Annotated in this window: 43 protein-coding genes and 3 rRNA genes (2 of these 46 only partly in view); 11 read left to right on the forward strand and 35 right to left on the reverse strand. The window is 49.2% G+C overall.

Annotated elements, in window-relative coordinates; translation table 11 throughout:
• The 7 genes from MKY59_RS22870 to MKY59_RS22900 all read right to left on the reverse strand — a co-directional run.
• Window positions 1–1,548 carry the 5' portion of a serine/threonine protein phosphatase gene (locus MKY59_RS22870; protein WP_339273928.1) on the reverse strand. 306 nt of this gene lie to the left of the window's left edge, so 1,548 of the gene's 1,854 nt are visible here — the first part of the coding sequence; it begins with the start codon at window positions 1,546–1,548; its stop codon lies beyond the left edge, outside the window.
• 45 nt (window positions 1,549–1,593) lie between these two features.
• The gene (locus MKY59_RS22875) at window positions 1,594–2,466 is read right to left on the reverse strand and encodes a protein phosphatase 2C domain-containing protein (protein ID WP_339273929.1); all 873 of its coding nucleotides are present in this window, start codon (window positions 2,464–2,466) and stop codon (window positions 1,594–1,596) included.
• A complete protein-coding gene (locus MKY59_RS22880; protein ID WP_339273930.1) occupies window positions 2,463–2,996 on the reverse strand; it encodes an FHA domain-containing protein in 534 nt (177 codons plus the stop codon). The genes MKY59_RS22875 and MKY59_RS22880 overlap by 4 nt, the downstream gene beginning before the upstream one ends.
• A 43-nt stretch (window positions 2,997–3,039) precedes the next feature.
• Window positions 3,040–3,597 carry an FHA domain-containing protein gene (locus MKY59_RS22885; RefSeq protein WP_236421107.1) on the reverse strand — a complete coding sequence of 186 codons (558 nt, stop codon included), beginning with the start codon at window positions 3,595–3,597 and terminating at the stop codon, window positions 3,040–3,042.
• Window positions 3,598–3,647: 50 nt separating this feature from the next.
• Window positions 3,648–4,115, reverse strand: a complete 468-nt coding sequence (locus MKY59_RS22890; RefSeq protein WP_339273931.1) for a DnaJ domain-containing protein — start codon at window positions 4,113–4,115, stop codon at window positions 3,648–3,650.
• A gap of 119 nt (window positions 4,116–4,234) precedes the next feature.
• On the reverse strand, window positions 4,235–4,660 hold the full coding sequence (locus MKY59_RS22895; RefSeq protein WP_236421108.1) for a membrane-associated protease 1: 426 nt from the start codon (window positions 4,658–4,660) through the stop codon (window positions 4,235–4,237).
• A 131-nt stretch (window positions 4,661–4,791) separates the two neighbouring features.
• Window positions 4,792–6,960 carry a transcriptional regulator gene (locus MKY59_RS22900; protein WP_339273932.1) on the reverse strand — a complete coding sequence of 723 codons (2,169 nt, stop codon included), beginning with the start codon at window positions 6,958–6,960 and terminating at the stop codon, window positions 4,792–4,794.
• Window positions 6,961–7,769: 809 nt separating this feature from the next.
• On the opposite strand from MKY59_RS22900, the gene MKY59_RS22905 reads away from it, so the two are divergent.
• The gene (locus MKY59_RS22905; protein WP_339273933.1) at window positions 7,770–9,845 is read left to right on the forward strand and encodes a vWA domain-containing protein; all 2,076 of its coding nucleotides are present in this window, start codon (window positions 7,770–7,772) and stop codon (window positions 9,843–9,845) included.
• Window positions 9,846–9,949: 104 nt separating this feature from the next.
• Here the strand turns inward: MKY59_RS22905 and MKY59_RS22910 are convergent, their stop codons facing one another.
• Together MKY59_RS22910 and MKY59_RS22915 are read right to left on the reverse strand one after the other, a co-directional pair.
• Window positions 9,950–10,939, reverse strand: coding sequence for a serine/threonine-protein kinase (locus MKY59_RS22910; protein ID WP_236421111.1), 990 nt, complete (start codon window positions 10,937–10,939; stop codon window positions 9,950–9,952).
• 238 nt (window positions 10,940–11,177) lie between these two features.
• Window positions 11,178–12,053 (reverse strand): alpha/beta hydrolase, encoded by an 876-nt coding sequence (locus tag MKY59_RS22915; RefSeq protein ID WP_236421112.1) that lies wholly within the window; start codon window positions 12,051–12,053, stop codon window positions 11,178–11,180.
• Between the two features lie 480 nt (window positions 12,054–12,533).
• Between MKY59_RS22915 and MKY59_RS22920 the strand changes: the two genes are divergently transcribed.
• On the forward strand, window positions 12,534–13,538 hold the full coding sequence (locus tag MKY59_RS22920; RefSeq protein WP_339278458.1) for a PQQ-binding-like beta-propeller repeat protein: 1,005 nt from the start codon (window positions 12,534–12,536) through the stop codon (window positions 13,536–13,538).
• A gap of 85 nt (window positions 13,539–13,623) precedes the next feature.
• On the opposite strand, the gene MKY59_RS22925 is transcribed toward MKY59_RS22920, so the two are convergent.
• On the reverse strand, window positions 13,624–14,286 hold the full coding sequence (locus tag MKY59_RS22925) for a ribonuclease H family protein (protein ID WP_339273934.1): 663 nt from the start codon (window positions 14,284–14,286) through the stop codon (window positions 13,624–13,626).
• A gap of 118 nt (window positions 14,287–14,404) precedes the next feature.
• Entirely contained in the window at window positions 14,405–14,788 is a 384-nt protein-coding gene (locus MKY59_RS22930) for a hypothetical protein (protein ID WP_339273935.1), read from the reverse strand.
• Between the two features lie 226 nt (window positions 14,789–15,014).
• Between MKY59_RS22930 and MKY59_RS22935 the strand changes: the two genes are divergently transcribed.
• Complete coding sequence (locus tag MKY59_RS22935; RefSeq protein ID WP_236421116.1) at window positions 15,015–15,671, forward strand: DUF421 domain-containing protein; 657 nt, start codon at window positions 15,015–15,017, stop codon at window positions 15,669–15,671.
• Window positions 15,672–15,758: 87 nt separating this feature from the next.
• Here MKY59_RS22935 and MKY59_RS22940 read toward each other — a convergent pair whose 3' ends face one another.
• From MKY59_RS22940 to MKY59_RS22955, 4 genes are all read right to left on the reverse strand, one after another.
• Window positions 15,759–16,349 (reverse strand): NADPH-dependent FMN reductase, encoded by a 591-nt coding sequence (locus MKY59_RS22940; RefSeq protein WP_339273936.1) that lies wholly within the window; start codon window positions 16,347–16,349, stop codon window positions 15,759–15,761.
• A gap of 363 nt (window positions 16,350–16,712) precedes the next feature.
• Window positions 16,713–17,279, reverse strand: a complete 567-nt coding sequence (locus MKY59_RS22945) for a nitroreductase (RefSeq protein ID WP_339273937.1) — start codon at window positions 17,277–17,279, stop codon at window positions 16,713–16,715.
• A 39-nt stretch (window positions 17,280–17,318) separates the two neighbouring features.
• Window positions 17,319–18,086 carry an ABC transporter ATP-binding protein gene (locus tag MKY59_RS22950; protein ID WP_339273938.1) on the reverse strand — a complete coding sequence of 256 codons (768 nt, stop codon included), beginning with the start codon at window positions 18,084–18,086 and terminating at the stop codon, window positions 17,319–17,321.
• A gap of 1 nt (window position 18,087) precedes the next feature.
• Entirely contained in the window at window positions 18,088–19,197 is a 1,110-nt protein-coding gene (locus MKY59_RS22955; protein WP_339273939.1) for an iron ABC transporter permease, read from the reverse strand.
• A 147-nt stretch (window positions 19,198–19,344) separates the two neighbouring features.
• Between MKY59_RS22955 and MKY59_RS22960 the strand changes: the two genes are divergently transcribed.
• Window positions 19,345–20,424 carry an ABC transporter substrate-binding protein gene (locus MKY59_RS22960; RefSeq protein WP_339273940.1) on the forward strand — a complete coding sequence of 360 codons (1,080 nt, stop codon included), beginning with the start codon at window positions 19,345–19,347 and terminating at the stop codon, window positions 20,422–20,424.
• 96 nt (window positions 20,425–20,520) lie between these two features.
• Here MKY59_RS22960 and MKY59_RS22965 read toward each other — a convergent pair whose 3' ends face one another.
• Entirely contained in the window at window positions 20,521–21,879 is a 1,359-nt protein-coding gene (locus MKY59_RS22965; protein ID WP_339278459.1) for an amino acid permease, read from the reverse strand.
• Window positions 21,880–22,176: 297 nt separating this feature from the next.
• On the opposite strand from MKY59_RS22965, the gene sigK reads away from it, so the two are divergent.
• Window positions 22,177–22,878, forward strand: a complete 702-nt coding sequence (gene sigK, locus MKY59_RS22970) for an RNA polymerase sporulation sigma factor SigK (protein ID WP_236421123.1) — start codon at window positions 22,177–22,179, stop codon at window positions 22,876–22,878.
• Between the two features lie 121 nt (window positions 22,879–22,999).
• Here the strand turns inward: sigK and MKY59_RS22975 are convergent, their stop codons facing one another.
• From MKY59_RS22975 to MKY59_RS22995, 5 genes are all read right to left on the reverse strand, one after another.
• Window positions 23,000–24,241, reverse strand: coding sequence for an MFS transporter (locus MKY59_RS22975; RefSeq protein WP_339273941.1), 1,242 nt, complete (start codon window positions 24,239–24,241; stop codon window positions 23,000–23,002).
• A 37-nt stretch (window positions 24,242–24,278) separates the two neighbouring features.
• Window positions 24,279–25,202 carry an ADP-ribosylglycohydrolase family protein gene (locus MKY59_RS22980; RefSeq protein WP_339273942.1) on the reverse strand — a complete coding sequence of 308 codons (924 nt, stop codon included), beginning with the start codon at window positions 25,200–25,202 and terminating at the stop codon, window positions 24,279–24,281.
• A 328-nt stretch (window positions 25,203–25,530) separates the two neighbouring features.
• The gene (locus tag MKY59_RS22985; RefSeq protein WP_339273943.1) at window positions 25,531–26,436 is read right to left on the reverse strand and encodes a hypothetical protein; all 906 of its coding nucleotides are present in this window, start codon (window positions 26,434–26,436) and stop codon (window positions 25,531–25,533) included.
• A gap of 151 nt (window positions 26,437–26,587) precedes the next feature.
• Window positions 26,588–27,244 carry a YkyA family protein gene (locus tag MKY59_RS22990; RefSeq protein WP_236421127.1) on the reverse strand — a complete coding sequence of 219 codons (657 nt, stop codon included), beginning with the start codon at window positions 27,242–27,244 and terminating at the stop codon, window positions 26,588–26,590.
• 41 nt (window positions 27,245–27,285) lie between these two features.
• Window positions 27,286–28,188 (reverse strand): polysaccharide deacetylase family protein, encoded by a 903-nt coding sequence (locus tag MKY59_RS22995; protein ID WP_236421128.1) that lies wholly within the window; start codon window positions 28,186–28,188, stop codon window positions 27,286–27,288.
• Window positions 28,189–28,422: 234 nt separating this feature from the next.
• On the opposite strand from MKY59_RS22995, the gene MKY59_RS23000 reads away from it, so the two are divergent.
• Together MKY59_RS23000 and MKY59_RS23005 are read left to right on the forward strand one after the other, a co-directional pair.
• On the forward strand, window positions 28,423–29,361 hold the full coding sequence (locus MKY59_RS23000) for a DMT family transporter (protein ID WP_339278460.1): 939 nt from the start codon (window positions 28,423–28,425) through the stop codon (window positions 29,359–29,361).
• A 13-nt stretch (window positions 29,362–29,374) separates the two neighbouring features.
• The gene (locus MKY59_RS23005; RefSeq protein ID WP_339273944.1) at window positions 29,375–30,211 is read left to right on the forward strand and encodes a sulfurtransferase; all 837 of its coding nucleotides are present in this window, start codon (window positions 29,375–29,377) and stop codon (window positions 30,209–30,211) included.
• Between the two features lie 80 nt (window positions 30,212–30,291).
• Here MKY59_RS23005 and MKY59_RS23010 read toward each other — a convergent pair whose 3' ends face one another.
• The 4 genes from MKY59_RS23010 to MKY59_RS23025 all read right to left on the reverse strand — a co-directional run bounded on the left by MKY59_RS23010 (window position 30,292) and on the right by MKY59_RS23025 (window position 40,117).
• Window positions 30,292–30,753 (reverse strand): hypothetical protein, encoded by a 462-nt coding sequence (locus tag MKY59_RS23010; RefSeq protein ID WP_339273945.1) that lies wholly within the window; start codon window positions 30,751–30,753, stop codon window positions 30,292–30,294.
• Between the two features lie 39 nt (window positions 30,754–30,792).
• Window positions 30,793–31,134 carry a hypothetical protein gene (locus tag MKY59_RS23015; protein WP_339273946.1) on the reverse strand — a complete coding sequence of 114 codons (342 nt, stop codon included), beginning with the start codon at window positions 31,132–31,134 and terminating at the stop codon, window positions 30,793–30,795.
• 895 nt (window positions 31,135–32,029) lie between these two features.
• Window positions 32,030–36,781, reverse strand: a complete 4,752-nt coding sequence (locus tag MKY59_RS23020; protein WP_339273947.1) for an RHS repeat-associated core domain-containing protein — start codon at window positions 36,779–36,781, stop codon at window positions 32,030–32,032.
• A gap of 30 nt (window positions 36,782–36,811) precedes the next feature.
• Window positions 36,812–40,117 carry a hypothetical protein gene (locus tag MKY59_RS23025; RefSeq protein ID WP_339273948.1) on the reverse strand — a complete coding sequence of 1,102 codons (3,306 nt, stop codon included), beginning with the start codon at window positions 40,115–40,117 and terminating at the stop codon, window positions 36,812–36,814.
• 400 nt (window positions 40,118–40,517) lie between these two features.
• Between MKY59_RS23025 and MKY59_RS23030 the strand changes: the two genes are divergently transcribed.
• A complete protein-coding gene (locus MKY59_RS23030; protein ID WP_339273949.1) occupies window positions 40,518–41,183 on the forward strand; it encodes a hypothetical protein in 666 nt (221 codons plus the stop codon).
• A gap of 129 nt (window positions 41,184–41,312) precedes the next feature.
• Here the strand turns inward: MKY59_RS23030 and MKY59_RS23035 are convergent, their stop codons facing one another.
• The 3 genes from MKY59_RS23035 to MKY59_RS23045 form a co-directional block, all read right to left on the reverse strand.
• Window positions 41,313–42,920, reverse strand: a complete 1,608-nt coding sequence (locus tag MKY59_RS23035; protein ID WP_339273950.1) for a WG repeat-containing protein — start codon at window positions 42,918–42,920, stop codon at window positions 41,313–41,315.
• A 211-nt stretch (window positions 42,921–43,131) separates the two neighbouring features.
• Complete coding sequence (locus MKY59_RS23040) at window positions 43,132–45,054, reverse strand: serine hydrolase (protein ID WP_339273951.1); 1,923 nt, start codon at window positions 45,052–45,054, stop codon at window positions 43,132–43,134.
• A gap of 395 nt (window positions 45,055–45,449) precedes the next feature.
• Window positions 45,450–46,151 carry a type II CAAX endopeptidase family protein gene (locus tag MKY59_RS23045; RefSeq protein ID WP_339273952.1) on the reverse strand — a complete coding sequence of 234 codons (702 nt, stop codon included), beginning with the start codon at window positions 46,149–46,151 and terminating at the stop codon, window positions 45,450–45,452.
• 92 nt (window positions 46,152–46,243) lie between these two features.
• On the opposite strand from MKY59_RS23045, the gene MKY59_RS23050 reads away from it, so the two are divergent.
• A complete protein-coding gene (locus tag MKY59_RS23050; RefSeq protein WP_339273953.1) occupies window positions 46,244–46,987 on the forward strand; it encodes a MerR family transcriptional regulator in 744 nt (247 codons plus the stop codon).
• A 185-nt stretch (window positions 46,988–47,172) separates the two neighbouring features.
• Here the strand turns inward: MKY59_RS23050 and rrf are convergent.
• The 4 genes from rrf to MKY59_RS23070 form a co-directional block, all read right to left on the reverse strand.
• A 5S ribosomal RNA gene (rrf, locus tag MKY59_RS23055) occupies window positions 47,173–47,289 on the reverse strand.
• Between the two features lie 142 nt (window positions 47,290–47,431).
• A 23S ribosomal RNA gene (locus MKY59_RS23060) occupies window positions 47,432–50,357 on the reverse strand.
• 382 nt (window positions 50,358–50,739) lie between these two features.
• Window positions 50,740–52,291 (reverse strand): 16S ribosomal RNA (locus MKY59_RS23065).
• Together the 16S, 23S and 5S rRNA genes form the textbook arrangement of a ribosomal RNA operon.
• Before the next feature lie 362 nt (window positions 52,292–52,653).
• Entirely contained in the window at window positions 52,654–53,196 is a 543-nt protein-coding gene (locus tag MKY59_RS23070) for an AAA family ATPase (RefSeq protein ID WP_236415820.1), read from the reverse strand.
• 337 nt (window positions 53,197–53,533) lie between these two features.
• Here MKY59_RS23070 and MKY59_RS23075 point away from each other — a divergent pair, with 337 nt between their 5' ends.
• Window positions 53,534–54,049 carry a MerR family transcriptional regulator gene (locus tag MKY59_RS23075; protein WP_339273954.1) on the forward strand — a complete coding sequence of 172 codons (516 nt, stop codon included), beginning with the start codon at window positions 53,534–53,536 and terminating at the stop codon, window positions 54,047–54,049.
• A gap of 4 nt (window positions 54,050–54,053) precedes the next feature.
• Window positions 54,054–54,977 (forward strand): SRPBCC family protein, encoded by a 924-nt coding sequence (locus MKY59_RS23080; protein WP_339273955.1) that lies wholly within the window; start codon window positions 54,054–54,056, stop codon window positions 54,975–54,977.
• A 371-nt stretch (window positions 54,978–55,348) separates the two neighbouring features.
• Here the strand turns inward: MKY59_RS23080 and MKY59_RS23085 are convergent, their stop codons facing one another.
• The 3 genes from MKY59_RS23085 to MKY59_RS23095 form a co-directional block, all read right to left on the reverse strand.
• Window positions 55,349–55,882, reverse strand: a complete 534-nt coding sequence (locus MKY59_RS23085; RefSeq protein WP_339273956.1) for a DUF4303 domain-containing protein — start codon at window positions 55,880–55,882, stop codon at window positions 55,349–55,351.
• 104 nt (window positions 55,883–55,986) lie between these two features.
• Complete coding sequence (locus MKY59_RS23090; protein WP_339273957.1) at window positions 55,987–56,610, reverse strand: NUDIX hydrolase; 624 nt, start codon at window positions 56,608–56,610, stop codon at window positions 55,987–55,989.
• A gap of 72 nt (window positions 56,611–56,682) precedes the next feature.
• Window positions 56,683–57,671 carry the 3' portion of a hypothetical protein gene (locus MKY59_RS23095; protein WP_339273958.1) on the reverse strand. Its footprint extends 40 nt past the window's final position, so only the last 989 of its 1,029 coding nucleotides appear in the window; its start codon lies off the right edge, out of view — the gene reads right to left on this strand; it ends in the stop codon at window positions 56,683–56,685.

Here is a 57,671-nt window from a genome sequence, read left to right on the forward strand (position 1 = left end):
GGCCGGAACCGGCGGGTTCAGCTTTTCATCGAGCTTGTTGATTTTGCGTTCCATCGCCAGCACACGCTCCAGCATGTCGATCTCCTGATAAATGCCCTGTGCCTTTTCATAAGCTTCCAACGCACCCGCGTAATCCCCGGCTTCGTTGTACCTGTCACCCTTCTGCTCCAGCGTATCGGCCTGAAGCTGGCGCGATTGGCGCTTGATGTCTGCACGTTTCGTCTCCGCTTCCTCCAGCTTGGTCGCGATTTCCTTGAGCGCTTCCTTGTACGCCGTTTCCGTCGCGGCCGTACGCGCTCGTTTGTACATGGTGATCGCTCCGCTGTAATCTCCGTTCTGCATCTTGAGATCGCCTTCGGTCACCCAATCCTGCACCTGCTGGAAGGTCGTCATTTGCTCCAAACGCTCCTGAATCGATGCCCGGTCGAACATACTGTACGGCTCGGATTGCTCCAATGCCTTCGTATAACTGGCTGTCGCCTTGGCAATATCGCCTTCTTTGAGATGGGCTTCGCCGTCGACGAGCGTCTGAGCCGCCGTCATCTTGGCCGTAAGCAGTTTTTTGTGGATCGGGTCCTTGATCTTGATCGAGTTGTTGCGGGCCAAGCTGTAATCCGACACAGCCTTGGCGTATTCCTGCTCCTTCACGAACTGGTCCGCACTCTGCTCGTATTCCAGCATCTCCGTCGCCCACTCCGCCTTGTTTGCCGCCGTTTTGATTTTGTAGAACAGTCCCGCTCCCCCGAAAATAAGCAGCATGACCAACATGATCGCAATGCGTTTGATCCACTTTTTGCGGTTTTTCGGTTCTTCGTGGAAAATTTTGTTCACGTAGATTGCGGCAGCCGTATAGTTCTCTACCCGGCTTCGCTGTTTGCTGAGCATGACCTCCTCCAGCGTATCCACCAAGGTGCGCGGATCGTTCGCCGCTTCCGCGGCATCGATCATTTCCGCGTCATGCACGCCTTCCCAGATGCCTGGCGTACAGAGCACCAATGCGTCTCCATCGGCCAGTTTGATTTTATCGGACACAAACGGCGTGATCTTGCCCGGCTTGCCCGCATATTCATTCAGGTTGCCGCGCTCGTCATGCTGATCGATCCGGTCCTCGGGGATCTGTCCGTCCGAAGCCAGCTGCGCCGCCATGCTGTGATCCCGGCTTTTCAGCACAAGCCGGTTCCCCCGCAGATGGTACAGGCGGCTGTGGCCCGCCGAACCCCAGACCATGCGGGTATAATCCGTCACAACGATGACGAAACCGGCTTTTAATCTGACCCGGCGGCTCTCGTGTTGAAGCCATCCATGCGCTATACTGATATACTCCGTCAGACGCCGTTTCGATAACGTCGGTTTGTCCATGAAAGACTCCAACAAGGCCTGTACCAGCATCTCGGCGCTGTTCACTTCGGCATCCGTATCCAGTCCGTCCGCGATGATATAGCAGGCGTAATCCTCAAGCTCCACGCAGCCATAGTAATCCCGGTTTTTCAGAAATGACCCTGCCTCCGAGACAAAGGCCATCTTGAAGTCGCTGTTCTCCTTTCTCATCTGTCTCCCCATTTCATGTGTCGGTGCCCCGCTGTCCCGAACGTTCTACCATCCCTGTTCCAGAATGATGATCGTGGCGTTATCCTGATGCACCAGTCGTTTTTCTTCGATCAAATCGATGATGTCCTGTGCCGTATCGTACGGAGACTGGTCCCGGGCAAGCAGCGTTTCCAGCTCCATCTCGGTCAGCGTGTTGTACACGCCGTCGCTGCACAGGACGATCTTGTCCCCCGGCTGCAGCGCAAACGGCTCGTCCGCGATTTCCATCTGCCTGAAATGCTCGTAGCCCAAATAGTTGACCAGCCTTTTGCGCTGCGGATTGTCCAGGGCCTCCTGTTCCGTTATCTCGCCGGACATGTACTGCTCTTCCAGCTGACTCTCCAGCGTATGCTTGTGATTGATCGGAACGAGCTCGCCCTTGCGAAATACGGCAAGAATGCTGTCTCCGACCGCTCCCCAGTACAGGTTCCGGCCCCGAATCAGCGCGCTTACCAGTGTTGTCCCTCCCGGCACGCCCTGCTGTTTGCGCAGTATGGCTTGATTGGCCATGTGGGATGTGTTTTGATAAAACTCCTGCACGTCCGGGAAATGCTCCTGCTCCTCGAATTCGCGAATAAAGGTCTCTACGGCCGTCGTACTGGCCATCTTGCCCCCTGACAGACCGCTGATGCCGTCGGCGAGCACGGCCAGCAAACCGAACGGCATGGATGCGCTGGCAAAATAATCGTCCTGTTCGCTGCGTGCCCCGATGGTCTGACCGTTTCCGATCTGTGCTTCCAAAGGCACGTCGTCGCGCTGCCGCACCGGATTTATTCGGCTTCGGACGAACAAGAGCAGCCCGACCAGCATGCAGCCGCACGCAAGTACCCAATACGGGGTCAGCTCCTTGTCATTCCACAGGATCATGAACGTACTCACTGCTGCTCCCACTCAAAGTGCACGCCGCACAATGGAATGAAGAGAAATTTGCTGCGTCCGAGCTGAATGACGTCATATGCGGCCAACTCTACCGGTGAATAAACGGCCTCGTTATTGTGGTAGGCAAGCCCAGAGGCATCGCCAGGCAGCAGATAAAAATTGCGCTTCTTCGGATCGTACACGATGACCGCATGATTGCGGCGGGAGATCGTATTGTCGCCCAGAATCCGTACATGCATCTCTTCGGAACGGCCAATGAAATTTTTCTCCGCCATAATGCGGTAATCCTGACCCATCTGCGCGCCTTCAATGCACACCAGCCAACCGGTTACCGGCTCAATGCCCGTGGTTTCGCCCAAATAAGGCATCGTTTTGTCGTCTTCCGCCGTGCGGGGTGCACGCGGTACGGCTGCCGCGGTTCCCCCGCTAGGCACAGCTGGCGACTCCACCGTCAGATTGCAGTATGGGCACGTATTTCCATGCCTTCTCGTGCTGAACATATGTCCATTAGCGCATCTCGTCAGACTCATTTCGTTTCATTCCCCCGTAAGCTTGGTTATTGTCGCCCGCCAACTACTTGACCAAAATCCGCGTGTTGGCAATATAAATTAAGTCCCCGGCCTCGATCAGGCTGGGTTCCTCGATTTCCAATTTGTTCGCTCGGCTCTGATTGCCCTTGCGTATGCCGACGCCGCTGGTCGAATCGATATCCTCGATGTACCATTGGCCGGATGCCTTGTTCAGCACGGCATGCTGCGGGCTGATCAGGGAAGCATACGGCGTGTCGGACAGATCGATATCCGCTTCGATCGATTTGGTGCTTTTGCCGATCAGGACGCTCGTTTCGCCCTGGATATACCATTCCTTCACGCTGGTTCCATCGTCATCGAGAAGCACCAGCTTCACGATACGAGAAGACACCGCGGTTTTCTTCCTGACCCTGCTTCCTTGCGATGCAGGCAAATATTTGAGCAGCAAATACGCTCCTCCGGACAAAATGACGATAACACCTGTTACCCACTGGGCACCCATGTCCCGATTGATAAAAAATATGTAATATAACACGGTTAACGAAATTGCGGCGACGCAAGCATCCAGCGTCATCGTTAATACCGATCTTCCTCGTCTCACCTTTCAAACCCCCGCGTGCACCGGATGCGCCCATTCGCTGGATTTCCGGCCTACTTTTTTCGCACTCCGAAATAACGCTCAAACATGGCGGACATGTCCGTTGGATCTTTGGCCCCTGTTTTACTCCCGTTCGCAGCATCCTTGCCCTTGGAACGATAGCCGAAAAATTGCTCGAATTGTTGTTGCATCCGTGACGGGTCTCCCCAGAACTGACCAGGGTCTTTCATGTCCTGATGGGTTCGGGCCGAGCTACCCTGCCGTGCATCAGCATGCGCTGACGAACGACCTTTACCGCTACCTTGCGATGCAGGATCAGGCTGCCTGTCATACGCGGCTCTCAACTCCGGGTTCCCCAGCGTGCTATAGGCTTCATGCACCAGCTTGAAGCGTTCCTCTGCTTTGGGGTCGCCTTGATTGACGTCAGGATGGTACTTTTTGGCCAGCCTTCGGTACGCTTTTTTGATTTCTTCCGCCGAAGCGCCTTTGTCCACCTCAAGCACCGCATAATAATTTTTCATCGTATTCGTTGCTCCCTCTCTGAGGTAAGAGTAAAATAAAGATTAAGGGGCACAAGTGCCCCTTAACCTGATGGTGCGTTCGGTGCCGGTGACGGCCGGCCCCGAACGGAAGCTCCCTCTTAAACCGGGAAGCCGCCTTCAATTTTGGTGAATTCAGTTTTGTCTTTCTTCTGTTTGATGAACAGGCTGAATTCACCAACCCCTTCGGTATCACCGAAACGTTCGTTGTAATCCACGACGAATGCGTTCGGGAAGTAAATTTTGCGTACCACTTGATCCGCTGCAATAACTTCCAGCGTCACTTTGCGGTAGCAATCCGCCTTCTCGGCAGGAACGAGGGACCACAGCGCAAGCTTCATCGTGTCGTCGGCATTGTCGCCGTCCGTTGCGGTGATGATTTTGCCGCTGATACGCAATGTTGCGCCCACATCCGTGGATCTTGCGTTGGAGTCATCCGGTGTATCCGTGTCGTAAGCGACCGTGCGGATGTTATCCATTCCCAGCTCGATTGTTTCTGCGCCTTCCACTTTCAATACAAAACCCATGAATTGTTACCTCCTTGGAATGATAAAATGTCTCCGGCCTTGGCCCGTTGAACGGAACCATTCCGGAATATATATGTTATAAAGGTACGCCCTGAGGCGAGACCTCTAAAACCGAAATGAATGGGTGCCCACTACGCTCTCATGGCGCTGGTGCCTTTGGTAATCATGACTTCGAGGTTCTTCACGTTGCCGTTGAACACCAGGTCAATGTGGCACATGTTGCTCTTCTCGTCGATGATATAGCTCATGTCGTCGCCTTCCTGAATGATCGAATTGACCGATCCCCGGCTGCCAAGCCATTTGCTCTTCTGGCTGCTCGGATTGTTGCTGAAGAACTTGACGATGTTTTCATGCTTGAAATCACCGGTTTGGAAACGAAGCAGGCGCTCGATGTAGGTGCTGACCAGCGTTTTGTAGATCGAATCGTAACCGTCCTCGGACATGGCCATGCTTCTGGCTTTGTAGACCGTAATCCGTTTGATGTCGCTGTCCTGCAGCTGCGCGTTCTCCGAAGAGAAGATGAAGCCGAAGTTTTTCCGGTTGATGGCATCCTTGATCGTATTCGTGAACCCGGAAATTTCCTTCGTCATCGTGGTTACGACGCGCAAGCTGTTGTCGCCCGCCTCGATATCGAAGCGCACCCCCGGATAATCGCGATTGACGTTTTTGAACGCGGCCCGCAAATATTCCGGACACTGGTACGCGGCAACGATACCCGCAGCGACATAGGAAGCCCCTACATACACGCCTTCGATCCAAAGCTTCAAAATGTCTTCCTTCTCTTTGGACAGTTCCACGCCATGTTCTGTCTGGAGCATGCGGCTGTCGATAATGACGCCTGACTTCTCCTTCGGAATGATCGTGAAATTCGGTGCGCTCGGAATGGCGAATTCGCTGTATTCCTTTCGGGTCAACATGGCGCATTTGTCGACGTACTTGTCGATCCCGGCCGTCGCCATGCTGCTGAACGTGGAATCTTCCCCGGATTCGAAGCTGAAGAAGACCTGGATTTTGTAATCCTTGATGACGTTGAGCAGCATTGACAGCGATTCCATGCTGTTGCCGTCCTGTTTAACGACCTTGTCGTTACCCCGGAAGCGTTCGCGGCTTACTTTGACGTTGCCGGTATTTTCAAGCTCCACCGAAGGGACGATGCCGAACCAGATCGTATCGGTGAAATCGTTTTTGGCATTGACCGTGTTCAGGTACGTTTCGAGCCGCGGAATATTGCTGCTTTTCACCAGCATGTCAAGCTTGGCATTGGTGATCAGCATGGACGGCTGCATGCCTTTGTTTTTGATCGCATATTGGTCAAAGTACATTTTGACGCCCAAAATTTTCTCGACGAGCGGTTTGACCGTTTTCACGAAATCATCCTTGGCCGTCTTGTAGAACTCCAGGTATGTATTGTAGTTCTGCACCTCAACGGCCGTATCCACTTCACTCTGTACCGCCGGAAGCGGGCAGAATGTACGGACAACCAGATCCTGAACGTAAGGGGATGGCGATTCGGACAAGGAATCGTAATCATCCGCGAACACCTGTGTCAGATCCGTGCTGGAAGACTCATCGAGTAGCATCAACTCGTTGTTATCACTCTTCGGAGCTTCGATGATTTTCAATTCTCCGCTCTCGCCGATCGTCAGTTTACCAACTTGAATCGCCTCGGATGCCGTCTCTTCCTGGGCCCTGCCGAGCAGAAGCCGGGTTTTGATATCTTCGATCGCGAGCGGCAGCATCGCCATCACGTTGTTGTAGTTCCGGCTGGCTTCCTCGAACATGACGTTCAGCTTGTCCCCGACATCCAGCTTCTTCGGATCTCCGTCGTCCAGCTTCTCGTATTGCCCGTACATGTAATGGATTTCCTTCCGGACTTGCCGGATGTCGTCCATCACCTTTTTCGGCGAAATCATGTCGAGCAGGTTCTCGAACTTGAAGTCGACGTTGGTAATTCCCTGGCTGCGCTTGGTATCGATCAACGTAAACAGCATTCTCAGGAAATCGTTGCTGTGATCGATCTTGATCTCCGAAATGGCCTCGTCCGGAATGTTTTCCGGCTTTTTAAGCGTATACATGACCTTCTGATTTACCGCATTGAAGAAGGAGTACACGCTGGGAGAGAACTTGTCGAGAAACTCGTCAAAGCTGCGAACCAGCAAATGCTCGTTGATTTCTTTGACCTTGTCGTCACTCAGACTGTCGATGCCTTTGACATCGCCCACGATTGTGATCAGGTCAAGCTTCTCCGGGTTGATCTCTTCGAAAAGCATCGTTCGGTTGGTTTGATTAATAATGTCCATTCAGTCAGCGCTTGCCCGGAAACATGGGCATTTGGAGCAAACGCTTACCTCCCTCCATCAATTTTTGACACTCCGCCCGCCTCCATCCGCCTTTGGTCATGAGCTTGCAGAATCATCAGGATTCGGCAGACATGCGACTGATAGATCGTGCCGTCAACATACACCCGGAACTTGCGAACCAGATTTATGCCGTTTGTTTGGAGATTTATGGAATTCATCTTAATCATCAGCAATATGTTTTGTCAATATTCCCCTATATAGGACTAAAAGCTCAATTTTGCCTGTCGAATATTCCTAAAGGACTAATTTTTGTAATTTACTTCATTTCCTGACGGAGCGTGCCGATGATATAGAATATACTAGAATTTGGATGAGATACAATCTTTTTAAACGGATGGGGTTTAGCCCCTATTCAAGATTTAAAATACTTGTAAACAAACCGATTCGCTTAGCTTTTATATACATAACGACATGTAACCCGGTTAAATCGAGCGCCAGCAAAGACTTAAAAAACACATAATTTATCACGTTATATAAACCGCAAAATACAAACACACGTTAACGGAGAGGCAGAACCAATCTGGAGAAGCAAAGCGTTCGCTAAAAGCTTTCTGAAAGAAAGCTGCATCGGAAGCATAGGCTTATCACCGGATTTTCCCCCTTAGAAAAGGGGAATCCCAAAAATCTGGGGATAACAGCGATCGGAAGATGGTACTGCACTCGCAGTGCCCTAGTGTGAATGATTAGTGCGGTCTATATAGCTTGAAACAATCATGTACTCGACCAGAAAGGAGCTTCAAATGCCTCTCATGAAACGAAAAACACTCAAACTATGGATGATGATCATGCTCTTCATCCCCCTGATTTTGCCTCCATTTCATTCGGATCGAGCTTCTGCCGCTTCGGCAGTCAAGACCCAGTCATATCAGGGCCTCGATGCCATGTTTGTGCTGGATGTCAGCTATTCCATGAATGAGACTGACAAGGATCGCATTGCCGAAGAAGTCATCCATATGTTTATGGACATGAGCAGCGGACCCAAGACAAGGCTGGGCTTTGTCGCTTATAACGACAGGGTCACTTCCTCCATACCGTTAACGGATATCTCCTCTTCCGGAGCCCGGAACGCTCTTCGGGGCCGCATTGACGGTCTGAAACGTTCCGGTTATACGGATCTGGGACTTGGATTGCGACGCGGTGCGAGTCTCCTTGCCCAATCGGGCGATGATCAGCGCAAACCGTTTATGATTTTGCTTTCCGATGGCGAAACGGATTTGCGCGGGTCCACGAACCGAACGGTCTCCGATTCTTCCAAGGATGTGGACAACGTGATCGAAATGGCCCAAAAGGCCGGCTACCCGATATACACGGTCGGGCTGAACGGGGATGGCACGGTCGATCCGGCAGAGCTTGAACGCATCGCTTCCGAGACGGGCGGTTCATCATACATTACCGGCAGCGCGGACGATCTGCCCGAAATCTTCAACCGGATCTTCGCGGATCAGATTCAATCCGTTCTGGTATCGGTCGCTGCGGTTACCGCCACCGGGGCGATGCAGGAGGTCACGGTGGATATTCCGAATTCAAGCATGGCTGACGCCAATATCATCATGCTCTCTGACCATGCCGTTTCGGAGGCCCAGCTGTATTACCAGTCCAGCAACGTCAGCTTCATCCGATCGGACAAATACGCCCTGATGAAGATTATTCGGCCGGTCAAGGGACAGTTCAAACTGAAATTCAAGGGGCGCAGCGGTGATTTGGTTAAAATCAACTTGCTGGGCAACTATAACTTGTCCGCAGCGGCCGCCATGGCAACGGAGAAGCCGGCGAAAGGCACAACGATCACCTTTGAAGCGGCACTGCATGACCAGACTGCGGAATCCAAACCGATTGAAGATTTGAACGTGTACAAAGGGCTCAAAGCCGAACTGGTCATTACACCTTTGAAGGGAAACACGGAGCGCGTTCCTTTGAAAAATACCGGAAAAGGTTTTACAGGGGAGTATGTGTTTGCCCAATCGGGTTTGTATACATGGGGTGTGCGAATCGATGGACCTGATTTCTACAGGGAGATCACGCCAGTCAAGGTGGATATTACGAATCAGGCTCCTGCCGCAACGGGGAAAATCATGGACTTGTCGAAGGATGATGGCGACGCGCTCGTTGATCTGAATGCTTATTTTGAGGACGCCAATAAGGACCCTCTCACCTACCAGCTCGTTGAAGGCGACAACGGCAAGTTCGAGAAAGCTTCGATTAACGGAAATATATTGCAGTTGTCGTCCCTGCGAACGGGAAATTCCTCCATCCAGATCACGGCAACAGACCCCGAAGGAGCAAGCACCACGGCGGAGATTTCGCTTCAGGTTCATTCCTTCCGCGAGAAACTGATGCTGTATTCGGGGCTGGCTATCGTTGTGGCGGGCGGACTGTTCGCGCTGTATTGGTTCGTGCTGAAACCGAAGCCCGCGTTCCGCGGCAGATTGGAAGGATATTTTCTCGCAACGGCAAGCGGGGAGGACATTCCGGTTACCCATTGGCCGCTGACCTCGATTGACCGTCGCAAAGTGAATCTTGGGGAGTTGTTCGACCGGATGGACATCGGCATCAAGGTGCCGGAATCCGGACGAATCTGGCTGGAAGCAGGCAAAAAAGAAACGCTGCTGGTCAGACACGACACCAATTGTACCTTGGTTCGGGGCCGGACGCCAATTCAACGCAAACAAACCGCTGCACTGGAATACAATGATAAATTGTATATTACGTTTGAAGACGGCGTTACCGAAATCGAAATTAGGTACAAAGCAATCAAGCCGAGCACTAACATTTATGTAGGGCAATCCAGAGAACCGCATCAGAAGTCCGGAACATCGGCGATGTAAAAAAGAAAGCCGACTTCGCCTTGCGCGCAAGGCACTCCCATTGTTTTCAAGCAATGAAGAGTGCCTTGCCGCTATAAGGCGAAGCCGGCTTTTTGAGTTTTCGTTCACGCTGTTTCATGCTTGGAGCCGGTTCGGGCTTCGTACACTTGCGTATGCTCCTGATCCGACTCGGCCCATTCCACATTCCCAGGTTTGCGCACTTTCCACACCATGGCCTGAAGCTGAAGGGCGCGTTTGATCCAGCTTAGGGAAGAGCAGCGTTTCTCGGAACGGACCGTCAACCCCCAGCGAATGACGGAAGAAAGCCATCGGGTTACATACTCGTTATAGGCACGAACCGCGAGCAGTTCATCCCGGAACAAACGCTGTTTTACATCCGTCGGCGGCTGGCCGCACGTCCAATAATACAACAAGGCTGCCAAACTATACAGATCCGAGGTCGGTCCTTGCACCGATTTCTCGGAATAAAACTCAAGCGGCGAATACCCTGCTGATGTAAAAATCGTTTGCTTCTGCCCGGCGTCCACCGGACAGCGCACGGCAGAGCCGAAATCGATCAGCTTTGGCGTGCCGTCTTCCAGCACCATAATGTTGGTCGGTTTGATATCCCGATGAAGGATGCCCTGCTTATGCACGTATTCGATCGTATCCACCAGCGGCAGCAGCGTCGTGCCGATAAAGTCGGCATCAAGCCGGTGGTTATGCTCCTTCAGGTAGTCATTCATCGGCACGCCGTCGCAATACTCCATGATCACATACCCTGTGTCATTGGCTTCAAAATGGTCCACATGCCGAACGATGTGTGGATGATCCAGTGCCGACAGCAGTTCACCTTCCAGCATAAACGCAGCGAGAAGCTCCCGATATTGCCCGCCATATCCCCGCGAAGCGCAATATGCGCTTTTGTGATCCGACTTGCGGCCCGCCAATCTTCGTGGAAAAAACTCTTTGACGACAACCTTGGCACCCGTGGACCGATCTCTTCCGGCATATACGATGGTCAGTTCGCTTCGGGCGATCACCCGTCTTACCTGATATGTATTGTTCAAAACGGTGTTGCGCTGCAGCGCGTCTTTTTCGTTGCCTTTTCGCATGACTTACCTCTTTTCAAGCTATTCCTGCACAACCGGTTTCATGTGCACCATTTGAAGCATCCACAGGGATCCAGCTGGAAACGTAATCCCATGGTTTACCCCAAACGATGCACTTTGAAACACGGTCCTGCTGTTCAAGGCTTAAATCCCGTCGTTTTAACACGGTTGAACTACCGAATGGCATCAGGTCACTTCGGTCCCAACACCCGTCCTTTAAATTTACTTTTACAGCTGGATGCTATGATCCATAGTTCTCCCGAAGAAACTGACCGATGTCCTTATTCATTTGCACCAGCGCTTCCTGGGATGGATAATGGCCCGTATCATACGTGATCGTCCGTACGTTCGGAATAATCTCCCGCGCACGTTCCACCAGTCTGTCTGCCGGGAAAAAGATGTCTCTTTCCCCTGCCAGCAGCAGAGTGGGCGCAGCATAATCCTTTAGTTCTTCCTTCTCCGTCAGCTTGGGCAGATCCTGCTCCAAACTGACGTGTTTGAATATTTTGCCGACGATATTTTTATCCGATTCTTTCATACAGCCACAGGACACGTTATCCGCGATCTTTTGCAGTGAAGCGGCAGAAGAAGTCATTTTGTATTTGAAGAACGGAAGGATGACGTCTTGCGCCATTTTGATCTTTGAACCGGCAGCAATTCCCGCAGGCATGACCAACACAGAGCAGGCGATCCGGTCCGGAATGTACGTAGCCAGCCTCAGTACGATGCCGCCGCCAAAAGAAGCCCCGATAAACGCGCTTTTTGGGATCTCGTAATGGTCCAGCAGATCGGCAGCCCACATCGCAAAGCTGTCAAACCTCGCAGAGATTCGCGCTTCCTCACTGTAGCCTGGATGTCCGATCGTGTCTGGAGCAATAATCCGGTAATCGCCGAACAACGAAGAGAACCATGCCAACGTCATCGGATTCACGCAATTGCCGCCTTGCAAAATAAACAGCGGTTTGCCATCCTCCGGTCCAGTCAATAACACATGGGTTTTGCCGAAGCGCGTGTCCACGTACTCCCGCCGAATATCCCCGCCGAGCTGCCCCAAACAGGCCTCGTATTCCTCCAGAATGCTGCTCTTTCCTTCTTCACTTCTATAAATGGAACTCATGTCTGCCTCCTGCAATATAATGCCATTCTTCTTGACATAGAAAAAAGCCCGTCAGTGACAAGCTCCCTCGCATGTAACTATCATTTGGAACTGATTATAAATTGGAAACTGGAAAATGTAAATAACGATTATTGCAGACGTTGTTTTTACGTCATTATGGCCCCTTAATTTGCGATATGGACGGGATTTCACCCCTTTTTATAAGAAAAAAGGCTTTGTTTTCGTTAAGCTCCTTTTCGCTGTTTCTTTTCCTCGCTTCCGGCATTATACTTATCGAGGTAAAAATAACCAAAATTAAATCCAAGGAGGAGTACTATGCGTAAAGGAAAATGGTTGTATTTCATGTTGATGGCAGGATTAGCTGCAGTCCTATCCTTAAGTGGGCCAGCATCTGCATCCGCCGGATCATCATTGCCCAAGCCCAATTGGGGAAAAACGTTAGCATCTGAAGCATACGGATTTCCCCAAGCACCTTATCACGTGCCAAATACCAATACGGTATACATTCATTCAACATCATCCGTCCAATCGGAAACCAAGATATGGGAAGTGGGGATCGTTTCAGCCGTCGATCGAACAACGGGAAAAGAAAAGTGGTCTTATCCTTTTTATAAAAAAGGGATGGCCTATCCTTGGAGTACCAAAATGGCTTATAGCGCTAAAGGCTCCGTATATGCCCTCGTAGAAGATGGCAGGGGTACAAAGCTATATTCGGTCAATTCGTCCGGTAAACTGAATTGGATGCTGCCTGTACCTGCAGCCAATGAACTTGTTGTGATGAACGATGGAACCATTATATTGATCAACCCCAGCAAACGGGATGCCAATGGAAAATTTGTCCCATGGGCCTACGCCTACGGCACAAACGGGAAAAAGCTGTCGGAGCGGGCTCTCGGGGATCAGTACAGCGTAGTGGACGGGACATATCTGGTTTCACAGGTTGGAGGTTTGGTTAAATCAAAGATTGACGTCTACGGCTCCAAATTGAACAAGCAGTTTACATATACACCACCTAGCAATGCGTATATTGATGTTGCGGGATTTTCCTGGGTTTATAATAGCAGCGATCTCCTTCTCCGCATGAACGTGCCTTCCAAGGGGAACCAGTTAATTGCTCTCAATGCTAAAGGAAAAACATTATGGGTCCGCAGCATCGCCGGGAATGCCACGGTTCAGTCCGTAGGAAAGAACTATGTGGTGTATGAGAACGGAGAAATGAAGGTATACGGCGCCAAAGGATTGCTTCTTAAAAAATCCATGAAACTGACCGATCCGATGCAGGTCGTCCATAAAACGATCGACCATCAATTGTTAATCAACGAGAACGAGTACAAGAGTGTCTTGGACCCTGCCACGTTGAAAACGATCTATCATCTCCCTTATGACGAAGAAACATCAGAATATTACTATGCGGGGAATGGCTACTTGTATGAGGTAAAAGATTTCTTTAAGTTGTCCCAGTACACATTGCCAGCTGTACAATAGGTTTAAAAAAACAGCAGCCGTTTCTGCAACGGACTGCTGTTTTTTTTGTTATATCGTTCCTTTTGGAAAATGGAGCATGCCGGCCTTATTTACGTCCGTAATCCGCCTTGATTTCGCCCCATTCCTTCGTTTGCCATTTCAATACCTTGTTGGGGTACGTATTCGTCTGCAGCCACCGCTCCGCACGGTCGATCATCAGCCAGATTTCTTCCGTTGAAGCATCGCGCGGCAACGTCGTGGATACCTTTTTCTGCTTCAGCCATTTCATGGCATTGACGGAATCAGAGTATACCGTCTTGCTGCTTCCTCTTTGTTTGAGGTATGCCAAGGCATGCACGATGGCCAAAAATTCTCCCAAATTGTTCGTTCCCTTGTTAATCGGGCCCACCGAGAACAGAATCTCTCCCGTCTTGGTATCCACGCCCTTGTATTCCACCGGCCCCGGGTTGCCGCGGGTACCCACATCCACCGAGATGCTGTCGTAATCGACGGTTTCTGACGTTTCCATCCCTGCACTCCGTCCGGCGCTGCCCGAGCGGGCTTTGGACGAAGCGCCCGAACCGGCAGCGCCGGAGCCCCAATTGCCTTTCCAGCCTGCATGGTAAGCCTGCTCTGCCGCTGCTTTGGATTCGTATGACTTGTATTTTGCACCTGCATATTGATCGGTCTGAGCCTTGCATTCGGCCCAAGTGCTATATACGCCGGGTTTCTTGCCTTCCCAAACGACATAATATTTCTGCTTTGCCATATCCCTTTACCGCTCCTCGGTTTACTGCATTCAATACATTCAATAACCTATTGTAAACGATCGGAAGGACGGAATGAAAGCCGTTGTTTCATCTTTTTCCTATGTATGACGGTTATCTTCATCCCTTTAATATTTCCGAGGCAACGACCAAAAGCTTATTTTCATTATGTTTGATCTGGCATTCCAAGCTTTCCAGGCAGCTCTGGATTTGTTGGTCGGATAGCCTGTCCTTGATTTGCTCCAACAACATCAATGCCTGTGCGCTCACTTCCAGAGCGGGATCACCGATATATGGAATGATGTATTCTATATGTAAAATATAATCCTGTTGATCAAGTGAGGATAATGCAATGGCGATTTCGTTTCGCAATCTGTCGTTTTCCGTTGTTTTCAGCAGTTCAAATAGTACATTTAATGGAGAAATGTCCTTGTTCTGGGCCATTTCCGTTACTTGTTGAATCACGTCTTCAGAATCTTCCCCGGAAAGAAGTTCTTGGATCATGTTCGAATACATCGTATCTATCTTGCATCACTCCTCATTGGTTGGAAAGGCTACCTTATATTAATATCGGTCATTCCCGCATCCTGGAATCTAGGATAATGGTCCTTTTTATCACTTGGGACTTTTTTCCTCGCCCCCTTCCTTTCGGGGATAGAACTGCATAATTCACCCATACCGCGAGAAGACTAAAAAAAAGAACAGGACCGTACAGAAAGGAAGGCTGCTCATGGACTGGATATGGAAATCCATCTTGCTTGCGCTGACGGGCATCATTCTGCTGCGGATTGCGGGACGCAAATCCATCTCGCAAATGAGCGTCGCCACGACGGTCATCATGATCTCGATCGGAACCACGATCGTACAGCCCATTGCGAATCACGAACTCGGCAAAGCGATTGGATCAGCGGCGGTTTTTATTGCGATTTTGCTCGTGGTCGAGCAGCTTCAGCTGAAATTCAATATTTTCGAGCGGCTCATGAGTGGAAGTTCCAAAATGGTGGTAGAAGACGGAAAGGTGATTATCCCCAACCTGAAACGCATGCGTTACACCGTGGACCACTTGGAGATGCAGCTGCGGCAAAATGGCATTTCGAGCATCAGTGATCTGGAATCGGCTACAGTCGAGCCCAATGGTCAATTGGGCTACGTATTGAAACGCCATGCGCGTCCCGTAACGATCGGGGAACTGGAAGAACTGCTGAACGGCAAAATGCTCCTGGATGCCCAGCATGCGGGAGTCAAGGCAGCGGCCAACGAAGCATCCAGCGATGTGCAGCCAAAACACCCCCTCGGTCCTTTGCCCGAAAACGGTAACTCCACGGATATTTTCGAGGAAGTCGGCACGGGCGGTCACACCATACCGATCGATCCCAAACTGCAATAATCGTTATGATGAACAGATCGCCTGCGGCGGCTCCCAAATAAAAAACTGACGCCGGTGATTACCGACGTCAGTTTTCAGTTAGGTACATTATCTTAATGTTTTTAAAGCGCCGCTCCAAGCATTCACTTGGTCCAGCATGGCATTCACATTATCCAGGTGCAGCGCCTGCGGTTTGAAGGCTCCGTTCTCGAAATCCGTGAACAAAGACAGTGTCGGGTGTACCCGCACGTCGGCGATCAACAGTTCGCCCATAATGCCGCGCAGATGTTCAGCCGCACGCGCACCGCCCGTCGAACCGTAACTTACGATCCCCGCCGCTTTGTTGTTCCATGCTTCGCGCGCGAAATCCAGGGCGTTTTTCAATGCACCGGTAATGCTGTGGTTATACTCTTGCACGATGAACACAAATCCATCCAGCTCGTTGAGCTTTTGGTTCCATGCTGCGATGCCCGGTTCTGAACCGTCGGTTGTGCCAAGGAATGGCAATTGGTAATCCGAGATATCCACGATTTCATAATTGGCATCTCCACGTTTGTCTGCAATTTCTTTGACCCATGCCCCTACCTGCGGGCTAACGCGGCCTTCGCGAGTGCTTCCCAAAATGATTCCGATGTTCAATTTAGTCATGGTTACTTCCTCCTCGGACGTTTGTCCAAATATTTTTTTCAAGAAACCCATCTTTCATCCATCCAATCCATATTACAGGTATTTTATTATTGACCTACAAATCAATGCGGCTCTGTTCATCCTGCTGACTTCCTTCATTGATCACTACATGGAAAAGGCAATTCTCCTTACGGATCGTGTCCTCTTAATGTCGTGTGCTCAATTTAAGTTACTTTATGTAAGTGATTATAATTTCTTCACTGAGTATTGTCAAGTAAGTTGGTGAAATATTTTTAAGCGAGTATAGACGACATATATTATGCGTACAAAAACAAAAAAAGACCACTTCTAGCCATCCCAATGGCTTGGAAATGATCCATGCTATTCCACGCTGCTTATAGCAACCCCCCCTCCGAAACCTCACGGGCTACGGACCTAATTGTAAATGGTAAGCTTCTCTTCGGCTGCCGTTCTTGGACGCGGCTTGGGTACAACCTCCGGATAACCGATATGCAGCACGCCGACGACCCGTTCTCCGGGCTGAACGCCCGCCATCTCGCGGAACGAAGGCGCGAACTGATAAGCATTCGTTTTCCATACGACGCCAAGCCCCTGTTCCCACGCAGCCAACTGAAAGCATTGCACCCAGCTGCACACTGCGCCGAAGTCTTCGATCCATTGTTTCGGACGCGAGTCCTCTTTCATCACAACCACCAGGTGAACGGGAATCGTCATGTACTCGGCTCTTCGCGACTCTTCCACCCTTCTGCGGTCGTCCGCGGATAATGCATCCAGCACGGCTTCCGTGAAAATATGGCGGGAATCGCCCGAAAACTGAATATATCGCCAGGGTTCGCGCAATCCATGCGTAGGTGCCCAATTGGCCGTATCGAGCAAGGAAAGCAGCATGTCCTGGGATACGGGATCACTTTTGAACTGCCGGATTGACCGGCGTTCTTTGATGGCTTTGGCAACAGGTGTATGCTCCACCGTGTATTTCACGCTATCCCTCTCTTTCCGGACTCCCTCTTTATCGTGTATTTAGCGCGCGTTAAGATACGCAATACCAAGCCCGCCCGTAACCGGGTTTTGATAGATTTCGCAGTCGACGTCGAACACTTCGCCAATCATTTCGCGGGTGAGAATATCTGTCGGCTTCCCATGCACCACGATCTGCCCCTTCTTCACAACGTAGAGGTAGTCGCAGTATTCTGCCGCCAGTTCAAGGTCATGCAGCGCAGCCAAAATGCCGATGCCCAGCTCGCGGACCGTGTTCAGGATCTGCAGCTGGTATTTGATGTCCAGATGGTTCGTCGGTTCGTCCAAAATAAGAAATTCGGGCTGCTGCGCCAGTACGCGGGCAAGCACCACGCGCTGCTTCTCTCCGCCGGACAAGGAAATGTAATTGCGATCCGCATGTCCGGTCAAATTCACCTTGGCTAGGGCCTGCTCCACAATTTCGTAATCCTGATCATTGTCGGTTTCAAGCAGCCGTTTATGCGGGGTTCGCCCCATCATGACCATTTCGCGCACCGTAAAATCAAAGCTCAGCTCATTGAACTGGCCTACCACGCCCATATGTCGGGATACGGCCTTTGGGCTTGATTTCAGAATGTCCATGTCGTCCAGAAAAACGCTGCCCTGCTGCGGCTTGATCACCTTGTATATGCTCTTGAGCAAGGTGGACTTTCCGCAGCCGTTCGGGCCGATCAGGCCGACGAATTGTTTGCCGTTGACCTGCAGCGAAATGTTGCGAATGATGTCGGTGTTCAGCACCGAGATGGATACATTTTCAACGTTCAGTTTCATTTTACTTTCCTCCAAAGCCGTATCCTTTTTTGACCAGCATATACATAAACATCGGCGCACCGATCATGGCCGTGATGATTCCGATCGGCAGCTCTACGCTGGAAATCAGCGAGCGCGCAATGACGTCCGTCCAGATCAGGAAGAGCGACCCGAACAGGATCGATACCGGCATGACTTTCCGGTGATCCGAACCGACGAGGCCCCTCACGATATGCGGAATGATCAATCCGACAAAACCGATCATGCCGCAGCTTGCCACCATAACTCCTGTCACCAGGGCGGTCAGCAGCATATAGATCCGGCGGAATACGCTAAGGTTGATGCCCAGCGTCACGGCTGCTTCATCGCCAAGCAGCATGGTGTTAAGCACGCGGGACTGCAGCAGGAAGAACAGAATGCCTGCCAGCACAACGGTTGCAATCAACGGCAGTTTGTTCCAGCCGGAAGCGGCAAGGCTGCCCATCGTCCAGAAGGTGACCGTTTTGATGCCCTCGGCATTGTTGGCAAAATAAATAATAAAGTTGGAAAAGGCGGTACAAAGCGCGTTAATGACCATCCCGGCAAGCACCAGCTTGACCGATGTCATTTTGCCCCGGATGCCCGCAAGAGCGAGAACCAATAGCGAGGCCCCCATAGCACCGGCAAAGGCCCAAAAAGCTACACCCGTCTGACCCAGCCAACCTGCCGCGCCAAAACCGATCAGAATCGCAAAGGTCGCTCCCAAGGAAGCACCGGAGGAGATGCCCAAAATATACGGGTCGGCAAGCGGATTCTGCACGGCAGCCTGCATCACCGTACCGCACAGCGCAAGACCGGCACCGATGAACATTGCCATCAGCACGCGCGGGAAACGGATCTGCCAAATAATATCGGTAAATGATCCCGCTTCAACAGGCGTCGCTCCCCACTGGAATCCCGTCAATTTGTACCATAAAATTCGGTAAGACTCGGTTAATGGAATACCCACCTGACCAATGGACACTGCAATGCCCACCGAAATTAGCGTCAAAACCAGCAATGCTGCAATCAGCAGAGCAAAGCCTGCCCGACTGTGGATCAAAGACTTTCTTTTCCCCGCTTGCGGTGCATGAACCTGAACTGTCTGTCCCATCTTTTCCCCCATCATTCCGTTAGATATGAATACATTTGACTTCCAAAATCAATAACGCTGCATTTTCCTCTTTACAACGCATTTTCTCGGATTATAATTGAGAATGATTATCTTTGTCAATTCAAAAAAAGAAAAGGGGATCATCCAATGTCGAACATTGTATTCAGAAAAACGGCGCTGCTCTGCTTGAGTCTTATGCTTGTCCTGCTCGCGGCATGCTCCAATGCAGCATCCTCCAGCACCACCGAAAAAGTCGCCGACACGGCAGCCTCTTCCGCCGCAGCAACGCCAACCGAAACAACAACGGAAACGGCTGGCAAAACGACCTATCCGCTCACCATTGAAAACTTCACGATCTCCGGCGAAGGCGGCGAATGGAAGCCGAAATCCCAAACGTTCGAAAAAGCGCCTGAACGCGTCGTGGCCAACACCCAATCGGCAGCCGAAATGCTGATCAAGCTAGGCTTGACCGATAAAATGGTCGGCGTCGCCGCCCTGTACGGCACGGTTACCCCTGACGTGGCGGACGAATTTGCGAAAATTCCGGTATTGTCCAAGGACTATGTCGGCAAAGAGCTCGTTGTCGGCGCCAACCCGGATCTCGTCCTGGGTCGCGGCGACCTGTTCGCAGATGCCGATTGGGGCGTAGGTACGGTGGATGGCCTGAACGAGATGAACATTCGTACATTCCTGCAAACGACCAACCACAAAGGAACGCTCGACAGCCTGTACAACGACATTAAGCAGCTCGGCCAAATCTTTGACGTACAAGCCAAGGCGCAAGAGTTCACGGACAGCCTGAAAGCCCGCGCCGAAGCGATCAAAGCCGGTGTGGCCGCTCAGCCTGAACGCACATTTGCTTATATCGTTCCGGCGACCGAAGATTCCGTTACGGTGAGCAGCATGGCAAACGACACGTATCAGTTGGACGCGCTCAGCCTGTTGAAGCTGAAAAACACATTTGACGGGGTACAAGGCGAAGTGAGCGTGGAGCAGCTGATCACCGCCAACCCGGATTACCTGCTGCTGTCCGGTTATGCCGGTTCCCCGGATTTGGACAAGCTGGTCAACAATCTGTACGCAAACCCGGCGTTCCAAAGCATGAATGCCATCAAAAACAAACAAATCTACGTCACCGACTTCAGCCAGTTCTGGGGTTACGGCTATCAAATTTTCGACGGCATCGAGAAGCTGAAACAGGAAATGGACGCAAATCCGATCAAATAATCGATCTTGGCACGCAGTCATCAAAAAGAGCAAGAGGAAACGCAATTCCCCTTGCTCTTTCTTTCATTTCAAACCCCGGAATCCGATCTTATCCGATCAGCGTCTTGCCTTCCCATTACGCATTCGGAAAGCATAGATGCCGAGAAGAAGGACAAACCACACTGGCGTGACAAACAATGCCGTTCGCGTATCGTCCGCCAATGCCAGAATGACCAGCACAAACGCCAGAAATGCCAGGATGACGATATTGGAGAACGGGTACAGCGGCAATCTGAACGGGTTGTTCCTGGCCAACTCTGGCCGGGTACGGCGGTATTTCCAATGGCAAATGACCATGATCCCCCATACGAAAATAAAACATACGGTGGAAACACTCGTCACCAGCGTGAATACCCCTTCGGGCATAATATAGTTCAGGACAATCGCGATCAAAATGACGGAGGTGGAGAAAAATAAGGCATTGGACGGGATCTTCCGTCCATTCAGACGGCCCGTCATACGCGGAGCATTGCCGTCTTTGGCCATCGAATAGATCATGCGGCTTGTACTGAAGATGGCGCTGTTGCATGCCGAGGCTGCCGACGTCAGCACGACGAAGTTAACCACGCCTGCGGCGGCTGCAATCCCCACTGCGGCGAACACTTGCACAAAAGGACTCTCGCTCGGTACGATCGCGTCCCAAGGATAGATGCTCATGATAATCAGCAGCGCACCCACGTAGAAGATGAGCACCCGGATCGGAATCTGATTGATTGCCTTCGGAATGACCTTCTGCGGGTCACGGGTCTCTCCTGCCGTCAGGCCGACAAGCTCCATGCCAACAAACGCAAAAACGACCATTTGGAACGACAACAGGAAGCCATGCGCCCCATGCGGGAACCATCCGCCGTGAGCCCACAGATTGGTAAAGCTCGCGGCCCCTTTGTCCGTGGTGAAACCCTGAATGATCATGTAAAGACCGACGACGATCAGCGCAACGATCGCCAGCACCTTGACAAGCGCAAACCAGAACTCCATTTCCCCGAACAGTTTTACGGTAGCCAGGTTCATCAGCAGCAGAATCACAAGCCCGATGAGTCCCGGCATCCATTGGGGAACTTCCGGAAACCAGAATTGCGTATACAGCCCCACCGCCGTAATGTCCGCCATCGCGATGGATACCCAGCAGAACCAATACGTCCATCCCGTAACGAACGCGGCCGTATTTCCCAGGTAATCACGCACGAAATCCACGAAGGAATGATACTGCAAATTGCTCAATAACAGCTCACCCAGCGCCCGCATCACGAAAAACAATACGATGCCTGTGATGATGTAGGCGAACAGAATGGAAGGCCCCGTAAGCTGGATCGTTTTCCCGGCCCCGAGAAAGAGCCCCGTTCCGATTGCACCCCCAATCGCCATGAGCTGGACATGCCTGTTTTTTAATCCTCTCGTTAACGTTTCTTCCTGCATGGTTGCAATCACTACTCTCTCTCTTTCTTTCTGTACATGCTCTCTTGGTTGTAAAATAGTTTATCCATTATCATATAATAAAAGAGGCGGAATACCTATCATTTTTTTCATGCTCGCACCGTCCTAACAGACATCCCATTTTTAATATTCAAATTCAGTTTAAGCCTTCTTGAAAGCGAATCCGCTCCTTTTTGCGGCGTACATGCACTTCTGGGCAACCGCCTACATACAATAGATCGACCCTGTTCCTTCACATGCTCAGGCCAGATCGTTGTAAAACTGCAGGAGGTGTCACCCGTGCCCGGATTATTTACTGCCATTGCCCTGTTTATCAAAGAGTTAACGCTGCTTGTATCGTATGTCAAAAACAACGCCTTCCCCCAGCCCCTCGCCGAGGACGAGGAAGCCAAGCATTTGCGCCTCATGGCTGAAGGCAACGCCCACTCCCGCAATCTGCTGATCGAACACAATTTGCGCCTCGTCGCGCACATTGTGAAGAAATTCGACAATACCGGCGAAGACCTGGAAGATCTCATCTCCATCGGCACCATCGGTTTGATCAAGGCGATCGAAAGCTTCCAGCAAGGCAAAGGGACCAAACTGGCTACATTCGCAGCCCGCTGCATCGAAAACGAAATTCTGATGCACCTTCGTTCGTTAAAGAAAACCCGCAAGGACGTTTCACTTCATGATCCGATCGGTACCGATAAAGAAGGCAATGAAATTACCTTAATTGATATCCTCGGAAGCGAAGCCGACGACGTCGTTGACAAGGTGCAGCTAAAAATCGAGAAAAGCAAAATTTATCGCAACCTGGACATTCTCGATGACCGTGAAAAAGAAGTCGTGATTGGCCGTTTCGGCCTCGAAGCAGGCGGCGAGGAGCGCACCCAGCGCGAAATCGCCAAGGAACTGGGCATCTCCCGTTCTTACGTCTCCCGCATCGAGAAACGGGCGTTAATGAAGCTTTATCACGAATTTTATAAACAAAAGAACTAAACGACAAAACCTCCGCTCCACGAAGACCCGTGGTAACGGAGGTTTTGCCATAGAATCAGATGTTATGCTGAGGAATACCGGGTATGCTCAAACTCTCCCCTATGTCATGCCGTACACAAATTTAGTGGACAGGCACCGTCTCCGTCCCGTCTGCCGTTTCCGGAAGCCCTTTTTTGCGCTCAGTGGCCACGCTAAGCAGCAGTCCGAGCAGCCCGAGGGCGGCAATCGCTGCCCCATAGAGCGGAACCGAGATCAGTCCCGTATGCGTGATCGCCAGCCCGCCAAGGTACGCGCCGCCAGCGTTTCCAAGATTGAAAGCCGAGTGGCTGGACGTGGTCGCCAGGAGCGGAGCTTCGCGAGTCATGTTCATGATGCGAATCTGCAGTCCAGGCATGATGCCAAAAGCAGCGACGCCCCAACAGAAAACGGTCGCAACCCCCAAAATCGGATTGCTGAGCGTCAACGTTAACAGAGCAAGGATCGCGGCCAACACGCCAAAGTTCACGACCAAGGAAGGCATGAGCTTCCAGTCTGCCAAACGGCCGCCAACGATGTTGCCCAGCGTAACACCGACGCCGAACAGCACCAGAATCCACGTCACGCTCTGTTCGGCAAACCCGCTAATGTCAGTCAGGAGCGGCGTAATGTAAGTAAAGACCACGAACAGGCTGCCTGTGCCGAGCGCGCCGACCAACAGTCCGAGCAGTACCTGCGGACGAACCAGATTGCGGAACTGCTGCCCCAGATTTGCTGGTGCCCCCTGCTCAAGCACGGGAATGAAACGAATAATCCCGAGCAGCGACACGATGCCGAGAATCGTGATTGCGCCGAATGAGGCGCGCCATCCCAGCTGCTGGCCGATGAACGTGCCAAAAGGAACGCCGACGATGTTGGCGATCGTGAGCCCTGCCAGCACGACCGACACCGCTGCCGCCCTCCTCTCGGGAGCAACCAGGCGCGTAGCCATCAGCGAGCCTACGCCCAGAAACGTGCCGTGGGCGAAAGCGGTCAAGATCCGGGCCGAGATCAACAATCCGTACGTTGGCGCAACCACGGATAATGCATTGCCTGCGATGAAAATGCACATCAGCAGCACCAGCAGTTTTTTCTGCTGAATTTTATGCGTGAATACGGTAAGCAAAGGAGCTCCGACCGCAACGCCAAGCGCGTACCCGGTGATCAGCTGGCCTGCTTGCGGAATGCTTACGTCCAAATCCTGCGCTACATTGGGCAGCAGCCCCATAATGATGAATTCGGTCATGCCGATGGCAAAAGCGCCGATCGTCAAACATAACAGCGATAACGGAAACGCCCGCTGTTTGCCGGAGCCTTTTCTTGAAGCAGTTGAAGCCGTGTTTTTCATATGATGTTCTCTTCTCCCATCCCGCTTGTCTGTCTCTCTATGTGTTCCCATGCTTCTTCCATAAACCCTGTATCAGGTCATGCAGCGTATCTTTCATGGCCAGCTGCTCGCGCCAGCGCTGCGGGATGCCTTCCAAACCGTAATAGGCGCCTGCAATCTGGCCGTATACGGCGCCCGTCGTATCCGCATCGTCGCCGAGATTGACGGCGAGCAGCGCTCCCTCTTCAAAAGAATCGGATCGGTCAAACGCCCAGAGCGCCGCTTCGAGCGAACGAACGACATACCCGCTGCCTTGAATCTGCGGAGGCTCCTTATGACGGTACGAGCCTTGGACAATCTCTTCGATGGCTGGCACATAAGGGCGACCTGCCCGCCAGCGATGCCCCGTCTCCGCATGCAGCATCTGCTGCTTGTCCGCCCCTCGAATGCCGGCGACCAGGATGGCGGCGAGCAGTTCGCACGCTTCCACGCTCTCGGCAGCGGCATGCGTCGTGCGTGAACTCAGCCCCGCATAATGCACAGCATCCTCCGGTACGTGCGCGTACGCCATCGCAACCGGAGCCAGACGCATGATGGAACCGTTGCCTGCCGTCATCGGGTCCGTCGACCCGCTGTAAGGCTCGCTGGTCAACTCGAAACGGTGCAGCGCATTTCGGGTAGCCCCGCCTATGTCGAAGCAGGTGCCCGTGCTGCTCATGTAACCGACTTTGTACCAATTCGTATACCTGCGCATCTGGTCTGCAGGGTCGAAGCTTTCTTTTCGAATCAGACTCTCTGCCAGACACAACGCCATCGACGTATCATCCGTCCATTCGCCTGCTTTCAAACCAAATACGCCCCCGCCAACCATGTCGGTCATCGGTTCGAATGTACCAGGCTTGCTGAACTCCACCGTCGTGCCGAGCGCATCTCCCGCAGCCAGTCCGATCAGACAACCTGCGAAGCGATCCTTTTGCAGCATGTCAAGCACCTCCTTTTACTGTCAGCTGCCAGGATTGAAGGGCCGAATCGACAATCCATGAACAAAGCTTCTCTTTTATTGTAAAATGTCGAATCGTGTTGATTTGCCCAGCGAGCTCTTTGACTCAAAAAAATTCCAAAAAATACGGCTGGACATAAGTGTATCCGGTTCACTGCTATCATGTAAAGGGCATAGCGCCAATGCGGCCTCCGAAACTTTTACGATACATGCCATATCAGCGCTAATGACATGCTTAAGAATTAAGAAATACGCAAGAAAACCGGAAGGATTCCATGCGCGATGCATCGTTCCTTCCGGTTTTTTACGATTATTTGGCGATCTCGGCATCGTTCTTAATGGAGTTCAGCGAAGCATATGCCATAGGCAGGAAGCCTTCGGACGGCTCGCCTACCGGTGCATCGATTCGGAAAACGAATCCATGGCCGTCAAATTCCTTTACGATAAAATACTGCGATTTATGCTCATTCTGGGCCATCATGTAGAGACGGGCATCGGCCATTGGGCCCTTCGCCAGCTCTTCTTTGCTCAGCTCTCTGACTTCCCCCGTCTCCGACAGCTCTTCCTTTGCATCCATTGCCAGTTGATCCAGATTAAAATCCGCAGGCAGCTTTTCAATGTTTACGACGTATTCGGGATCGATCTTCATCGTTAATGCATTCTTGCTCGCGTTAAACGCCATCGGTTCGAACACGTAGAGCGAGTATCCGTCGCCTCTCGCCAAAGTAACCGGGCGCTTTTCCGTCATGCCTTCAACCGTGACTTCAAGCTCTGCTTTCCCGGCCCGGTTCGCGCCTGTGCCGCCATCCGTTCCGCCAGCGGTTGCCTCATCGTCTGTATTGATTTTGGCGATATCTTTCAGCACGAGCTGTTTGGTCGAAGCATCGCCTTCGAACGTTTTTTCAACATATTTAAAATGCACCTTGTCTTCATCATCGATATCGTCGAACAACTTCTGCACGTCCTCGCCCACCTGGAAAGCCATGGCCTCCCCGTTCACGCGAATCTCGACCGTATGCGGATCGGCCCATCCCGTCAAAATGCCTTCTGCCTCAATCACAGCACTTTCTTGTTCTTGCGGCTGCTCCGGTGCCGGCTGCTGCTCTTTCGTATCGTTTGCGGGCGGCTGCATGGCAGGACTGTTGCCACAGGCCACCAGCGAAAAACCCATCATCAAAACGACCAATGATGCACCAAGTTTCATTTTTGCTCCCATATCAACACCTCCGTTAGCTTATACGCATCGCTGCTTGTCCATGTTGCTGACGTCTAATCGGCTGTCTGGAGAATGCAAAATGCTCTTATAGTAACTTACACCGCTGGATGAGGGATCAATCACGAGCCGTCAGCATCCTGATCGGCATACGCTAGCTTGGCTGTTCCATGTTGACCAGCTTGGCGTTGGCGTTATTGAACGCTTTCGTTTGCTGGTTGAATTGTTCCCTTAACTCTGCCAGCTTGCCATACTCGCTATTGCGCAGTCGGATGGCCCGTTTAATCTTCACCAAATTGGGCTCTGCCTTCTTGCGCATCATATCGTATAGCTGCTGGTCGGCATCCAGGCTTTGTTGGTACGCCGCGACATATTCCTCAAATGTGCCTGCTCTGGTCTCATAACGCTCCAGCACCGCTTGCGCCTGGGCAAGTGTTTCCTCTTTTTCAAAGGAAAGCTCTCCAATGGATTCCCGCAGCCCATCCAGCTGCTGCTTCGTCTGCTCCATCACCGCCATGGCCTGATCCAGCAGTTCCCTGCGCTGATCCACATGATCCTGCGCCTGATCCAGCAAGGCTTCCAGATTGCTGTTTTTGTTCTTGCCCTTCTGCAGAATCGTTGCATATAACTCCAGATCCTCCCGTTCATGACGGGCAATCTCTTTTAAGCTCTCGTTGATCTGCTGGTCGCCCAGCACCAGCTGATTGATTTGATTCGCTGCCGGTTCTTGCGGCTCGCCGCAGGCACTGACCACCATCATCAGCAGCAGCATGCTCGCAACAACAAGAAGCGCCCTTCCTTTTCTGGCCACTTTCGTCTCTCCTCTCTCGATCTACAGGTCCGTCATGGATGTCACAAACGTGTGTCCCCGCTGAAATTGGCCGTGAAATGCGCATTCGGATCGTATACTTCGAACTCGTACCCTTTATTCTCCAGCAATTTCAGAATGCGCGGCAACGCCTGTACCGTTTGTTCACGCTCGTGCATCAGGATCACTTCCCTGTCCCGGTGCACGGAGCTGCGCACGCGTTCCACGATTTTATCGGGCTGGCCGGGCAGGTTCCAATCGAGCGAATCTACCGTCCAATCCCACATTCTGAATCCGGCCGCGGCGATGTCTCCGCGGAAGGTTTCCCCGATTTGCGGGCTGCTTCCATATGGGGCTCGAATCAAGTCCGGCGTGAACCCGACGATGTCCTTCACCATCTTCTGCTCCTTCTGGAACTCCTTCACAAAGTTCGCGGAGCTGCCGCTCTTGTAGAGCTTTTTATAGTTGTGCGTCATGCTGTGAAGCCCCGGATAGCTGCCTTCTTCCACAAGACGTTTCACCGCCGCTTTATGCTGGTTCAGCTGGCTGCCGATCATGAAAAAGGTTGCCTTCGCTTCATGCTGCTTCAAAATGTTAAGAAGAGTGTCCGTATATTCGCTTGGCCCGTCGTCGAACGTTATGTATACCACCTTACGCACCTGCCCGAGAAACCGGGTAGGCTCCTCTTTGGTGCCTGAAGTCATTTCCATCATACCCAGCCGTGCAGGCTGTTCGATAGCTGCCGTCGGCGGCGGTGCCATGTAACTTTTAACCCAATCGGTCATTCCGGCAAATATGTAGGTTACTCCGAGCACGAACACAGCCAATAGCATGACTGCCGTGATCACTCTGCCGTATCGGATGCGTCTTCGTTTATGCGTCTTTACTCGGCTTGTTCTACTTGAAAAAGTTCCATTCTCTCTCGCTGTCTGTTGTTGAAATCCCACTTCCCGGCCACTTCCTTAACTTCATTTTTTCACGATTATTGGTATATTATATCGGTTCTTGTCTCTATATAGAAGATTAATAGAAAAGAAGACGCGGTGAATGACAGAAAAGTTACAAGGCCGGTTACAATCTGCTTATTTATTTTTCCGGATTCTTTTCCTGTACGGCATTCCACTGTATAATGAATTGATTTAGGCAATTGACAACAAGAAGGAGTTACATTCATGACAAGCTTGAACCGTGCCGGGAAGCCCATCTTCCTGCTGTTTTTTCTCGGCATAATCGCCATCTCGTTTTCTTCCATTTTTGTGCGCTGGTCCTCGGCCGACGTGGCCGTGATTGCCATGTACAGACTGTATCTGACCAACCTGCTGATGCTTCCCTTTGTGTGGAAATACAGGCATGAGATGCTTGGCTTGAAATTCAGGCAATGGCTGCTGCTGCTTGCCTCCGGAGTCATGCTTGCCCTGCATTTCTTGCTCTGGATGGGCTCGCTTCGACTGACGAGCGTTGCCAGCTCCACCGTCATTCTGGCTCTGGAGCCCATTCTCATTCTGGCCGGCTCGGTGTGGCTGTTCCAAGCTAAAGTCAATCGCATGATGCTCATCGGCATGGGCATTGCCCTGCTCGGGTCGATTGCAATCGGCGCAGGCGATTTCCAGGTGTCCGGAACGGCGCTGAAAGGAGATTTCCTCTCCTTGCTCGGCACGATTGCCGTAGCGATTCATATGCTGCTGGGACAATCGTTGCGTTCCGGGCTGAGCGCTTTTTCGTATAATTTCTGGGTGTTTTTCGTTGCCGCAAGCTCCCTGGCGATTTATAATCTGGCCAACGGACATTCGTTTGGCGGTTATGCCGCCAACGAGTGGGGCATCTTTCTGCTGCTTGCCATCGTGCCTACGCTCTTTGGGCATTACTTGTTCAACTGGCTGCTGAAATACATGAATGCCACCACCGTATCCATGGGCGTGCTCGGGGAACCCGTATTCTCTTCGTTGCTGGCATGGATGCTGCTCGGCGAATCGCTCAGCGCACTGCAAATGTCTGCGGGCGTGGTCATCATTTTCGGGGTATGGATCTTTATCCGTTATGGCAAAACCGAACCCAAACCTGCATCCCCGGATGCTTCTGCGGGACAAGGTTCAGGTATATTAACCAATCAATCTACCTAAGGCGGTGTATGTTATGAAAAATATCGTGTCCATGCGCTGGCTGCTCGCCAGAATGTACGAACCGGATATCGTCATTGTCGACTGCCGGTTCCTGCTCGGCCAGCCGAATGCCGGCAAAGAAGCTTATGACACAGCCCACATTCCAGGGGCAGTGTATCTCGACCTGGAGCAGGATCTGTCTTCTCCCGTCTCCGCCCATGGCGGCAGGCACCCGCTGCCCGATCCGGCCGAACTCGCTGCGCGGCTGACCAAAGCCGGCATCGGCTCCAATGCCCGCATCGTTGCATACGACGATCAAGGCGGCATGAACGCCGCCCGGCTCTGGTGGCTGCTCCGTTACCTGGGCCATGAACAAGCTTACGTGATGGACGAAGGTTTCACGGCTTGGCAAAACGCCAAGTTTCCGGTAACTGCGGACGTGCCCGTGCGGATTCCGTCCACGTTCGATGCGAACGTGCAGCCTCACATGCTTGCCAGCGTAGAGGATACACAGCATGCCTCGGAGAACGGCTCAGCCGTGCTGATCGACTCCCGCGATGCCCGCCGCTATGCGGGGCTGGAGGAACCGATCGACGCCAAAGCCGGACATGTTCCGGGCGCGCTGAATTATTTTTGGAAAGACGTGCTCGGCCCCGAAGGCCGCTGGCTCAGCGTGGAGCAGCTGCAGGAGCGCTTCGGTAAGCTGGACAAAGATGAGCCGATCATCGTGTACTGCGGCTCCGGCGTCTCCGCCTGCCCGAACGTGATTGCGCTGGAGGAAGCCGGATATACAAATGTGAAACTGTACGCTGGAAGCTGGAGCGACTGGATTAGTTATGAGGAGAATCCGGTGGCGACGGGGGAGAGGTAGAAACAGTATATACAATACAAAGGCCCGTGAAGATCGCGGGCCTTTTGGCATTTTCACATCGGCAGTTTAAGTCCAGAATATCAATTACTATAGCTTTTTATATTGGATGCCCTTAGATAGTGCTTTATCTTAGGTAAAACTACATGCTTAAAGTCTGATTTCTGATCGAAAACAACTAAAACTGGTGAATCCTCATCTTCGATCATATAGAACAGATAATCGAACTGAGCCAGTTCGGCGCCTTTAGGAAGAACGATACATCTAAAGAAATTGTCAATCCACATTGCACGCTCAAGATCCGTCTTCGTTTTCGTTTTATACCAAATGATTTCGTTAACATAGCCCAAGTTTACGCCAAGGATAATCCATTCATCACTCACAATCACTTGATTTGAAAGAATGAAATTTTTATCTTCTTCTGATTCATGACATAAATTACTCTCAATCATATGCAAACAGAATTTCCTCGTTCTCAGTACAACAATCAAAGATCGCCAGCTGTTTTTGACTTTATGAAATTTTTTCAAATAAGTATTACTCAAAGTTTGTCCCTCCGAATTTACGGCGCTAAATAAATTTCATCATTTAAGTTTCAAAATTGATTTCACTTGATTCAACCCATATGACATTTTTTGATTTATTAAAAACAATAAAGAAGTAATTTCTATATACACCCTGCTATCTTCTGGATTTTGCGCAAAAATTTCATTAGTTTCGTTTAAAATAATTACCTCAAAATCACTTTTTTTAATGACAAAATGATCAGTTAATTCCAACTCTTCTCCTAAAGAAGCGTTATTTAGAAAGTAAACAATGTCACTAACCATGTGTTCTCTAACCTCAATATCCATAAAAGATAATAGCATGTTAACCGCTTTCGTTTTATTCTTATCATTAAATTTTTCAATATCAAACTTGTTCATGTGCTACCCTCCTAATATCATTTAGGATAAACACTCCAAATATTGCTCAGACCAAATCAGGAAGGACCATCGGTAAAGAAATTAACTTTAACAATGCACTATTAGATACTGTGCTTCATTAACAACCTTCTATGATAAAAGAGTCGTCTTCTACTTCTCCATCGAAAGTAAGCAATATTTTATAAATTCCTTTTTTTTATCTTGGTTATACATAATAGGAACGATTAAAAGTACATGGTTATAGTCATAATCTGGGTAATTATCAAAAGTGAAAGAGACGCTTTTAACATAAACTTCTATTAATTCTGGATCAAAGTTTGGAAAACTTCGTTGAATTCATTTGCATCTTCGATTCTATAATTGTTTATATTTAGCCAGAAACCATCTATTGCTTTTTGTTCTGCATCAATTTTATTAAAAAATAATCCGAAATGACACCATGTTATTGTCCTTTTGGCAATGGAACAATGTTCTAGTCCCTCGACATTAAAGGACAGCCGGCTAATTAGCCGGCTGTTTAAAAAAACTTACACATGTGGGTCTACTTTCTACCGTCCTGCAGTGTGTTGTACAGCGTTTATAAAGGCTGGGACAAAGTACCATAATACAAGGATGAACACCACTCCCAAAATCATGGTAGATACGTTCAAATTGGAATTCCATTTCTTTATCAGAATGATAAATGAAATAATGTCAATAATTAAGGAAGGTATACCATAAAATAACAATATTGGCATGCCAATCAAGTCTAGTGATTTTTGAAAATTAGATGTTGTCCTTAATAAAAACCATATAAATACGGAGAAATTAATGAACGTAGTGGCGATCCAAATATATTTAATCCATATCGACATTCTGTCACCTCCAAATTCCGTAACTCTTAGAACTATCACTGTCATTTCAGTTTCGGTTCAATATATTTCTTCCATACATTAACATTACTATGCATAGAGGAATGATTTACGATTCCCTGCCCTTTCCAATATAATTCTCTCTCTTTTTCTGGAAGTATGACTTCGATATTTAGAGCATTTTCAAAAGTTCTTTTTGCTTTCGCACTCTTTTTAATGCTACCTCCATTATTTTGAACAATATCATAACTGTTATATACTTGTAGATGTTGCCCAACTTTTGTTGTCAGTTGATATTCACGTACTGGAGTAGCTATAGTGATCAATGTTTCAACATGAACCCCTAAATCAGCCAAATTGTTGGCTACCATAATTGCAACATTTCCCCCGTGACTATGCCCTATAAGTCTGATTGGTTCCGTAGGATCAGATAAGTAATATTTGTATATTCTATCTGTTATATCTTTTGCTGCTTCATCACGAGCTGAAACATTATTATCTCCACTCCAACTTAGTCTCGTAACAGACTCATCTAACATCCCCTCAAGATAACTACGAAAATCCTTAGTCCAAGTATCCTTATCACTCCATGTCCCATGAATTAACCAAGCGACATGACCACTCGGATCCACATACTTCAACGGATTATTGCTTACATACGAATACAAGTTCAAACTCAACGGATCATTCAGTTCACCTTCGTACGTATCCTCACCGATAAATCGTGCCATGCCTGGATCATACCAGCGAGCTCTCAAGTACTGAAGTCCTACCGTCTCGTCCCAATACTCGCCCGCATAACGGAGAACATTCGGAACGGTTTCATCCGTTGTGAGCGGGCCTCCCCAGATGTCATACGTGTACTCGTTCAACACTTGTCCGGCCTCATCCACAAGTCCGACCACATCACCGTGCCCATTGAATTGGTAGTATTCCAATTTTCCAGTTTTTTTGTCCTGGCGTGCCCATAGTTGTCCATATAGGTCATAGATATAGGCATAGGTCAGTTCAGCTTTCCCAGAAGTCACTTTAGCTTCCGCCATTAGTTTGGCTTCTTCATCGTAGTAATAACGGGTGGATTTGTCTCCTTCAGTGCGTTCATACAGCAAACCATCCCCGTTATAGCTATAGGTTACTGTTTTGCCTTCCCCGGTCGCTTTAACCAATCGATTTTGACTATCATACGTATATTCTGCATCTTTCAGTCCATATACCTTACCGCTGCCGGTACTGTATCGGTTGCCATTGGAATCGTACGTGTATGTTTCCTTCTGTGAACCAGCTTCCGTTTGAATGCGGCTGAGTTCATCATACGTAAACTGATCACTTGTCCCATTTTGAGTTCGGGACGTAATGTTTTTGTTTCCATCGTATTCATAGTTGAATTGATGGATAGCGGTCGTTCCTTGTGAAACGGTGACTCCTGACAGATCGTAACCATCGAACTGATAACTGGTACTAAGGCCTTTGCCAAACGATACGTTTTCCAGCAAACTGTTCGACGCGTAGCTAAAGGTCATTCGATCTACAGGCGTCTGAGCCGATGCTGCGAGTGTTGAAGCGCCCCCTGTTCCCGAGGAGATATCCATGGAAGTGACCCGGTTCATCGTGTCCAGTTCACCGTGTACCCGCAAGGATTGTCCTTTCGCATCAGTAAGGGTATATCCCAAACGCTGCTGCGTATTGTTTTCATACTCCAGCTGGGTACCATCCGAGAAGGTCAGCCCACTGAGCATACCGTCCGTATCACGGTAAGAATAAGTCGTTTTGCCGTGATCATCCGTCATCGACGTTCTACGTCCCATTTCGTCGTACGTATACGATACGGACGTATCCGGGCCTTTGTAACCCGTAAGCATGTTGTCGCTGTTATACGTGTACTCGGTGATCTTCCCGAGCCGATCCTGCTTTTTGATCAGATTGCTTTTTTTATCATAATAATACGTTGTCGCAGAACCATCCAACTTAGGTGGTGTTTGCTTTATGATCCGACCCAATTCATCATACTGTTTGGTTACCCTTTGCCCGTTGGCAGATACCACTTGGGTCACCTGCCCTTGATAACTGTAGAAATAACGGCTGGTTTCTTGTTTGGGCGTTGTTGCCGTTGCGATTTGTCCAAGTGCATCGTACGTATAGGTCGTCCGCTCCCCATTACCATCAATGGAAGCAGTCACGTTTCCGCTAAGATCATACTCGTTTTGTTGCAATGGTACAAATGCGCCGTCCCGATATTCCTCTACTGCTGTCGTCCGTCCCAACAAGTCCATTTTCTCACGAGTCTGGTATCCGGAAGCATCCTGAATCGTTACGGTTTGTCCAACAGGATCAATCGTTGTTTTATCCGTGGTTCCATCCGGATATTGGGTCTCTGTCGTTTGCCCAAACGCATTGACCACATATCTCGTCACATTCCCTTCGGCATCTTCCGAAGCCGTCACGTTTCCTTCGCCATCATAAGCATATTTATATGTCGCGTCTGCAGTTTGCTCTTCTACAAGCAAACCTAACGGATTGTAACGCTCGGAAGTCACAATGCCGTCTGGCGATGTGCTTGTAATGATGTTATTGGAATCATCGTATGCGGTCGTCGATTGCGTACTGTCGGCATGCGTAATTTGAACTAGACGCCCTGCCTTGTCGTATTGATTGGTTTCCTGTTCTCCAGCAGCGTTCGTCGTTGTCTCCAGTTCACCGGCAGACGTATAGCTATACGACTCCACCAAAGTTTCTGCTTTGCCAGCAGCATCATGCACGGTCATCGATGTCGATTCCAACAAATGCCCTGCATTCGGTTGATAGCTGAATGTTGCTGTACGATCTTTGGCCAGCATACCACCTTTGTCGGTTGTGCTAATGACGCGGCCTTTGTCATCGAGCTTTACTTCCGAGTCAGAAAGCACTTGCCCTCCATATCCGTTTTTGGTGGTGGTCTGTATCATGTCTCCTTGATTGTTGTATGTTGTTTCAGTATACCGCTCCAACGTACTGTTCACTTTAGTGGTAATTCGTACAGGTTTGTTCCAATGGTAAGGAGCTTTGCCCGTTTCGTACGCATAGGTGGATTCCTGTCCTGTGCTTTGTTTTTTGGACGTCACCATGCCGTTTGTATCGTATGTGATAGACGTAGTCAACTTCTCACCAGAACGACCACCCTCGCTTACCCACTCTGTCATTTGAGTCGGAAGATTCCGTTTAGTTTGACTATCATACTGGAACGTTGTGGAATAGGTCACATCATCGCCAGTTAGCGTATGTTGATCTGCGAAAACCAAATCAGGCTTAGCAGCGGCACTAAACGTCTTGGAGAATGTCCAGGTATCCACGGTATGTGCTGCTTTTACTTTCGTTGTCCATGTTGCCGATTGGCCGTAAGATTCCAGATCTTCTCCGGTGTATTCAAAGTTAATTTTGCCCAATATGCCTTCGCCTTCAGTTGTACTGAAATGGCTTTTGCGTTCTCTGACTTTAAACACGAAATAAGAGGACGCATCACCAATTTTCTTCAGCGCCGGGATATATGCGTAATCCGTAATAGCGGATGAAGGGCTAGTGATTCGTGACAATAGTGCAGTGTACATCACGCCTTGCGCATCCTGATTGTTTTGAAGCTCGGGCAGGAAGTTGAATTTGGATTCCGGATAGTAATACGTATACGTCGTCGTACGATCCAACGCATCCGTGAATCCACGCAAAATGCGAATCCCTTCATCCTCGCGCTGCGTATACGTCACCTTCCGGGCCGTTCCTTCAAGCTGGACGGTAACCTTCAGGTTGTCGTATGCAAATGTCAGCGCCTGGCCTTCGCTATTTACAATCTTTTTGATGACTTGTGCGCCATTCCAGGCCATGTAGTGGAAGTTTACTGTATTTCGGTATCCATCCGTAATTTGCAGCAATTGTCCCGTTTCATTAAACAAATATTCGTATCCATTTCGGATCGACAATCGATAACTGCTGGACTGACCGTCCACCGTCACTGTCTTATCTCGAGTAATGGTCAAGTCATTCCAAGCGTATCCTTCCAATTCCAGATTCGCATTTAGGCGGTAGTAGCCTACGCCCGGAATCAAAATATACCGCTCATCTCCACGTGTCTCCATAAAAGGAATATCCCAGCGCCAACCCTGCCCCAATGCCGCGGATATTTCTTCATTACGAGGCGTTACGGTATTGGAATACGTTTGAGTGGTTTCATCAAACTCCACGCCAAGCTGTCCGCTCGCTCTTGCGCTATCATAGACGCGTGTCAGATCAAACGGAATCAAACCCGGCAGCGAGAGGTCCGTGCTGCTAACCATCATTTCTCCGGTCGTGGTTGAAATGGATTCTTCTCCATAAGATGTCATGTAGAGCGAGGCGTCATCTCTTACATCCACATGGCTTATTCCAGCCTCGTCCACCGTTGTGCCGGTCCCGGCAGCTTCCGTTTCCAGGGCGTTGATTGAAAACGACGATTCTTCTGGAACTGAAACGGAAGGATCCAACCCCTCCATTTGAAGCGGTACTTCTACCGATTGTGCTGCTAGCCATTTTTCAGCGACGGTGCCGCCTGTACCATCTGTTTGTAATGCCTTATATAACTGATAAAGCGAATACCCTTGGTCCAGGTTGCTCTTGATCCATTCTTCGCTAATCCCAAATTGTTCCTTTAAGCCGTTTACTGTAATAAAGGTAGCAGAAGACAGGGAATCCCTGTTTTCCGCTGCCTTTGCTTGCTCTCCATGTCCCAGCGAACCTAGTCCACTGAGGATTAGTATCGCGCACAACCAAATGATCGTTATCTTCTTAAACACTTCATCACCTCAACGTAGAGATTGTTCAATTTAATTAAAAGGGAAAATTTTCTTCGTACGTTTTGTTAAATTGCCGTTGCCGTCGTATTCAAATACAATCTGATCTCCGGTATACAGCGTCACACGCAGCAACTGATTGCTATATCCGTATTCATAACTGTTATCATTGCGAATGTTCATCCAGGCTGCCTTGATCGCGCCCTGAACGGATTTTCCGTTCTTTTCGCTCACTTTCACATAATATGTCTTTCCCGCTTGAACTTCCCACTGTAGAACCGTATATTGCTCGCCGTACACTTGCTCTTGTTCCACAGAAGCCGCGAGAGATTTGCTCAGCTCTTTGTCTTCAAACAATTCGATGACTGGTTCAGCCGAAAAATCACCTGATTCCTTGATCGCTATCCGGTAATCCCCCGCACCAAAAGGACTAAAACGATAGTAGACGTTCCCTTGGTGGTCCTTAGGCAGCGCAGTTTCTACACCTTCATATAATGTCAAGAACTCCACATTCACTTCCTTGATGGTAAAGAGGCGATAAGGGCCTGCGAAATGCAGCATTTGGGTTGAAACATTATGCAGCTGAATGTCAGAATGTCCAGGTACTGATTGTCCTCCTGACGCATTCTTTCCTTCTCTAACAACCACTTGATTCTGATTCCGAATAACGTAATCATAGGCTACTCCTTTTGCGGAAGATCCAAGGAGCATTGCTTCGTGGGATGATGTATTCGAGAACAACACCGTGTTATTTGGCGCCAAATCCCGTTTGATGAGTGCAGGTTCCTGACTGGAACTGGCTGTGACAGGAACGGCATATTGAATCGTTACTGGCTCCGAAGATACCACGGTGATGACAAGCGTTGCACCTGCTGGAATCTCCCAGGACGGATGACTTTCACCTTCCACAAAATACAATGCTTTATTGGATGTATCGTAGACTGTGTAATCCACAATGGAAGTGTCTCCTGCGACTCGTTTAAGTTGAGCAGGTTCCGAACCCGGATTCGTAAACACTGCGCTCTGACCTTTTTTGACCGTGATTTCCGATTCTGGTAGAGGTACTTGGTCGTCTTGTCCGCGGAAAACACGGTAAATACCACCAAATGTTATGGGTTGATCTGAGACGTTGGTAACTACAACTTTTTTACCGCCCAAGACCGTCGGTTCGAATGCGATTGCTGCCCTACTACTGGACTCTGTTCCATCTGTGTTGTAAATCGTATAATCAAACACCCGACCCGCACTGCTGGAAGCATCGTTTCGGAGCCTTTCCGATTCCGGACTAATATTGGTGAAGGCGTAGCTCTCCCCCTTATTCAACGTTACACGAAGATAAGCCGGTTCCTGGCTATCCACTACCGAGAAATCATCCGTGTATTCGAATAATACAGGCGCATTCCCGGCCACGGTAACGATAGCTTCGCCACCAGAAGGGATCATAAAACGATTTCCGGTACCGTTAAACACGTCGCCATATGTTCTACCGTCTGCTTTGTACACTACGACGTCGTACAAACCACCTATCTGTTTAGCATTACTCCGCACAGGATTGCTGAGGGAGCCTCCATTATGGAACTTTACGGATTGACCTGGGGAAACGGTGATTTTGCTCAAGGCTTGATCCGGTCGATCCTCTAAATCAAATACTGTGTATATGGCCCCAATGGTAACAGGCTGATCTGAGGCCCCCGTGACTACGGCTTTATTTCCTTGATAGACGATAGGCTCTGTTGCTGTAGCTCTTCCTGTGCTACGCTCGGTTCCGTCCGGATAATACGTCACGTAATCGAATACCCGTCCTTGAGTTGTAGAGGCATTACTATCGAGACGTTCTTTGTCGCTGCTGCGATTCCAGAAGGTTACACTTTCACCTTTTTGAAGTGTTACGCGATGGTAGGCAGGATCCAAACTATCTTCCACCGTAAAATCATCCGTATACCTGAACTCGATAGGGACATTGCCGGCTACTGTGAAAATACCGTATCCCTGTGATCGAATCATTGGATTTCCAGATTGATTAAAACCATCCGCATATACAACCCCCTCGGATGTATACAATACATAATCAAAAATGGCACCATTAGTACTGCTTGCATCATTTTTAATTGGATTGGGTAAAGAACCGTGGTTCTCGAATATGACAGACTCACCCGGATTTACAGTAATGCGGGTAATGGCATCCCCACCAGCTTTTTGCACATCAAATGTTCGATAAGGAACACCAAATGTAACCGGTGTTGGTGTCACTTGTGTCACAACCGCCGTTCTGCCTGGGGCTACGGTTGGTTTCGTAGAAGTATTCATACCGGTCGAACTTTCCGTACCGTCTGGCAGATAGACGACATAGTCATGTTTGTCCTTGGTCGTTCCATCACTTTGAAGCGCATCCGATTTGTTACTAATATTGGTGAATTGATAACTTTTCCCCTGATGAAGGGTCACCCGCGTATATGCCGGCTCAGAACTCCATTCCCCGGTATAACGTTCGTAAGGGAATCCAACAGAGACAGGCTGTGATCCGGCCCCTGTGATAATGATCTCATATCCTGCCCCTAAGTATGGTTTACCGGCTGATTCAAAATTTGAACTCCCCAGAACTCCATCTTCACGGTAAACGGCATAGTCATATCTCCGGTCTTGGGCTGTGGAAGTATCCGCGCTTATGGCTCTTGTCTGTGTTCCCTCGTTGACGAACCGATAACTTTCGCCTTTGGATAAGGTCACTTTATGTAGAGCAGGGTTTTCCGAAACGCCATAGGAGAAAACTGACGGAATAGTCATCGTAAATGCATTGCTACCACTTGAGGTAACTACGGCAGTATACCCTGGACCTACAGATAAACTGCTATGTGAATCCATATTATCCGTCGAAATACTACCATCCGGCTTATACACGGCATAATCATATGAACTGCTTCTCGATGTTGCAGCATCCGTTTTCAAGGAGCGTAAGCGAGTGTCATTGTTAGTAAAGCTATAGGAATCCCCAGGGTACATCACGATAACCTGTTCCTCAGCTAATACCATGGCTTGAGGAGTAAATACCTCCTCATCATATGTATCCTCCGTTACGGTAGGTACGTCTTCAACAACCTCTTCATCTTCGTCCACACCCTCTGGTTCTTCGTGGATGTCCGGATCAAAAGCATCCAGATTCTCCTCATCTACGAGACCCGGCTGCTCCGTTACGGGAATTGTCTCAGAATTTTCGGAACTTTCTTCGTACATTGTGTCGTATGCGGTTTGTTCAGCAAACGCATGTCCGTTAAATGGAAGAGCGGTTCCGATCACAAACCAGATCGCCAAAAAAACGATGAAACTCTTTTTAAAACTCATGAAGTTTGTTTTCCTCCTTTTATTTTTTACTCCAATTAATCCCTTAATAGAGATAAAAGTGGAGCGTGAATATTAATTATCGGGTTCTTCCTTATTTTGGATTATAGGATAATATACCTTTATTTATAGGACTTTTTTCCTTTAATGAATATTTTCAGTGCATTAATGGAGACAACTGACCCTTATCAGCCGAAAGCTGCTGATCTTATGGACGAAACAAGAGCTGCGAAGATGGTATAAAGCGGAGCACAACATGCAAGAAAGACAAATGAGAGGAAAGAAATAGAAACCGTAGGCCTGTTTGGGCGTAATAATACAAAGTTTAAGAGCTTACAAGGAAAGCCAAGATTTCTGTAACATGTTACCCTTTATAAAATAAATAAAAAGGAGAGGAATAGATATGGCTGATCACCAAACCGGCAAGGATATTTTTCGGGAATGTTGCTCAAGGATTGCTGCGGCCTGCGCGCCATGCGGGTTCAAATATTATAAATCCAGGCGGAGCATGGTCAAGCACGTGGGCCCCTTTACAGCTGAGGTACGTTTTTCAAGTCACTCTTCCAATGTGGCCGGCAGTTATTTGGAGTTTAATACCAATTCCCGAATCATAAATACGGACAGCGGAAAAGTATACTGGGAGATCAGCTTGAGCAGCTTCCGGGACAAAGGCAAGGTATGGAATTTGGCCAAGGAAGCCACCCGAGAGCGGGAACTGGCAGAAATAATCACCTTGATTCAAAATAAGGTCGCTCCATTGATGGACAAGTATGAGACTAATCTTGAGGAGATCCTTGAGGAGGTCATCCAGACTGGATGGTTTTTGCCGCAGGCGAATCCAATGGAATTCTATGTGCTTGACGTTTTAGACCTGGTGGTTGATTTCGGCTCACCTGAACAGATACGTGAATGCGCGCATCGATACATCCGCCACTTATCGGAGGAAATGCAGGAAACCTTCAAGAACGATTATGATGCATATCAACGGGATGGACAGGCTGCAAGCACGATCGCATTTCGCAAATTGATCCCTTTTATGATAGAAAGAAACATTCCCTTGCCGTTGTAAAAGGGAAGAGCGACTGGATTAGTTATATGGAGAATCCGGTGGCGACTTGAGAGAAGTTATGGAAAGAGCCCGCGCTGGACGCGAGCTCTTTTTGTTGGGGATTTTACGATGGAATTGACGCAAATAATCTCAACCGTCGATTCCTGAGGAGAAGACCGTTTTTCCGTTTGCATTAAAAATAGCGTATTTGGATGGGTTCGCCAGCGGGAAGCCGCTGTACATGCCATCGCCAAGATAATAAACCGAACTGTATTGCGGAAATATACGTTTGCCCTTTTGGATGTCGATTGAAGTGGATATCATGTCGCCCTTGGCGTTCACCGTATACCAGACAGTTGCTATCGGACCGATATCATGAAAATATTCGATGTAATCGAGATACAAATCCGGGTATTTGACATCCATAACGATTTTTCCACGGCTATCCAAGATGCCGACATTATTATTTAGTTTGACTCTATATAACGGATTCAAGGTCGTGACTTTTTCCGAGGAACTGTTGATAAAGCCGTCATGTTGGACAAGCGGAACCATTTCATCGTATTTGGCAGGAACGATCATCTCGCCTTTTTGTCCAATCAGACCATACTTTCCGCCTTTACGTATAACGGCGCTGCCGCCCAGAAAAAGATTTGCTTCCTCATACTGATTAGGCACTTTGATCTGGCCCTGCTTTGTGATGTATCCCCATTTCTGATCCAGTTTGACTGCTGCCAGACCTTCCGAGAATGCTTTCGCATCCGCAAAATATGTATCGGATAGCGCAGTTTGATTCTTGTTGTAATATTTCCAACCTATATCTTTCTCGCTCATCTCTTTTACCGCATAGCTACCGTCTCCCGACAGAATGATCTTCTGCTCATCTTGCGGTTCAACCACAACATGTCCGGTCACGTCGATAATCCCTTCGCCTCCCCACTGCACTTTCCACAATCCGGCTTGCGGCTCGCCGAAAGCACGATAATTTTTGTCCAAATGGATGATCGAACCGTCTTTTTGAATGATCGCGCTGTGACTGTCTTTGTATAGACCAAATTCAATATCACTTTCTGTAAACTCTACCTTACTCTCAAATTCAGCAGGAATGACCATCTTGCCCTTGTTGTCGATACAGCCCCAAAGGCCGTCGATCTTCACGGGATAAAGCCCGAATTTACCGTATGTAGGTCCAAACTCCTTCGCTTCGATGTTAAACGGCGTAAGCGTCTTGCCATTAGTGTCAATGAGCGCCCATTTCCCGTCCTTTTTCACAAATGCCACTTGATTATAAAATCCGGTTCCTTCCTCATACGACGGAGCAATAACAAAGGTTCCTTTCGTATTCATAAACCCTACTTTCCCCTTTTTCTTCGCAATGGCAAGTCCGTCGTTGAAACTACCTATGTATTCAATGTTTTTGTCCTGAAATACAACTTTCCCAGCCCTATTAATCAGCTGGTTTTTGTTCACCACCGCTACGCCTTGATAAAAAGGTTCTCTGGCTAATTGGTACTGAGGCTTGAGTACAAATTTCCCTTGGTAGTTGATGAATCCCCATTTTTGCTTTTGGCGTACCGGAATCAGCCCGTTTTCTGCCCGGTCCGCGAACCAGATTTGGTAAAGCTCGACATGTTCCTGTGCTTTATCCCACGGTTGCATTACCGAGGCTGATGCAGCATCCGCCGGCCATGATGGAGGTATCATCACCACGGATGCGATGAGCGTTGCACCAAGGATTTTAAATAACGTTTTCTTCAAATCTACTCCCCCTATTAGAGTTATGGAAAAACGCGCCGATTCACGAAGGTGCATTTTTCATGGAATTGCAGCTTAAGCTGAAACTCTGCCCATACTATAACACACTCCAGTCTGACAGCTCTATTCCCCTTATGACCATACAACCACGGCTCTAATATATAACTAAAACGGACACTGAAAAACTCAGTGCCCATTAACAGCGACAATTACCTCACGGGATAAAATTAAAAAAGTTCCAATGGGCTAGTATTAAAGTGAAGCCGATAAACAGAACTCCCGCGACAGCGTGAGATACTTTGCTCCATGTCGATCTCGAAGTATTACTGTCCTTTACCATGGAGACCCCAAACAGTACGATGGCAAGCAAGGTCATAACCCAATTGATCGATACCCCCAAGTTCATTTGCTCCACCGTTACGTCTTCATTAAACATTGCGTTTACCAGCTGATACAGGACGTTAATAACCAAAATGGTCCCGGACAAGATAAAGGAAGACGTAAAATGGTTCATTGTTAGCGGAGTCCTCTTTCTTCTACGCAGGAGCCACCGAATCAGTATGACCAATGGAGCCACCAGAAAAAATAGGATCGATAGAAGAGCCCAGACCATATAGAAAATCAGAGCGGGAAGCGACCGACTTCCCTTGATCGGCAAAATATCCGTGGCAATCCCTTTGCTCAATCGCATTACACGATCATCGGAAATTTCAGCATACAGAATCGGTGCCAATCTTTCAAATCTTGAATGGTCCGACTTGGCAAATTGAAATACATTCGGACTTGTTTGTTTGAGTTCTCCCGTCATTCCCATAACGCTTAAAATAAGATCGTGCTCCCCTTTTGGCTGCACCTTAATTAATCCAAGGTAGTTAATAACCTCATGATAAGTAGAATAAGTGCCCCCTGACTGTACATAATATCCGGCCAGTTTCTCGGATGGGGCCAACTCGGTAGCGGGTACGGTTAGATCCCCTTCTTTGGTTGGTTCTTGAATCAGCAGATTAATAATCCCAGACGTAAGCTCCTGCTCGATCTCCATGTTGGTTAAGACCACGATGCCGAGCTGATTTTCGGGAACAACTGCAAAGTTGCCGGAGAAACCCTTAACATTCCCGCTATGTCCGACAACGTGCGGCACTGCCCGATATTCCCAAAAGCCGTGCGCGTTCGACAGAATCGCTTCATTCGGGGTATAACTTCGGGAGAGCATCGTCCGTGCGGTATCCGGGCGCTCGAATAATCGACTATCCGTGGTATTAAGGGCCATGACGAAACGAGCTAAATCTTCTGCCGTTCCTTCCATCCCTCCCGCAGGATATAAAGGAACATAATAGCGTTCTCTAGCTTCAAATCCGCCGCCCGGCTTCGCCGCGTAACCTGTCGCTCTTGCCTTCAGTAAATCCGGGTGACCCGCTAATGCAGGATGTCCTGAACTATGCTTCATCCCCAGAGGTTTAAGGATATGATTCATCTCATAGTCGAAGAAGAACTCTCCGCTCACCTTCTCCACTGCCAAGGCAGCCAGCGCTGTTGCAAAGTTGGAATAGGCGATGACTTTACCGGGATCATAGATTTGTCTCGGCTGGTTGGATAGTACGGTCTCTTCCAGTGAAGTCAGGTTCTCTTTCGACAGCGTAAATGTACTGAGTGGATGCTGCTCATAACCAGCCGTGTGACTCATAATATCAAGCATTGTAATTGGCTTGTCATAACGCAGCTGATCTGCAACCTCTTTAGGAAAATAGGTCCGAATATCTTGATCCAGCTTCATTTTTCCTGCTTCCACCATCTGCATGATCGAAGTCCAGACGAACGCTTTATTCATGGAGCCGTAGGCAAAAACGGTTGAAGAGGGATCCACAGACGTTTTTCGATCGATATCGGCATATCCATAGCCCTTGGAGAAAATGATCTCATTCCCTTTGGTGACGACAACCGCAGCGCCAGGCGTTGATTTTCCAATATGGGAATTTACGTAGTTATCCACTTCCTGCTCAAGTCGGTTATAGGGAATGCCGGAAGGCGTAGCTTCTGTTTCCATTTTCGTTGCTGCATGAGCCGGAAGCGAGAAGTTGAAAAAAAGAATCACGCTAATACCAAACAATATAACGGGTCTCCATATGTTCAATTTCATTTGGTTCTACTCCTTTTTATGTATTGATGCATGGTACCACCCATGTTTTCGTGAACTTCGTCTCTTTTTCATAAAAGAACCTCAGCCCTCAGCATCAAATTATTTACTTGTATATCATATTATTTTTTCCTTTGTTTCCCATCCTCCTCAAGAAGGAATACAATTTATTATTTAAGGCTAGGAACCTCCCCCTGCATAAGTCCAGCCCGCTTCCCAGCTCTTACAGCAACCAAAGAGTCGACCTCGAAGCCTAAAGTTCTTATCTATGGTATATAGCATTCATGTCCCCAGATGGGGGAAGTTCCTTCATAACAAAAAAAAGCCGCTAAAATAGCGACTTGGTATGGTACTAAACGTTTTTGCCCCATGAAAATTGACGGTCTTGAGTAGCGGGCTTAACTCATCGCTGTTAACAACACGGCAATGGTATTAAACACACCGTGTACGATCATAGCAGGCACGACCGATCCCGTACGTTCATAGGTCCATGCAAATACAACTCCACTGATAAAATTGACGGGCATGGCATTCATAGTGGGAAAATGGGCAAACGTAAAGATTAGCGAACTAATCACAATCGCCCATCTCATACTAACACGAGTCCGCAGCCAACGATATATAAATCCACGGTAAAATATCTCCTCATAATAGGGTGACACGATTCCTGCCGACACAATACCAATAATCATAGTACATATAGTGACATGTTGCTTTAGACTCTCTGTTTTGCTGTTGTCCATCGTATTCCCAAGAAAACTCGTGAGATAGAGCGTCGCCACACTGGATATGATGAGAATGAGTATCCATAACGCAATCCGCCACCAGTCTTTCGCAGGAAATCCCTTTACGCCTACCTCTGTCCAGGACATTTTCTTGGGTCGTAAAGCTATAAAATATAATCCTAACCAAAGTACAATCGCGATCGTAAGCCCTGTAAGAGTTCCTGAGTAAAGCGTATTCCCCAACCATCGCTCATACATGGACTGTACTGGATATTTGACAACGAATATAACGAATACAAATTCAAGCGCAAGCAAAGCAGTAAACTCACGCCATGTCCAATGATCCATCTTCTTCCACATTTCCGTACCAGTCATCCTTAATCCCTCAATCCTCTGTGATATAATTTAATGTTATTAGGTGACGTTACGTCACCTGCAAGCATTATTTTCGGGAGGAACGAAGAAACATGAATAGATGGACAACAGGACAAGTATCCAAGCAGAGGAACATTTCTGTTCGAACCCTGCGTTATTATGATCAGATTGGTCTTCTTACACCGAGTTATAAGGAAGATAACGGCCGCCGTTTTTATTCGGAGGAAGACTTATTCACGCTCGAAAAGATAACGTTGCTTAAATCACTATCACTACCGCTCGATGACATTCAGAAAGTAATAGATAAGCTATCTTTTCGTCATATTCTCATCGCTCACCATAATCATCTTCAGGAGCAGCTCACTTCTCTTCAGAGCAGTATTGCAAATACTACGTCTTTGATCAACATGATTGATCTAGAAGGTACCCTCTCCTGGGATCGGGTTTCTCATCTGGTCCATGACGTACAACCCATTTCCAAACAGTGGATCGATTACTTCAACGATGACGAAAGTGCATTTCTACAAAATGCTCTGCCCCATCTCAACCGTAACGACCAGACCACTCAGCAATATGCCTCTTTGCTGCGCCGAATTGAGTGGTGTATACAGCAATCTATTCCACCTAAATCTGAGGAAGGTTATAACATTGCCTGCGAGTTAATGAAGCTGTCACACGAAACCTTTAATGGAGACGAGAAATTGATGGAGAAGTTTTGGGAAGTGAGAAAGCTCCCTACAGCAGAGTCAGGACTATACCCCGTATCCGACGAAGTGCTGAACTTTGTGGAGATAAGCATTGCTCACGCTGTAGAAAAGGGAGAAGAACAGAAATAGGAAATGAGGAATTATTATTGAAATCATGCGTACAACCGAGGGTGTTAATGGATGGTCATATTTTCTTTAAAAAAGCCGTTCCCTTATTGGAACGGCTTTAAAGACGATGTAGTTATAGAACAATAAATTCAGAACATAACATCGCTCAATTAAATAGGCAAAAAAAATACCCCATAAGGGGTTTCGCTTGGCGGCTTCCTACTCTCCCAGGACCCTGCGGTCCAAGTACCATCGGCGCTAGAGGGCTTAACAGTCGTGTTCGGGATGGGAACGTGTGGAACCCCTCCGCCATCGCCACCAAACATGATTTTTCGAAGCCTACGCTTCTCGAAATCGCTGCGAGAAAAGTTCAGCCCTTAAAGGACAGCCTATTCTCAAGCCCAGAGATTGCTCTCTGAAAACTGGATTCGAAACGAAACTTGCGATCTTAGAACCTGCATTTCTTTGGATAAGCCCTCGACCGATTAGTACTGGTCAGCTCCATGCATTGCTGCACTTCCACCCCCAGCCTATCTACCTCGTCGTCTTCAAGGGGTCTTACTAATTGGGAAATCTCATCTTGAGGGGGGCTTCACGCTTAGATGCTTTCAGCGCTTATCCCGTCCGTACATAGCTACCCAGCGGTGCTCCTGGCGGAACAACTGGTACACCAGCGGTACGTCCATCCCGGTCCTCTCGTACTAAGGACAGCTCCTCTCAAATTTCCTACGCCCACGACAGATAGGGACCGAACTGTCTCACGACGTTCTGAACCCAGCTCGCGTACCGCTTTAATGGGCGAACAGCCCAACCCTTGGGACCTACTTCAGCCCCAGGATGCGATGAGCCGACATCGAGGTGCCAAACCTCCCCGTCGATGTGGACTCTTGGGGGAGATAAGCCTGTTATCCCCAGGGTAGCTTTTATCCGTTGAGCGATGGCCCTTCCATGCGGTACCACCGGATCACTAAGCCCGACTTTCGTCCCTGCTCGACTTGTAGGTCTCGCAGTCAAGCTCCCTTATGCCTTTGCACTCTTCGAATGATTTCCAACCATTCTGAGGGAACCTTTGGGCGCCTCCGTTACTCTTTAGGAGGCGACCGCCCCAGTCAAACTGCCCACCTGACACTGTCCCCGTACCCGATCAGGGCACCAGGTTAGAACCTAGATACGATCAGGGTGGTATCCCAACGGTGCCTCCACACAAGCTGGCGCTCATGCTTCTCAGGCTCCCACCTATCCTGTACAGATCGTACCCAAATTCAATATCAAGCTGCAGTAAAGCTCCATGGGGTCTTTCCGTCTTGTCGCGGGTAACCTGCATCTTCACAGGTATTAAAATTTCACCGGATCTCTCGTTGAGACAGCGCCCAAGTCGTTACGCCATTCGTGCGGGTCAGAATTTACCTGACAAGGAATTTCGCTACCTTAGGACCGTTATAGTTACGGCCGCCGTTTACTGGGGCTTCGGTTCACAGCTTCGGGATTGCTCCCTAACCGCTCCCCTTAACCTTCCAGCACCGGGCAGGCGTCAGCCCGTATACTTCGCCTTACGGCTTCGCACAGACCTGTGTTTTTGCTAAACAGTCGCTTGGGCCTTTTCACTGCGGCCCCCTCGTGCTATTCACACTACCGGGGCACCCCTTCTCCCGAAGTTACGGGGTCATTTTGCCGAGTTCCTTAACGAGAGTTCTTCCGCGCGCCTTAGAATTCTCTTCTCGCCTACCTGTGTCGGTTTGCGGTACGGGCACCTTCATCTGGCTAGAGGCTTTTCTTGGCAGTGTGAGATCATGACCTTCGCTACTGTAATTTTCACTCCCCATCACAGCTCAGCCTTATGGTTAGCGGATTTGCCTACTAACCAGCCTCACTGCTTGGACAGGCATCCATCAGCCTGCGTCACTACCCTACTGCGTCCCCCCATCGCTCGTAACGATTTACGGTGGTACAGGAATTTCGACCTGTTGTCCTTCGACTACGCCTTTCGGCCTCGCCTTAGGTCCCGACTTACCCTGAGCGGACGAACCTTCCTCAGGAACCCTTAGGCTTTCGGCGGATCAGATTCTCACTGATCTTTTCGTTACTCATACCGGCATTCTCACTTGTATGCTCTCCAGCGCTCCTTACGGTACACCTTCAACGTACATACAACGCTCCCCTACCCCTGATCATAAGATCAAGCCATAGCTTCGGTGGTGTGTTTAGCCCCGTTACATTTTCGGCGCAGAGTCACTCGACCAGTGAGCTATTACGCACTCTTTCAATGGTGGCTGCTTCTAAGCCAACATCCTGGTTGTCTGTGCAACTCCACATCCTTTCCCACTTAACACACACTTGGGGACCTTAGCTGATGGTCTGGGCTGTTTCCCTTTTGACAATGGATCTTAGCACTCACTGTCTGACTCCCGGAAGTAAGTCTATGGCATTCGGAGTTTGACTGAGCTTGGTAACCCTTGCGGGCCCCGCACCCAATCAGTGCTCTACCTCCACGACTCTGTTTTCCGAGGCTAGCCCTAAAGCTATTTCGGGGAGAACCAGCTATCTCCGAGTTCGATTGGAATTTCTCCGCTACCCCCACCTCATCCCCGCACTTTTCAACGTGCGTGGGTTCGGGCCTCCAGTGCGTGTTACCGCACCTTCACCCTGGACAGGGGTAGATCACCCGGTTTCGGGTCTACGTCCACGTACTATGTCGCCCTATTCAGACTCGCTTTCGCTGCGGCTCCGGCTTCTCACCTTAACCTTGCACGGGAACGTAACTCGCCGGTTCATTCTACAAAAGGCACGCCATCACCCATAGATCGGGCTCTGACTTCTTGTAAGCACACGGTTTCAGGTTCTATTTCACTCCCCTTCCGGGGTGCTTTTCACCTTTCCCTCACGGTACTGCTTCACTATCGGTCGCTAGGAAGTATTTAGCCTTGGCAGATGGTCCTGCCGGATTCATACGGGGTTTCACGTGCCCCGCACTACTCGGGATCCGTCTCGGAGGGAGCAGACTTTCAATTACAGGGCTTTTACCTTCTATGGCGGGCCTTTCCAGACCTCTTCGTTTAACCGGCTCCTTTGTAACTCCATGTGAGACGTCCCACAACCCCAGAGAGCAAGCTCCCTGGTTTGGGCTGTTCCGCGTTCGCTCGCCGCTACTGACGGAATCACTATTGTTTTCTCTTCCTCAGGGTACTTAGATGTTTCAGTTCCCCTGGTATGCCTCTCCTGCCCTATGTATTCAGACAAGAGTAACTGGGTATTACGCCAGCTGGGTTTCCCCATTCGGACATCCCCGGATCAAAGCTTGCTTACAGCTCCCCGAGGCAGTATCGTTGTTCGCCACGTCCTTCATCGGCTCCTAGCGCCTAGGCATCCTCCGTGTGCTCTTAGTAGCTTAACCGTTTCGCTCATATTTGGGCTTTCACTCCCCTTGTTTTGCTTCGCAAAGCCAAAAGTCGTTCAATCCCAATTATTCGCTCATGCAATCTTCGCTAATGTATAAACTTGTTGACACAAGTTCAGCTAGGATGATTGTTCATCGGTTGCTTGAACCGAATGAGCATTCATCCGAAAAGGAATGTTCTAATTCGCATTTTTCGTTTCGATATCCAGTTTTCAAGGAACAATCTCGTTTGCTTTCGGGCCGTTCACGGAATGTGTCGGTCGAAAGTTACGAGCATGTGTTTGAGAGTTTGAACTCTCAAAACTGAGCAACGAGTGAGTAAGTGTGCAGCTGAGCTGCTTATTTGAATGTCTTCATCGCAGAAGACGATTCTCCATAGAAAGGAGGTGATCCAGCCGCACCTTCCGATACGGCTACCTTGTTACGACTTCACCCCAATCATCTACCCCACCTTCGGCGGCTGGCTCCTTGCGGTTACCCCACCGACTTCGGGTGTTGTAAACTCTCGTGGTGTGACGGGCGGTGTGTACAAGACCCGGGAACGTATTCACCGCGGCATGCTGATCCGCGATTACTAGCAATTCCGACTTCATGCAGGCGAGTTGCAGCCTGCAATCCGAACTGAGACCGGCTTTTTAGGATTAGCTCCACCTCGCGGCTTCGCAGCCCGTTGTACCGGCCATTGTAGTACGTGTGTAGCCCAGGTCATAAGGGGCATGATGATTTGACGTCATCCCCACCTTCCTCCGGTTTGTCACCGGCAGTCACCTTAGAGTGCCCACCCGAAGTGCTGGCAACTAAGATCAAGGGTTGCGCTCGTTGCGGGACTTAACCCAACATCTCACGACACGAGCTGACGACAACCATGCACCACCTGTCTCCTCTGTCCCGAAGGAAAGGTGTATCTCTACACCGGTCAGAGGGATGTCAAGACCTGGTAAGGTTCTTCGCGTTGCTTCGAATTAAACCACATACTCCACTGCTTGTGCGGGTCCCCGTCAATTCCTTTGAGTTTCAGTCTTGCGACCGTACTCCCCAGGCGGAATGCTTAATGTGTTAACTTCGGCACCAAGGGTATCGAAACCCCTAACACCTAGCATTCATCGTTTACGGCGTGGACTACCAGGGTATCTAATCCTGTTTGCTCCCCACGCTTTCGCGCCTCAGCGTCAGTTACAGCCCAGAGAGTCGCCTTCGCCACTGGTGTTCCTCCACATCTCTACGCATTTCACCGCTACACGTGGAATTCCACTCTCCTCTTCTGCACTCAAGTCATCCAGTTTCCAGTGCGATCCGGGGTTGAGCCCCGGGATTAAACACCAGACTTAAATGACCGCCTGCGCGCGCTTTACGCCCAATAATTCCGGACAACGCTTGCCCCCTACGTATTACCGCGGCTGCTGGCACGTAGTTAGCCGGGGCTTTCTTCTCAGGTACCGTCACCTTGAGAGCAGTTACTCTCCCAAGCGTTCTTCCCTGGCAACAGAGCTTTACGATCCGAAAACCTTCATCACTCACGCGGCATTGCTCCGTCAGGCTTTCGCCCATTGCGGAAGATTCCCTACTGCTGCCTCCCGTAGGAGTCTGGGCCGTGTCTCAGTCCCAGTGTGGCCGATCACCCTCTCAGGTCGGCTACGCATCGTCGCCTTGGTGAGCCGTTACCTCACCAACTAGCTAATGCGCCGCAGGCCCATCCTCAAGTGACAGATTGCTCCGTCTTTCCAGTTCTCTTCAGGCGAAGAAAACAAGTATTCGGTATTAGCTACCGTTTCCGGTAGTTGTCCCAAGCTTGAGGGCAGGTTGCCTACGTGTTACTCACCCGTCCGCCGCTAAGCATCAAGGAAGCAAGCTTCCTATCAACTCCGCTCGACTTGCATGTATTAGGCATGCCGCCAGCGTTCGTCCTGAGCCAGGATCAAACTCTCCAATAAAGATGAATTTCGGTCACGAGGTTAATCGTGATGAAAATCATCTGAGGTATTGAAAAGAGCGATTAGCTCATTTTGAATCTGATGAGATAAAATATCTCAATGTCGCTCCGGTTTTCATACAGTCATACGACATGTACCAAAAACCTTCGCATTACTCACTCGTTGTTCAGTTTTCAAAGATCAAACAATTTCTTACCGTCCGTCTCGCGGCCGGAATAAAAATATAACATGTTTCAATAAGCAATTGCAACTTGTAAAAAAAACCATTTACTCAAACGACAATTCAACGAAAAATGAGCAGCTTCCCAAACTACAGAATGCTCATTGATTTGTTGAACTACTTTTCCCGTTAACGTAATAGTTTATTCTATTACTGCCTCATTTTTTAGCCGCTTGATAATTTCATTAACCGTCTCTTCTGGGGACAAATCTGATGAATCCAACCACAGTCCCAAGCGTGGAGTTTCATTTCGCAGTACGCGATCTAACTCATCAACGCTCCATATCCCATAACCTTTCTTTGTGCGGTTTGCCTCTCTCGTTGCAACCACAGCAGTGTTTGGACATAGCACTACTAAATACAATGGGCGGTTATTAATATATGAGATGAAATCAGTAAGTAGTGGTCCGATGACAACATCTTGTACAACAACTGTATATCCCGACTTATAGTACATCTCCGCTGACAGAGCAGCGAGCTGATATCGCAGCCTCAGCTGATCGAACTCGTCACTTCCTGAATCAGGACGAACTTCTTTGCGGTTATTTACAATCATTCTCCGAAAAATGTCTCCACGTAAATGTACCGAATTATCAAATTGTTCAGAAAGTAACTGCGCTACGGTAGATTTTCCACTAGCCATGATTCCGGTGACCAGTATGATGCTTGGACTCTCCACTAACATAAAACCACCATCCTTTAAGTAATTACATAAACATAATATTTGATAAGAAAAAACGATAAAAGGTCGACGAATAGATATATTCAGTTATTACGCCCTTCAGCCTGTTAGACGATTGAAAGCAGCCAGTCACAATGATCGACTGCTTTTTATTGTTATTGAACTAACGTTTCTACGTTAACTTAACGTTTCCCGTTAGCGGAACGTTTGTATGTAAGTTATCTCATCACGTTTTTTATTTTGAGAAAAATATTAAAATAAATCGCTTGCACCTTACGTTACGTAAGGTTTTATAATCAGGCTACCGGGATCAAGCTAGCGACAAAGAACGGAGATGATCATGAAACCATATTGGAAGGTCGGGGATCTGGCCAAGCTGACGGGGTTAACCGTGCGTACGTTGCGCTTCTACGACCAGATTGGACTGCTCTCGCCGTCGGCTGCCACGGAATCGGGACATCGGCTCTACGACGACGATGATTTGTCACGACTCTATCAAATTATATCGCTGAAGGAGTTGGGCCTGTCGCTCGACGAAGTGAAAGCTGCACTAACGGGCCCCGGAATTGACCCGCTCGAGGTCGTCGATATGCAGATCGAGCGCGCGCAAGAGCAAATACGGCGGCAGCAGAAGCTACTTGATCAGCTGAGGCATGTATCTAAGTTGATGAAGGGAAAGCAGCAGGTGACGGTAGACGATTTCACCACACTGCTGCAAGCGATGAAGAACGACTACGAGAAGCCGATCCTGAATCGTCAACACAGTTGGGAGCAACGCTTGGGCCTGCTGGGGATGTTTTTAGCAGGCGGGAATGAGGGAACAAACCCTACAAAAAAAGAACACAAGGAGGATTAAGAGCATGAAAGAAAAATTTGTAAGACATGGAACATTTGTAATTGAAAAAACGTATCCGGCATCCAGGGAGCAGGTATACCAAGCAATGGCTGACGCTGAAGCCAAAGCACGCTGGTTCACGAAGCCGGAAGTGTTCGAATTCCGGGTAGGCGGACGGGAATTCAGCAGCGGCGAAACGCCGGACGGCGGATTGTTCACATTTGACGCGACTTATCAGGAGATCGTTCCGCTTGAGCGGATTGTTTATACGTACGTAATGGACTTTAACGGCGTGCGGTTCTCGGTGTCCATTACTACGATTGAGCTTGCAGACACGGATGGAGGCACGAAGCTGACCTTTACGGAGCAAGGCACCTTCTTCGATGGGCTCGATGCGGTGGAGAATCGGGAACACGGGTCAAGGGAGCTTCTAGAGCTGCTGGGTCATTCGCTTACTCAGGGCGGAGATGCGGTTGCTGCGGAAGACGACGCCGATCTGATTCCCGGCCAATTGGAGTTTGCTCATACGCGTTTGTACGACTTCCCGAGCGAAGATGTTTACCGGGCGTGGGCGCAACCGGAGCTTCTGGCGCAGTGGTGGGGGCCTAACGGCTTCACAAGTACATTCCACGAATTCGACTTCTGCGAGGGCGGATTCTGGCGCTTTACCTTTCACGGACCGGACGGCAAGGATTATCCGAACGAGAACAAGTTCATCGAAATCGAGTCGGGGAAACGCATCGTACTGGAGCATCAAGGCACTCCTGAATTCAGGTTGACGGCAACATTTACCGATATGGCCGGTCGGACGCGTGTGACATTCCGTCAACAGTTCAAAGACGAAAACTTATTCCAGCAAGCAAAATCATATTGCCCGGACAGCAACGAGCAGAACCTGGACCGTCTTCAAGCTGTGCTAGAAGGACGGCCAGCCAGCGCCTGGATTTAGGTGTCGCGAGCAGGATTCATAAGCACCTCTGCTTGGAAAACGTCATTAAATTGATATACCCAATTGGAACCTTCCTACCCGTTAGATGAGGAAAAAGGCGGCCGGCTTTTGGGGCGGCTGCCTTCAAATGTCTTCATTGAACTAACGTTTGGATGTGGGGGCCCAGTTCATTTCTTATTTAGTCTCCATAGAAGTTGTAGTCCTACTACTGCTCACATTTTTCTCAATCCATTTCGCTAAATGGACACAGGCCGCACCCGAATTCATCCTCTTTTCCGTCAATGTCTTTCCACAACACAACCTGAGGGCCTTGAATCTGCTGCCGAATTTCCGTTGTTAATAAAAGATTCAATTGACGAAATTACGTTCCCTTATTGCTCATACCGCTTCAAAAATCCCTTAACCAGCTCCGGGCGGGTCATCAGCGCAACCGATTCGTTCTCCAGCTCCTCTGCCTGATCGTCATCCGTCATGGACACAAAAAAGACGATGTCTTCCTTGGATTGCCCGTATTCGGCAAAAACTGACGGTTCCGTTTCCTGAACCACCCTTGCAATGATCTCGATCAATTGGTCCTTGTAGTCATATGCATTTTCTACGGCATACAACAGCTTGCTGATATCATTGAAATGCGTGTCGTCACCATATTGGTACTCCGAACAACCCCACCTGAAATAAATTTCATCCTCTTTCGAGTTACACAGCCCTTTCTTCTTCATGTCGGCAATATGCCGAGCCAGCGATTCCTCCGTATTTATGGCCAAAAATAAGGTGACGAAGTCGCTATCCGTGCCAAAAGCACAGGCATACACGCGTTCATTTTGCGTTTGTTCCAACGTTCTTTTCAAATCTTCCACAAAGCTTGCCCGAAAGCGCTCCTCAAATTGCTTCAAAAAATCAGTCATGATGGTTCGTCCTTTCCCCAATTTATTCCCTTCCACCCTAGCAACGCAGGTCCAAATAAACTTCCCACTCCTCAATCGTCGACGTATTGATGCCATCTTAACGTTTAATCCAAAATAACGGTTTTACTCGGATCATCCAGAAACTGAAACATCGTTTGAATCTGCTTCACCGTATTTCGATCCAACGAGAGCTCTGGCAACCGGTCTCTATCAAAAAAGGCAACTTCCCTCGTTTCAACCCCGCCATTGGGCTGTCCGGCCACAATCTGGCATTCGATAAAGATTTTATACACGTGATATTGTTCCGGAGGATGATCGTGGAATTTTTTATCCATCACGGCAAGTATCCGCTTGGGTACCGTAATGTAACCTGATTCTTCTTCGATTTCTTTTACGGCGATTTCCGAAGGAGAATGTCCAATGTCAGCCCACCCGCCCGGCAATGCCCAGGCATTGTCGGCTTTTTCCCGCACCAGCAATATTTTTCCCTCTTTAAAGACGACTCCGCGTATGTCCACCTTAGGCGTGGCATATCCCGTTTCGCTTCCGAAGTGAAGCTTGATTTTTTCCCGGCTGACATTCGTATAATTCGCAAGCATTTCCATGCTAAGTTCTCTTAACTCTTCAAATCGTTCAAGGTCGTACACGTCCTTGGAGTATGTCAGCCCGGTTTGGGCGATCGCTTGAATTCGCTTAACCCAATCAAGCCATTGCATGTCTGAGCTCATCGACTTCCACCTGCTCTCTTGTATTTAGGCATCTGGAAATAACGGGTCTTTCGTGTCTGCCGGATTCGCCGATCACATCAAAATGGGAGACAAATGCTCGATCACCATAGAGCGAATGCGTTGTTCCTCCGGGATATGGTCAATCAGCAGATGGCCCTTGCCCGCATGTTCCAACCGTTCGCGCATGGCCGCAATGCGCCCTTTGTTCATATCGATAAAACGAAAATCCACCTGCCTTAGATGCTCCATTTCTGCCAATGGGTCAAAAGCTTCCGCTTTAATCGACGTGTTGATCTCTTTAAGCGTAATCGCTTCAAGGTTGCGCGCAGTCCATAGTTGGTCTATATTCCGCAGCGATTTCATGTAATCCAGCTCCAATTGTCTGAGCCTGTCCAGCTTCGAAAAATTGCACAGGTACTCCACCTTGGGCAATGCCAAATGCAGAAATTCCAAGTTGTGCAACAGGGCCAACTCGCCGATGTCGCTCAACTTACGGACTGCGGACAATCTCAACATGCTTACGTTCGAATCTCCCAACGCGGCAAGCGGAGCATTTAATTCACAACTGTCGATGCCGAGGTATTTGAGCAGCGGCAGCTCTGCCGCCACGTCCAACCGATCCACCTTACAATTTAGTACGAGCGTATCCAGATGAATGCATTCCGAAATCGGCGTTAGATCCGTGAATTTGCCGTGCAGCTCCAAATAGGTCAAGCGTTTATAGGACTCGATAAACTCCAAGTTTACCGCTTTTTTGGGCGAACTCACGTTCAGGAACTGCATTTGCTCCATGGCGCCAAGCGTGGACAGATCCTGCGATTGCCGGAGATCCAGCTTCAAGGCGGCTGCATGTTTCAGTTGCGCGAGCGTTTCGAGAAACTCCTTCGTGTAACTGGCTTTCTCATCCCTGTTCCACACGTGCAAAATGAGATCCGGCCGTCTAAAAAACACCTGCTTGTCCAAAGCAAACAAATCCTCCGTTTGATCCGCCCCGACTGCAATGCTGACCGTCGCGCGATGCCGCAAACAGCGGACTGCCTCATTCATTTTGTCCTCGTTCC

Origin of the sequence: Paenibacillus sp. FSL W8-0426 (assembly GCF_037969725.1) — a bacterium.
Taxonomy (GTDB): Bacteria; Bacillota; Bacilli; order Paenibacillales; family Paenibacillaceae; genus Paenibacillus; species Paenibacillus hubeiensis.

Excerpts from the sequence above, each read along its gene's own strand:
- MKY59_RS23045 (WP_339273952.1), bottom strand. The coding sequence starts at position 46,151 with ATGACTGGTACGGAAATGTGGAAGAAGATGGATCATTGGACATGGCGT.
- MKY59_RS23030 (WP_339273949.1), top strand. The coding sequence starts at position 40,518 with ATGGCTGATCACCAAACCGGCAAGGATATTTTTCGGGAATGTTGCTCA.
- MKY59_RS23080 (WP_339273955.1), top strand. The coding sequence starts at position 54,054 with ATGAAAGAAAAATTTGTAAGACATGGAACATTTGTAATTGAAAAAACG.
- MKY59_RS22965 (WP_339278459.1), bottom strand. The coding sequence starts at position 21,879 with ATGCAGGAAGAAACGTTAACGAGAGGATTAAAAAACAGGCATGTCCAG.
- MKY59_RS22960 (WP_339273940.1), top strand. The coding sequence starts at position 19,345 with ATGTCGAACATTGTATTCAGAAAAACGGCGCTGCTCTGCTTGAGTCTT.
- MKY59_RS22905 (WP_339273933.1), top strand. The coding sequence starts at position 7,770 with ATGAAACGAAAAACACTCAAACTATGGATGATGATCATGCTCTTCATC.
- MKY59_RS22915 (WP_236421112.1), bottom strand. The coding sequence starts at position 12,053 with ATGAGTTCCATTTATAGAAGTGAAGAAGGAAAGAGCAGCATTCTGGAG.
- MKY59_RS22890 (WP_339273931.1), bottom strand. The coding sequence starts at position 4,115 with ATGAAAAATTATTATGCGGTGCTTGAGGTGGACAAAGGCGCTTCGGCG.
- MKY59_RS22940 (WP_339273936.1), bottom strand. The coding sequence starts at position 16,349 with ATGGGTTTCTTGAAAAAAATATTTGGACAAACGTCCGAGGAGGAAGTA.
- MKY59_RS22950 (WP_339273938.1), bottom strand. The coding sequence starts at position 18,086 with ATGAAACTGAACGTTGAAAATGTATCCATCTCGGTGCTGAACACCGAC.
- MKY59_RS22985 (WP_339273943.1), bottom strand. The coding sequence starts at position 26,436 with ATGGGAGCAAAAATGAAACTTGGTGCATCATTGGTCGTTTTGATGATG.
- MKY59_RS22895 (WP_236421108.1), bottom strand. The coding sequence starts at position 4,660 with ATGGGTTTTGTATTGAAAGTGGAAGGCGCAGAAACAATCGAGCTGGGA.
- MKY59_RS22975 (WP_339273941.1), bottom strand. The coding sequence starts at position 24,241 with ATGAAAAACACGGCTTCAACTGCTTCAAGAAAAGGCTCCGGCAAACAG.
- MKY59_RS23075 (WP_339273954.1), top strand. The coding sequence starts at position 53,534 with ATGAAACCATATTGGAAGGTCGGGGATCTGGCCAAGCTGACGGGGTTA.
- MKY59_RS23005 (WP_339273944.1), top strand. The coding sequence starts at position 29,375 with ATGAAAAATATCGTGTCCATGCGCTGGCTGCTCGCCAGAATGTACGAA.
- MKY59_RS22955 (WP_339273939.1), bottom strand. The coding sequence starts at position 19,197 with ATGGGACAGACAGTTCAGGTTCATGCACCGCAAGCGGGGAAAAGAAAG.
- MKY59_RS22930 (WP_339273935.1), bottom strand. The coding sequence starts at position 14,788 with ATGATCCAAGAACTTCTTTCCGGGGAAGATTCTGAAGACGTGATTCAA.
- MKY59_RS23070 (WP_236415820.1), bottom strand. The coding sequence starts at position 53,196 with ATGTTAGTGGAGAGTCCAAGCATCATACTGGTCACCGGAATCATGGCT.
- MKY59_RS23015 (WP_339273946.1), bottom strand. The coding sequence starts at position 31,134 with ATGAACAAGTTTGATATTGAAAAATTTAATGATAAGAATAAAACGAAA.
- MKY59_RS23090 (WP_339273957.1), bottom strand. The coding sequence starts at position 56,610 with ATGAGCTCAGACATGCAATGGCTTGATTGGGTTAAGCGAATTCAAGCG.
- MKY59_RS22935 (WP_236421116.1), top strand. The coding sequence starts at position 15,015 with ATGGACTGGATATGGAAATCCATCTTGCTTGCGCTGACGGGCATCATT.
- MKY59_RS23040 (WP_339273951.1), bottom strand. The coding sequence starts at position 45,054 with ATGAAATTGAACATATGGAGACCCGTTATATTGTTTGGTATTAGCGTG.
- MKY59_RS22910 (WP_236421111.1), bottom strand. The coding sequence starts at position 10,939 with ATGCGAAAAGGCAACGAAAAAGACGCGCTGCAGCGCAACACCGTTTTG.
- MKY59_RS23025 (WP_339273948.1), bottom strand. The coding sequence starts at position 40,117 with ATGAGTTTTAAAAAGAGTTTCATCGTTTTTTTGGCGATCTGGTTTGTG.
- MKY59_RS22880 (WP_339273930.1), bottom strand. The coding sequence starts at position 2,996 with ATGAGTCTGACGAGATGCGCTAATGGACATATGTTCAGCACGAGAAGG.
- MKY59_RS23085 (WP_339273956.1), bottom strand. The coding sequence starts at position 55,882 with ATGACTGATTTTTTGAAGCAATTTGAGGAGCGCTTTCGGGCAAGCTTT.
- MKY59_RS22900 (WP_339273932.1), bottom strand. The coding sequence starts at position 6,960 with ATGGACATTATTAATCAAACCAACCGAACGATGCTTTTCGAAGAGATC.
- MKY59_RS22925 (WP_339273934.1), bottom strand. The coding sequence starts at position 14,286 with ATGGCAAAGCAGAAATATTATGTCGTTTGGGAAGGCAAGAAACCCGGC.
- MKY59_RS22980 (WP_339273942.1), bottom strand. The coding sequence starts at position 25,202 with ATGCTGCAAAAGGATCGCTTCGCAGGTTGTCTGATCGGACTGGCTGCG.
- MKY59_RS23050 (WP_339273953.1), top strand. The coding sequence starts at position 46,244 with ATGAATAGATGGACAACAGGACAAGTATCCAAGCAGAGGAACATTTCT.